Raw genomic sequence first — 42592 nt, 5'->3', positions numbered from 1 at the left:
GCATCCGCTGTTCCAGGTGATGATCGTGCTCCAGAACAACGCCGAGGCGTCCCTGGACCTGCCGGGCCTGACCGCGCGCCCCATCGACGGCGAGACCACGGCGGCCAAGTTCGACCTCGGCTTCAACTTCATCGAGCGCACCGACCTCGACGGCGCCCCCGCGGGCATCGACGTCTCCATCGAGTACAGCGCCGACCTGTTCGACGCCGACACCGTCCGGCTCATCGGCGAACGGCTCGGCCGGCTGCTCACCACGGGCGCCGCCGACCCGGCGGTCCCGCTCACCCGCATCGGCATCCTCGCCGACGACGAGCGCGAGCAGCTGCTGGCCGGCTGGAACGACACCGCCCGCACCCTCGCACTGCCCCCCGCGACGCAGACCGGCTTCGCCCCCGAGACCCTCGCCGGGCTGTTCGCGGCGCAGGCGGCCCGCACCCCGGACCGCCCCGCGATCGTCGCCGACGACGCCGAACTGACCTACGCCGAACTGGACGAGCGCTCCGCCCGGCTGGCCGCGCTGCTCGCCTCCCGGGGCGTGCGCCCCGGCGACGTCGTCGCGGTCGCCGTGCCGCGCTCCGCCAACCTGACCGTGGCCCTGCTCGCCGCGCTCAAGGCGGGCGCCGCCTACCTGCCGGTGGAGACCGACTATCCGGCCGAGCGGATCGCCTACGTCCTCGGCGACGCCCGCCCGGCGGTGCTCGTCACCACCGTCGACGCGCTCGGCGCCCTGCCCGAGGACACCGGGGCCACCGTCCGCAGCCTCGTCGTGCTCGACGACCCCGGCCTGGAGCGGGAGCTGGCGGACGTGCCCGACGACGCCGTACGGGCGCTGCCCGGTCCGCTGCCCGACTCGCCGGCCTACCTGATCTACACGTCCGGTTCGACCGGCCGCCCCAAGGGTGTCGTCGTGCCGCACCGGGGCATCGTCAACCGGCTGCTGTGGATGCAGGACGCCTACCGCCTCGGCGCCGACGACCGCGTGCTCCAGAAGACGCCCTCCGGGTTCGACGTGTCGGTCTGGGAGTTCTTCTGGCCGCTGATCACCGGCGCGGTCCAGGTGGCCGCCCGGCCGGGCGGCCACCGCGACCCCGCCTATCTGGCACGGCTCATCCAGGACGCCGGCATCACCACCGTGCACTTCGTGCCGTCCATGCTGGAGGTCTTCCTCGCCGAGCCGCAGGCCGCCCGCTGCACCGGCCTGCGCCGCGTGCTGTGCAGCGGCGAGGCCCTGCCCGCGGGCCTGCGCGACCGGTTCCGGGCCCTGCTCGGCGCCGAACTGCACAACCTGTACGGGCCCACCGAGGCGTCCGTCGACGTCACCGCCTGGGACTGCGCCACCGCCCCGGACAGCGCGGTCGTCCCGATCGGACGGCCGGTCTGGAACACCCGCACCTACGTCCTGGACGCCGCGCTCACCCCGGTCCCGGCCGGCAGCAGCGGCGAACTGTACCTGGGCGGCGTGCAGTTGGCGCACGGCTACCTCGGCAGGCCCGACCTGACCGCCGAGCGGTTCGTCGCCGACCCCTACGGCCCGCCCGGCGCGCGGCTCTACCGCACCGGTGACATCGCCCGCTTCACCCGCGACGGGGTGATCGAGTTCCTCGGCCGCACCGACGACCAGGTCAAGATCCGCGGCCGGCGCATCGAGCTGGGCGAGATCGAGCACGCGCTCACCCGGCACCCCCGGGTCGGCAGCGCCGTCGTCACCGCCCACCGGGACCCCTCGGGCGACACCCGCCTCGCCGCGTACGTCACCGCACCCGACCCGGCCGCGCCCGTCGGCCCGGAGGAACTGCGCGACCACCTCGCCACGCTGCTGCCCGACCACATGGTGCCCGTGCACTACGCGGTCATCGACGCCGTGCCGGTCACCCCGAACGGCAAGGTCGACAAGAAGGCGCTCCCCGCGCCGCAGAAGCTGGAACGCGGGCCCGGACGCGCCCCGCGCGACACGACCGAGACGGCGCTCTGCGAGATCTTCGCCGAACTCCTCGGCCACGACAGCGTCGGCATCGACGACAACTTCTTCGAGCTGGGCGGCCACTCACTGCTCGCCACCAGGCTCATCAGCCGGGTCCGCGCCCGGCTGGGCACGGAGATGTCGGTGGTGTCGATCTTCGAGGCGCCGACGGTGGCCGCCCTCGCGGTCCGCCTCGGCCAGGACGGCACGGCCGGACCCACCAGCCCGCTGCTGACGCTGCGTCCCGGCGGCGCCGCGGCCCCGCTGTTCTGCGTGCACCCGCTCGGCGGGCTCAGCTGGCCGTACGCCGGCCTCGGCGAGCACCTGCCCGCGGGCGTCGGGCTCTACGGCCTCCAGGCGGTCGGCCTCGACGGCGACGACCCGCTGCCCGGCTCCCTGGAGGAGATGGCCGCCGACTACGTGGCCCGCGTCCGCACCGTCCAGCCCGAGGGCCCCTACCGGCTGCTCGGCTGGTCGCTCGGCGGCCGGATCGCGCACGCCATGGCCGTCCTGCTGGAGGCCGACGGCCAGGAGGTGGAACTGCTCGCGCTGCTGGACGCCTACCCGCGCACCGAGACCGACACCGCGACGGAGTTCTCCGAGCGGGAGTTCCTCACCGGAGTGCTCTCCGCGGCCGGTCTCGACCCGGAGCGGCTCGGCGGGCCCGTCGACATCCCCACGGTCATGGCGGCGGTCCGCTCCACCGGCAACGACCTGGCGGGCCTCACCGAGGACCAGCTGCGGCGGCTGCAGCGCGTGATGGCCAACAGCTTCCGCGTCGACGGGGCGGCGCTCACCGGCCACTGCCGGGCGGGCGCGCTGATGTTCGCCGCGACCGTCGACCCGGCAGGCGACCCCGACCGGTGGCTCGACCACGCCGCCGGCGGCCTGGAGACCCATGCCGTCGCCGTCTCCCACAACGACCTGATGCGGCCCGAACCGCTCGCCGAGATCGGGGCGGTGCTGGCGAAGAAGCTGGCCCACACCGGCCGGGCCTGACCCGGCACCCGCTCACCCGACAGCACAGAAAAGGAAAACACCATGTCAAAGACGGTCGTGCTCTGCGTGCCGTTCGCCGGGGCCGGCGCCTCGGTCTTCCGCCCCTGGGTGCCGCTGTGCCAGGACCGGTTCGACCTCGCCGCGATCCAGCTGCCCGGCCGCGAGCAGCGCTTCGCGGAGGAGCCCTACCAGGACGCGGTCGTGGCCGCCGACGGGCTGCTGCCCGAGGTGCTCGACCGGGTCAGGGGCGCCGGCCCGGTCGTCCTGTTCGGCCACAGCCTGGGCGCCGTGCTGTCCTACGAGATCGCCCACCGGCTGACCCGCACCGAGGGCGTGGACCTCGCCGCGCTCGTGGTCAGCGGCTCGCCCGGGCCGTGGACCCGCCGCGAGAACGGCGCGAGCGGCCTCGACGACGACCAGTTCCTCGACCGCGTCAAAGAGTTCGCCGGCTACCGGCACGACGCGCTGGAGGACCCGGAGATGCGGGAGCTGCTGCTGCCCACCCTGCGCGCCGACGTCGAGATGCACGAGAGCTACGTGCCCGGCTCCCAGGAGCCGCTGGACGCGCCGGTCATCTCCGTGCGCGGCACCACCGACACCCTCGTCACCCCCGAGCAGGCCATGGAGTGGTCCAAGGCCACCAGCAGGGACTTCCGGTTCGTGGAGGTCGAGGGCGGCCACATGTACCTGGTCGACAACCCCGAGGGCCTCATCGGCGTACTCGCGGACGCCTGCCCCGCCTGAGCCGGCCGGCCGGGCCCCGGCGACCGCCCCCAACGTTAAGGAGTCTTGGTGCGCCTGCAAGGAAAGACCGTCGTCGTGACGGGAGCCGCGCGCGGTGTCGGCCGTGCCTGCGCGCTGGCGTTCAGCCGGGAGGGCGCCGATCTCGCCCTGCTCGACGTGTGCGGCGACGTACCCGGCGTGCCCTACCCGCTCGGCACCACCAGCCAGCTGGAGCACACCGCGCAGTTGTGCCGGGAACAGGGCTCCGCCGTGCTCACCGCCGAGGCCGACATCCGCGACCTCGCCGCCCTGCGCAAGGTCGTCGACGAGGTGTGCGACCGGTTCGGCGCCATCGACGTACTCGTCAACAACGCGGGCGTCGTGGCGCCGTCCGGCCGGACCACCCACGAGATCACCGAGGACGAGTGGCAGGTGATGATCGACATCAACCTGTCCGGCGCCTGGCGCATGATGTCGCTGGTCGGCCCGCACATGGTCGCCCGGCGCTCCGGCAGCGTCATCAACGTGGCCTCCACCGCCGGACTCGTGGGCTACCGCCACTTCGCCGGATACACCGCCTCCAAGCACGGCCTGATCGGCCTGACCAGGGCCGCCGCGCTGGACTACGCACCGCTGAAGGTCCGGGTCAACGCCCTGTGCCCGGGCTCCATCCGGGACGACAGCCAGGCCGAGGGCCGGATGCTCACCGAGATCGCCAGGTCGCTGCGGCTGCCGGTCGGCGAGCACGAGCAGACGTTCGTCCAGTCGCAGCCGATGAACGCGCTGATCGAGCCGGAGGACGTGGCGGGCGCCGCACTCTGGCTGGCCTCCGACGAGTCCAGGCAGGTGACCGGCTCCGTGCTGACCGTCGACGGCGGCTTCACCACCCGCTGAGCCACCACCAACCACGTCTAGGGGACCAGTCGTGTCGATCTCACACCAGGACGCCGTCGCGCCACTCACGCCGGAGCGGGACACCGCCGCCCGCGCCGACGAGTGGCTCTCGGACACCTACCGGTCCGCGCCCGGCGCGGCGTGCCACGCCCTGCGGGTGCGGCTGTCCGGCGGGACGCCGGGGCCGCAGGCGCTGTCCGGGCGGTTCGCCGCCCTGGCCGCCGAACTGCCCGCCGCCGGCGGCCCGGACCGCGCCTCCGCACGGCTGTGGACCGAGCGGGTGCCGTGCCCCGCCGACGCACCCGCCGCCGGACGGCGCCGGGCCCGCGAACTCACCCGCCCGGTGAACGCCCTGGTCCGCGCGGTACTGCTGCACTACACCGACGACACCACCGACCTGGTGGTCACGGCCCACCGCGCAGCCCTGGGTATGCAGGCCCTGCGGCACTTCACGGCACGGCTGCTGGGGGCAGGCCCGGAGGGGGGCGCTGCCGCCGCCCCGGCCTCCCGGCCGGGGAACAACCCCGTCCCCGCCCCCGGGCCGGGGAACAACCCCGTCCCCGCACCCGGGCCGGGGAACGACCCCGCCCGCCAAGCCTCCGAACTCGCCGCCTGCGCCCTCGGCGCCGAACTGGACTGGGGCCTCGGCCGGCCGCACGGACCCGGCACCCCCGGGACGCGCACGCTGCCGCTGGCCGCCGGCCATCCGGCCGGGGACGCAGAGAGCTGGGCCGCCGCGCTCGGGGTCGTCCTCGCCCGTTACGAGGGCGTCGGCCGGCCGGTGCTCGCGGTGACGGTCCCCGACGCCCACGGCCCCGCCGACCGCATCGCCCTCACCCCCGTCGCGGCCGACGGCGCGCACCCGCTGGGCACCGTCGACAAGGAACTGCGCACCGGCCTGGCCGCCGGACCGGCCCACTTCACCGAGGACCTCCGGCGCGAGCTGACGGCCGCGGGCGCCGACCCGTCCGGTGCCGCGGCGGTGGGCCTCGTCTTCGCCGACCGGGACCCGGCCGCCGGGCTGCCCGGCGCCGTGCGCGCCGAGTACCTGCCGTTCCAGCTCCCGCCGTTCCCCGTCACGGTCACCGTGACCCGGGACGCCGCCGGGCAGCGGGCGCTGCGCTGCGACTTCTCCCCGCGCACCCTGGCGCCCGGCATGGCCGAGCAGTTCCTGCGGCACGTCGGCCGGGCGCACCGCACGCTCGCGGAGGCACCGGACACCCTGGTCGCGGACGTACGGCTGTGGGACGAGGAGGAGGCGGAGCACCTCGCGGCCCTCGGCCGGCCCGGCCCCGTGCCGCAGGTCCAGCGGCGCCGCATCGACGGCGCGATCACCGAGATCGCCGCCGAACGCCCCGACGCCGTCGCCGTGTGCTTCGGGGACACCCGCCTGACCTACGGCGAACTCGACCGCCGTGCCGACCGGTTCGCGCACGCCCTGCGCGCCCTCGGCGTGGCCGACCGCGACCGGGTCGGGGTGTGCCTGGAGCGCACCGCCGACCTGATCGTCGCCCTGCTCGCGGTGCTGAAGGCGGGCGCCACCTATGTGCCGATGGACCCGGCCTATCCCCAGGACCGGCTGTCCTACACGACGTCCGACGCCGGCCTCACCACCGTGATCACCGAGCTGGCGGACTTCCCCGGCGGCGACACCGCCCGCGTCGTCTCCCTGGCGGGCCTGGCGGAGCTGGCCCCCGCCGAGTGCGACGGGCCGCCGCCGTCGGAGACCGGCGCCGACGACCCGGCGTACGTCATCTACACCTCCGGCTCCACCGGCCGCCCCAAGGGCTGTGTCATCCCACACGTCAACGTGCTCGCCCTGATGGCCGCCACCACCGGCGACTTCGCCCTCGGCGGCGACGACACCTGGACGCTGTTCCACTCCAGCGCGTTCGACTTCTCGGTGTGGGAGATCTGGGGCTGCCTGCTCACCGGCGGACGCCTGGTCGTCGTGCCGTACTGGGTCTCGCGCTCCCCGGAGGACTTCCACGCGCTGCTGCGGCGGGAGCGGGTCTCGGTGCTCAGCCAGACCCCGTCCGCCTTCGCCCACCTGGTCGAGGTCGAACGCGACGGCGCGGACCCCGCCCCGGTCCGCCTGGTCGTCTTCGGCGGCGAGGGACTCGACCCGCGGATGCTGCTGCCCTGGTTCGACCGGCACCCGGAGACCGTGTGCCGGGTGGTCAACATGTACGGCATCACCGAGACCACGGTCCACGTCACCGCGCAGACCGTCACCCGGGCCGAGGCGCTCGCCGGGTCCAGGTCGGTCGGGCACGCGCTGCCCGGCTGGTGGGTGCGGGTCGCCGACCCCGACGGGCGGACCCTGCCGGTGGGCGTGGCCGGCGAGATCTACGTCGGCGGCGCCGGAGTGGCCTCGCACTACCTGAACAAGCCCGAGCTGACCGGGCAGCGGTTCCTGACCGACCCGCGCACCGGCGAGCGGATGTACCGCAGCGGCGACAAGGGACGGCTGCTGCCCGACGGCCGGCTGGAGCACCTGGGCCGGCTGGACAGCCAGGTCAAGCTGCGCGGCTTCCGCATCGAACTGGACGAAATCCGCTCGGTGCTGCTGGACGACCCGCGGGTCACCGCCGCGGCCGTGGTCCTCAACCGCGCCGACCCGGACGACGCGGCGACCGCCCAGCTCGACGCGTACGTGGTGATGGACGGCGACGACACCGCCTCCGTGCGGCAGCGCGCGAGCAGGTTCCTGCCCGAGTACATGGTGCCGTCGACGGTCACCGCGCTGGACCGGATGCCGCTGACCACCAACGGCAAGCTCGACACCCGCAGGCTGCCGAAGCCCGCTCAGCCGGCCAAGGCCACCCCCGAGCCGCAGGCCACCGCCCCGAGCAAAACGCCTGAGGCGCGGACCCCCGCCCGGGGCGGCACGTTCGAGGACGCGCTGCTGGAGGTGTGGCAGGAGGTGCTCGGCGTCCCGGTCGGCCCCGACGACAACTTCTTCGACCTCGGCGGCAACTCGCTGCTGGCGATGCGCGTGGGCGCCGCGCTGCGCCGGCGCGGCGGCCCCACGGTGGCCATGCGCGACCTGTACCTGCGTCCGACGATCCGCCAACTGACCGCGGACCACGCCGGATGACTTCCGACAGCAAGAGGAACACACCATGGCTGAACCGTCCCTGCCCGCCCTCTTCGAGGCGCAGGTGGCACGCACTCCGCACGCCGTCGCCGTCCACAGCGACGGGCGGGACCTGGACTACGCCGGGCTCAACCGCCGGGCCAACCTGCTGGCGCACCACCTGCTGGCGCGCGGCATCGGCCCGGAGCACGTGGTCGGGGTCCGCATCCCCAGGTCGGCCGACCTGGTGGTGGCCCTGCTCGCCGTCCTCAAGGCCGGTGCCGCCTACGTCCCGGTCGACAGCGACTGCCCGGCCGAGCGCCTGGAGTTCATCGTCGAGGACACCGGCCTCCAGCTGATGCTCGTCCAGGACGCCGAGGTCGCTGCCGGCGGCCCGCACACCGTGACGGTCCCCGCCGTGGTCGCCGCCGCCGAGGCGGCGGGCGGTCCCGCGCACGACCCGACCGACGCCGACCGGCCCGCGCCGCTCACCGCGCGGAACCTGGCGTACGTCATCTACACCTCGGGCTCCACCGGCCGCCCCAAGGGCGTGGCGGTGCAGCACGACACGCTCGTGCGCTACCTGGAGTTCGCCTGCGCCGCCTACCCGGGCCTGGCGCGGGAGGCGCTGCTGCACTCCCCGGTCGCCTTCGACCTCACGGTCACCGCGCTGTACGGGCCGCTGCTGCTGGGCGGCCGGGTCCGGGTCGCCGCGCTGGACCGGGAACCGGAACAGGACGGGGGAGCGGTCGGGCGGCCGGGCTTCGTCAAGGCCACCCCGTCGCACCTGCCGCTGCTGACCGCGCTGCCCGGCAGCCTGTCCCCGACCGGGGAACTCGTCGTCGGCGGCGAGATGCTGATCGGCGACGTCGTGGACCGGTGGCGGCGCACCCACTCGGGCGCCACGGTCGTCAACGAGTACGGCCCCACCGAGGCGACCGTCGGCTGCTGCGTGTTCTCCATCGGGCCCGACGACGCCGTCGAGCCCGGCGCCACCCCCATCGGCCGCCCCACGCCCGGCACCGAGCTGTACGTCCTGGACGAGCGCCTCAGGCCCGTCCCGGCGGGCACCGAGGGCGAGTTGTACATCGCGGGCGGCCAGGTCGCGCGCGGCTACCTGGGCCGCCCCGGACTGACCGCGGAACGCTTCGTGGCCGCGCCCGGCGGCACCCGTATGTACCGCACCGGCGACATCGCGCGGATGCGGCCCGACGGCCACCTCGAGTACCTGGGCCGCACCGACGACCAGGTCAAGATCCGCGGCTACCGCATTGAACTCGGCGAGGTCACCTCGGTCGTCGCCGCCCAGGACGGAGTGCGGCAGGCCGCCGTCGTCGCCCGCGAGGACGGCTCGGGCGACCGGTACCTGGCGGGTTACGTCGTCCCCGAGGACGGCGCCGCCCCCGACCCGGCCGCGCTGCGCGAGGCCGTCGCCCGGACCCTGCCCGCCTACATGGTGCCCTCGGCGTTCATGGTGGTCGGCGAACTCCCCCTGACCTCCAACGGCAAGCTCGACAAGGCCGCCCTGCCCGCGCCACCGGCCGAGGACGGACCGGTGGGCGACGCGCCCCGCACCGACGCCGAGGCGCGGCTGTGCGCCCTGTTCGCCGAGATCCTCGGCGTGCCCGCCGTCTATCTCGACGACGACTTCTTCGGCCGGGGCGGCGACAGCCTGCGCGCCGCGCGGCTGGCCGGCAAGGCCCGCAGGTCCGGCTGGACCTTCGGCCTGCGCGACGTCCTGGAGCTGCGCACCCCGCGCGCCCTGGCCGGACAGGCCGGGTCCGCGGGTGCCGCGGACGGGGGAGCGGCGTCGTGACCGGCCGCGGTGTGGTGATCGTCGGCGCCTCGGTCGGCGGCACGCGCGTGGCGGCGGCCCTGCGGGAGGCCGGCTACGCGGGCGCCCTCACCCTGGTCGACCCCGACCCGGACGCGCCCTACGACCGGCCCCCCCTGTCCAAGCAGATCCTCGCCGGCGACTGGGACGCCGCACGCGCCTCGCTCGGCGACCCCGAGGAGTGGGGAGCCACCCGGTACGTCGCCGCCGCGGCCGGCCTGGATCCGGCGGCGCGCCTGCTGCGCCTGGACGACGGCACCCGCCTCGGCTACGACCGGCTGGTCCTGGCCTGCGGCGCGGCGCCCCGCCTGCTGCCCGGCATGCCACTCGGGGGAGTGCACGTGCTGCGCACCCTCGCCGACTGCCACGGGCTGCGGGCCGACCTCGACCGCATCGGCGACGGCCGGCTGGTCGTCGTCGGCGGCGGTTTCATCGGCGCCGAGGTGGCCTCCACGGCGCGTGCCCGCGGCATCGACGTGACCGTGGTGGAGGCCCAGCCCGCACCGCTGTCCGGGCTGCTCGGCGAGGACGTCGCCGCCGAACTCAGCCTGCTGCACCGGGACAACGGCGTGCGGCTGCTGTGCGGCACCTCCGTCGCCGGGCTGGTCGGCGGGGTGTCGGTCACCGGGGTGACGCTCACCGACGGCACCACCCTGCCCGCGGACGCCGTCGTGGTGGGCATCGGCGTGCGGCCCGCCACCGGCTGGCTGGCCGACTCCGGCATCCTGCTGGACACCGACGGCGGCGTGCTGTGCGACGAGTACTGCGCGGCCGACGCCGACCACACCGTGTACGCCGTCGGCGACGTCGCCCGCTGCCACGACCCGCTGCTGGGCCGGCACGTCCGGGTCGAGCACTGGACCAACGCCGTCGAGCAGGCCGCGGTCGTGGCCCGCGCCATCGCCGGGCCGGACCCGGAGCCGTACCGGCACGAGTTCTTCGTCTGGTCCGACCAGTACGGCGGCAAGATCACCCTGCTGGGGCGGCCGGGGCCGGGCGACGAGACCGACGTGGTGCGGGCGGGCGGTCCGCGCCGCCGGTTCGCCGTCGCCTACCGGCGCGGGGCCCGCCTGACCGCCGTACTGACCGTGAACTGGCCGAAGGCGCTGGTGGTGGCCCGGCGGTCGATGGCGACGCGGGGCGACGCCGACGACGTCGTCGGCAGTTGGAAAAATTTGTAGTCGCAGCTTGCTGAAACGCCTCTTTCGGCGGGCCGGAATTCCTGGATGATTTGAGTGTGCGGCCCGTCAAATGACGTGCCGGAGCGGCGGATTGCATATCGCTGCAAAATCCCCGGACGGCTCTCTGCCGACCCGGACAAGGTTGCTAGCGTGGCGGAAAGTGTGCCGGGCTGAATTCTGGCCCGGGCAATACCCCTTGCTGCCCGAATTTCTTCGAAAGGGATATCCGGTGCTCCAGGAAGCCCATGCCGAGCCGCTGGTGCTCCGGCAGCGGTGCGCGTCCGCCGAGGCGGGCACGCGCGCCCTGCTGCTGCACGGCCTCGGCAGCAGCGAGAGCTCCTGGGACGCGTTCGTGGAGCACCGGCCGCCGGGACTGGAACTGTGGAGCGCCGGCCTGCCCTGGCGGGCCGGCGGCGCCTTCGCGGTCGCCGAACGCGACGACGCCGCCTGGATCACCGAGGCGGTCGCGCGGATCCCCGGCGGCGTGGACGTGGTGATCGCGCACTCCTTCGCCACCGTCCTGCTGCTCACCCTGCTCGCCGACACCGCGGCGGCCGGCAAGGACCCGCGCGACACACTCGGCATCCGCGCCGCCGTGCTCGTCTCACCGTTCCACCGGCAGCGCCCGGAGGACTTCAGCTGGGCCGAACTGCCGCACTTCCTCGACCTGTTGCGCCTCGGCGCCGAGGACGGCATCCAGGCCCGGTCCCGCAAGCACCTCGACCCCGACCTGCGGGCCGAGATGGCCGAGCGCTCCCTGGAACAGCTCGGCCCGCACTGGGTGGTCCGCCACCTGCACGCCTACCTGCGCACCCCCTTCCTGCCCGTCGGCCAGGTGGACCTGCCCGTCCACGTCGTCGTCGGAGCCGAGGACCCGATCGCGCCACCGGCCGAGGGCACGGGCCTCGCGGCCCTGCTCGGCAACGCCTCGCTCGACCGGATCGACGGCTGCGGTCACACCCCGATGGCCGAGCGCCCGGAGCGGTTCTCGCTCGCTGTCCAGCAATTCCTCACCACCCTGTCGGCGGGCAACCCCCCGACGGCGGTCAACTGAGTACGGGAGTACATCGATGGCCACCCTGACCGATGTCGAGATCAAGAAGCTGCTGACCGAGCCGAGTTCGGTGACCATGCGTCCCCCCTACGAGGGCGGCAACATCAACACCGCGATCGGCTTCAAGTGCGACAACTACATGCTCGAAGCCGCGGTGCTCGACCACTTCCGGGCCGTCGGCCTCGGCGCCACCGAGCTGTACCTGGTGCACGGCGTCAACTTCGACGTGGTCGGCGTCGACACCCGCCTGCACACCGTGCTCACCCTCGACGACGACGTGCTGATCGAGGTCACCCCGAAGACCAAGGACACCGACCGCGAGATGGTCTTCGCGGTGGCCGCGATCGTGCAGCGCGACGGCGCGCCCAAGAAGGCCGTCACCTCCAAGCTGCGCGTGCTGCTGCGCCGCGACCCGGCCATCCCCGACCCGGCGCCGCTCCCCGCCGAGCTGGAGCGCTTCGTCGTGGACCGGCTCGCCACCGCCGAGCCCACCGAGCTGGCCGCCACCCCGAGCGACGACCTCAACGGCGCCTTCCACCGCGGCGAGGACGCCGACACCGACCCGGTGCTCGCCGAGATCATCGGCGACGACAACGCCGTCGGCTGGAAGTGGCGGGTGCCGTACTACTACTGCCACTTCACCGAGCGCATGCAGATGTCCGGCTACCTGCGCCAGATGGAGGAGGCCAAGCACCTCTTCGTCGCCTCCCGCGGCATCAGCATCAAGCGGCTGCTCGACGAGCGCGGCTGGATCCCCGTCGTGACGTCGAACAAGCTGCGCTTCACCGACGAGACGATCATGGAAGAGGACCTGTACACGGTCTACACCGTGGAGTCCGTCTTCAAGGACATGCTCTACACCTCCCGCATGGACTTCTACGTCGTGCGGGACGGCAAGCTCGTCAAGACCGCCACCGGCGAGATCACCCACGGCTACTGCCACAAGGAGTCCCCGGAGGCCGAGTGGCAGATGGCCGTCTTCGACGACGAGGTTCTGCGCGCGCTGCGCGGCGAGTGACCCCCCACCCCACAGCCCGGAGGACCCCATGGCTTCCCGCCGCCGGCCGCGCTGGTACTTCTCCCTGCGCAGCCCGTATTCCTGGTTCGCCTACCGCGACCTGATGCGCACCCACCCCGAGGTGCTCGACGCCATCGAATGGCTGCCGTTCTGGGAGCCGGACGAGGAGACCGCACGGCTCCTGGCCGACGAGGGCGTCACCCTGCCGATCGTCGCCATGAGCCGGGCGAAGAACTTCTACATCCTGCAGGACACCCGCCGCCTCGGCACCGAGCGCGGGCTGACCGACATCACCTGGCCCATCGACCGCAACCCGTGCTGGGAGGTCTCCCACCTGGCGTGGATCGCCGCCGAGGACGAGGGCCGCGGCAAGGACTTCGTGGCCGCCGCCTACCGCGCCCGCTGGCAGGAGGGCAAGAACATCTCCGAGCCGGAGGTCATCGCCGCCATCGCGGCCGACCTCGGCCTGGACGCCGGCCGGCTGTCCACCGCGGCCCAGGACCCCGACCTGCGCAAGCGCGGCGCCGCGTACCTCGCGGAGTCCGCCCACGACGGGCTGTTCGGCGTGCCGTTCTTCATCAACGGCCGCGACAAGTTCTGGGGCGTCGACCGGGTCGCGCCCTTCGTCCGGTCCCTGAAGGACAGCGGACAGATCGCCGGGCCGGCCGTCGAGGCGCCGGACCCGGCGACCCACGCCGACCTGCTGGCGGCCGGCGGCGACCAGGGTCACGCCGGCGGCTGCGGCTGACACCCGCGTGACGGACACCCGCCCCGGCCCGCACAGCGCGGGCCGGGCACCCCACCCTGCGGCGAACGACGAGGAGACGACTGTGGACAGCGACGCGCGCGGCACCGGGCGCCGCACCGACTGGGATGCCGTCGTGGTCGGCGCCGGCCTCGGCGGACTGACCGCCGCGGCCTACCTCGCGGCAGCCGGCCGGCGCGTCCTGGTACTGGAGCAGTTCACGATCGTGGGCGGCAACAGCCATGTGTTCCGGCGGCGCCGGGCCTACGAGTTCGACGTGGGCGTCCACTACCTCGGCGACTGCGCGCCCGGCGGTGTCATCCCGAGCATCCTGTCCGGGGTGGGCCTCGCCGACCGGGTCGACTTCCTGGAGATGGACCAGGACGGCTTCGACCTCATCAGGGTGCCCGGGGTGTCCGTCGACATGCCCGCCGGCTGGGAGGCGTACCGGCGGCGCCTGACCGCGGCGATGCCCGAGGAGGCGCACGGCCTGAACGCGTTCGTCGACGTCTGCTCGGCGCTCGGCGAGGAGCAGCGCGCCGCGCTGTTCGAGGCCCACCAGTGGTCCCCGCAGGACATCGCCGCCCGCACCACCACCCTGCGCCAGTGGGGCAGGCGCACGCTGGACGACCTGTTCCGGCAGTGCGGACTGTCCCCCCGGGCCCGCACGGTGCTCGCCGCGCAGGCCCCCAACTACGGGCTCACCCCCAAGCAGGCCACCGTGGCCCGGCACACCAGCGTCACCGACCACTACCTGCGCGGCGCGTACTTCCCGGCCGGCGGCGGGCAGGTGCTCTCCGCCGGCCTGGTCGAGGTGATCGAGGCGCACGGCGGGCAGGTCCGCACCCGCAGCCGGGTGCGCCGCATCCTCGTCGACAACGGCAAGGTCACCGGAGTGCACCTGGACAGCGGCGAGATCGTCACCGCGGACCTGGTGGTGTCCAACGCGGACTACCCCCGCACCGTCCTCGAACTGGTCGGCCGGGAGCACTTCCAGAAGTCCCTGGTCACCCGCACCGAGCAGGCCCGCATGGGCATGCCGTGGCTGGTGCTCTACCTCGGCCTCGACACCGACCTGCGGGACCGGCCCAACGCCAACCTGTGGTGGTACGACACCGACGACATCGACGGCTACTTCGACGCCGTGAGCGGCGGCGGCACGAGCGAAGTCCCCTTCCTCTTCTGCTCGTTCGCCTCGCTCAAGGACCCCGGCAACCGCGCCATGTGCCCGCCCGGACACGCCAACCTCCAGGTCATGACGCTGTGCCCGCCCGACTACGCCTGGTGGGGCGTCACCGGGGGACCCGCCGACGGCGGCGACTACCGGCGCAACCCGGTCTACCTGAGCCGCAAGCGGGACCTGACCGAGGCCACGCTCAACGCCGCCGAGAAGGCCCTCGGACCGCTGCGCCCGCACATCACCCACCTGGAGGCGGCGACCCCGCTGACCCACGAGCGGTACACGCTGTCCACCGGAGGCACCCCCTTCGGGATGGCCGAGTGGGGCGGCACCGCCCGCCCCGGCACCGCGACCGCCATCGGCGGACTGCACGTCGTCGGCGCCAGCACCCAGGCCGGCAACGGCATCGCGGGCGTCATGCTCGGCGGCATCAACTGCGCCGCCGACATCCTCGGCGAGCCGCTGCTGGCCGCCGCCCGCGCCGGCACCGTGTACGGCGACCCCGGCCTGCTGCCCGACCGGCCGGACGACTGGGACCCCCGGGAGGTGTGCCGGGGCAGCGTCCGGCGCGGCACCCCGCCCCGGCCCTTCCGGCTCCGGCCCGAAACCCTCGCCGGACCGCGCCGGTGACCCCGCGCGCGACCCGCGAGTGACCCCGCGCGCCCGACTCGCAGGCGCGCGCCCCAAGACGTGCGGCCCGGCCGGCTCCGGCCGCCGGCCGTCACGAACCACCCTTCCCTGCACTGGGGACCACGGAAAGAACAGAGGAAAAGACATGACCACCACCATCGACGCCGGTCAGCAGGCTCGCATCAAGGAGATCGTCTGCGACGTCCTGGAGCTCGAAGAGGACGAGGTGACCGACGGCAGCCTCTTCAAGGAGGACCACGGCGCGGACTCGCTGCGGGCCATCGAGATCCTCGCGGGCCTGGAGAAGGAGTTCAAGGTCACGATCGAGCAGACCGAGCTGGAGCGCATGGTCAACCTCGACGGCGTCTACGCCGTGGTCGGCGAGGCCGTCGCCGCCAGGTAACACCCGGGAAGCCGAGCGACCGGAGGGCTGCGCGACCCGTCGGCCCTCCGCTGCTCGGCCGCCGTTCCGGCACCGCCTGCCGGTCCTTCACGCACGTCCTCATCCAGGCGACCACGCCGTACCGAGGGAGATTGATGTCAGTGAACGTTTCCGACGCGACGTGTGACGACGCGGCCACCCGGGTGGTGCTGACCGGGTTCGGCGTGTTCTCCAGCATCGGTGTGGGCGCCGATGAGTTCGCCGAAGGGCTGCGGGCCGGCCGCAGCGGCGCCAAGCCGATCACGCTGTTCGACACCGAGGGCTTCGCGCACGCCAACGGCTGCGAGATCACCGGCGCCGAACCGGAGCGGTGGATCCACCACCTGCCCACCGAGACCCTGGGCCGCGCCACGCAGTTCTCGGTGGCCGCCGCCCGCATGGCCGTCGAGGCCGCAGGAGCCGACCTGGAGGCGCTGCGCGCCCAGCGCGGCATGATCTCCATCGGCACCACCGACGGGGAGTCCTACGAACTCGACCACCTCGTCGAGACCGAGGTCACCTCCGGCCCCGCCGCCATGGACCCGACGGTCACCCGCCGCGTCCACCCCAACAGACTCTCCATCGCCGCCGCCCAGGAACTCGGCCTGTCCAACGTCGAGGCGGTGACCATCGCCACCGCCTGCTCGGCCGGCAACTACGCCATCGGCCAGGGCTTCGACGCCATCCGCAGCGGCGAGGTCGACTACGCGCTGTGCGGCGGCGCCGACGCGATGTGCCGCAAGACCTTCACCGGCTTCTACCGGCTCGGCACCATCGCCCCCGACGTGTGCCGCCCCTTCGACGTCGACCGCAAGGGCATCCTCACCGGTGAGGGCGCGGGCGTGCTGATGCTGGAGAGCCTCGCCTCCGCCAAGGCCCGCGGCGCCCGCATCTACGCCGAGGTGCTCGGCTACGGCATGAACTGCGACGCGTACCACCAGGTCGCCCCGAACCAGGACAGCGTCGCCCGCTGCATGGAGATCGCCCTGGAGAACGCCGGCGTCAAGGCGTCCGAGGTCGACCTGATCTCCGCGCACGGCACCGGCACCAAGGCCAACGACGTGACCGAGTCGCGGGCCATCCACGACGTGTACGGCGAGACCGTGCCGCGCACCGTGTCGCTGAAGTCGATGCTCGGTCACACCATGGGCGCCGCGAGCGCGCTCGCCGCCATCGCGTGCGCCCTGTCGATCCACCACGGCTTCATCCCGCCGACCATCAACCACCGCGAGACCGACCCCGAGTGCGAGATCGACTGCGTGCCCAACCAGTCCGTCGAGGCGGACCTGCGGATCGTGCAGAACAACGGCCTGGCCTTCGGCGGCAACAACGCCATCGTGATCCTGGGCAAGTACCAGGACGGTGTCCGATGAGGGTCCCCATCACCGGCGTCGGCGCCGTCGCGAGCGTCGGCCGGGACGCCGACGAGATCTTCGCCAACCTGTGCGCCGGTCGCGGCGGGCTCGGCCCGCTGCGCGGCTTCGACAGCGGCCTCTACAACGGCAAGCAGCTGTTCGAGATCGACGACCGGCCCGGGCCGGTCGCCGACCGGCCGGGCCGCGCCACCGAGTTCCTGCTGGAGGCCGTCGGCCAGGCCGCCGCCGACGCCGGGCTCGGCGACGACCTCTCCGGCGTCCCCGTCCTGGTGGGCACCGGACTGCGTGAGCTGAGATCGGCGGAGCTGTGGTGGCGCGACGGCGCGCCGTTCGGCCTCGACCGGCTGCACTTCGGCACCGCGCTGCGCGAACGGTTCGGCACCGCCGACACCCTCACCGTCTCCAACGCGTGCTCCGCGTCCCTCTACACCCTCGCGCTCGGCGCCGACCTGCTGGCACTGGGCGAGGCGGACACCGTCATCGTCGCGGGCGTCGACGCGATCACCGAGAGCATGCACGGGCTGGCCGACCGGGTCCAGCCGAACCCGCCGACCGCGCTGCGCACCCTGGACGTCAACCGCCGGGGCACCATCCTCGGCGACGGCGCCGCCGCCGTCGTCCTGCGCGGTGAACACGTCGGATGGCCGGGCGGCCGGCTGTGGGGCAGGCTGCGCGGCGTCGGCATGACCTGCGACGCCAAGCACCCCACCGCGCCCGACCCGCAGCAGGTCGCCGAGGCGATGCGCCAGGCGCACCGGCTGGCCGGCACCCGCGTCGAGGACATCGACATGGTGATGCTGCACGGCACCGGCACCCCCCTCAACGACCTGGTCGAGATCACCGCGTACGGCGAGGTGTTCGGCGAGGCGGCCGGCGGCCCGGTGGTCACCGGCATCAAGCCGATGACGGGTCACACCAGCGGCTCGGCGGGCCTGATGAGCCTCGTCACCACCCTGCAGACGATGGCCACCGGCAAGGTGCCGCCGCTGGTCAACCTCGAGGAGCCGATCGAGGAGGCCGCGGGGCTGCGCCTGGTCCGCGGCCAGGAGGCCAAGCACGACGTGTCGCTGGCGCAGGTGCACGGGTTCGGGTTCGGCGGGGTCAACGCCGTGGCGATTGTCGAGGGATCATGATCATTACCGTCACGGGAGTCGGCGTCGCCCTGCCGGGAGCCGACTCCGCGACCGCGCTGGCGGCGGCCCGGGCCCCGCAGGGCGCCGTCGAACCGGCGGCCGTCCTGGGCAAGAAGGGCCTGCGCTACAAGGACCGCGCCACCCAGCTCGGGCTGTGCGCCGCGCTGCGCGTGCTCACCGACGCCGGACTGCTCCAGGACGGCGAACTCACCGTCGACGGCACCAGGACGGCCGTCCTGGTCAGCTCCAACCTGGGCAACGTCGACACCGTCTGCCGCGTCGTCAAGACCATCGCGGACGAGGGCACCCACGGCGTCAGCCCGATGGACACCCCGAACGCCTCCAGCAACATCGTCGCCTCCGAGATCGCCATCAGGTGGGGGCTCAAGGGCCCCAACCTCATGCTGTGCAACGGTCCCGCCTCCGGGCTCGACGCGGTGCGCTGGGGCACCGCCCTGCTGCGCTCCGGACGCGCCGACCACGTCGTCGTGGTCGGCGTCGAGCCGGACAACGAGATCGCGCGCGGCCTGGCAGGCCACCCGCTGGCGGACGGCGCCGCCGCCCTGGTGCTGGAGAGCGAGGAGACCGCCGCGGCCCGCGGCGCCACCGTCCGGGCCGTCGTCGGCGCGCACACCAGGGGAGCGGACGTGGCGGCCACCGTCGCGGAACTCGCCGAGGCCGAGCCCGAGCCCGCCGCCTGGTACGCCCCCGCGGACGCCACCGGCGCCCTGCCGAAGGGGCAGCCCGTGCACGACCTCACCGCCGTGTGGGGCGAGCTGTCCGGGGCGCTCGGCGTCGTGCAGTGCGCGGCGGCGATCGGTGCCCTCGACGCGGGGGCCGACGGCCCGATGTGGCTGGTGGCGGGCACCGACTCCGACGACGCCGTCGCCACGCTGGTGCTGCGCCCGCCGGTACCGGCCCGCGCCCAGCCGGCCGCCGTGTGAGCGGCACCGCACCTTCGAGGACACCGAGCACCACCGAGCAGAACGGAATGTGACCATGACCCTTACGGCGAGCGCGCCGGCGACCGCGACCCGGCCGGTGATCACCGCGTGGTCCGCGGTGTCGCCCTTCGGCATCGGCAAGGACAGGTTCGTGGCCGGCATGCTGGCCGGACAGGACGCCTCGTCCCCGCTGGACGCCGGGCAGTGGGCCGCCCCGGACAGCCGGGCCTGCCTCATCCCCGGCTTCGAACTGCGCGAGGTCCTCGGCAAGAAGGGCACCCGGTCCATGGACCGGGTGACCGGACTGGCCGTGACCGCGGTCCGCGACCTGCTGCGCGACTCCGGGGACCGGCGCACCGGCTCCGACGAGGAGACCGCCCTGGTCCTGGGCACCACCACCGGCAGCGCGCAGAGCATGATGGACTTCACGCGCGCCTCCCTGGAGGGCGACAAGCCCTTCTACGTCGACCCGTCGCTGATGCCGAACGCGGTGATGAACTGCGCCGCCGGCCAGTGCGCCATCTGGCACAGCCTCAAGGGCCCCAACACCACCATCGCCGGCGGCCGCATCGCCGGGCTCTCGGCGCTGAGCTACGCCGCCGGGCTGCTCGCCTCCGGCCGCGCCAGGACCGTGCTGTCCGGCGCCGCCGAAGAGTTCTCCACCGCGCGCGCCTGGCTGGACCACCACCGGCGCGGCGAGGACGGCGCGGACGCCCTGCTCGGCGAGGGCTGCGCCATGTTCATGCTGGAGTCCTCCGGCTCCCCGGGCGCCGCGGACCGCGCCCTGGCCGAGGTGCTGGCCGTGGAGTCGCGGGTGTACTTCGACGACGACCCGGCCCAGGCGCTCGACGCGTGCGTCGACGGCGTGCTGCGGCGCGGCGGCATCGAGGCCCAGGACGTGTGGGCGGTCTCCGCCTCCGCGCTCGCGGGCCTTGCCGGTGACCGCGAACGCGAGGTGCTCACCGCCCGCTTCGGCGCCGAGGCCCTGGACCGGGCACCGGCCATGACCACCGTCGGGGACACCGCCGCGGCCTCCGCCGCCTTCCAGATCGGAGCCCTGCTGGGCGCCGCCGAGCAGTCGGCGGTCCCCGCGGGCGCCGTCGCCCTGGTCTCCTCCGTCGACGACAACGGCGTCGTCGCCTGCGCCGCGCTGCGCATGTCGGCGAAGTGACCGACGACCACCCGTTCTCGCGGAAGTAGGGAAGAACAGACATGCCGATCGACGCGCCCGCCGGGCTCGACCGGGAAGAGCTGCGCCGGCTGCTCGCCGACACCATCGACGCGGACGTGGCCGACGTCCAGGACGACACGGACTTCGTGGAGTCCCTCGGGGTCGACTCCCTGATGGCCCTCGAAGTGGTCGTCGTCCTGGAGCGGACGTACGGCATCAAGTTCGCCGAGACGGAGATGAGCGCGGTGCGGACGCTCGCCAGTGCTTACGAGGTGGTCGGCGCGAAACTGGCGGAGCGTTCGTGACCAGCACCGTCCTCGCCACCGCGCGGCCGGTGCGCGAGCCCGCCCGGGACGAGACCTCCGAGGGCTGGACGGCCGGCTTCGCGGTGCCGGTCACCGAGCACGAGCCCGTCTTCGCCGGGCACTACCCGGACTTCCCGATCTTCCCCGGCGTGTGCGTGCTGGAGTGCGTGCGCCGCGCCGCCGAGTCCGCGCCGCCGCCCGAGGCCGGCGAACTGCGGTTCGCGGCCGTGGAGTCCACGCGGTTCTTGTCCGCCGTCCACCCCGGTGACGAGCTGGCGATCGACGTGACCTGGTCGCGGCGCGCCGAGGGCTGGCGGTGCAGCGCCAAGGTGGCGACGGCACGCGGCCGGGCCGCCACCGTCCGGCTGAGCTACCGGCCGGAGGTGGCGGCGTGCTGAGCCCCGCCGAGGTTCGCGCCACGCTGCCGCACCGCTATCCGATGCTGCTGGTCGACCGCGTGCTGGAGATGGACGACGAGCGCATCCGGGCGGTCAAGGCCGTCACCCTCAACGAGCCCTGGTACGCGCGGCTCGCCGAACCGGCCGGCCAGGACGAACTGGCCTACCCCGACTTCCTGCTGGTCGAGTCCTGGACGCAGACCGCGGGCATCCTCGCCACCCGCCTGGCGGGCGGCACGGCCGAGGGGCAGGTCATGCTGTTCGGCTCGATGAGCGGCATCGAGTTCCACCGCAGGGCCCAGCCCGGCGACCTCGTCGAGCACCACGTCCGGCTGGGCGTCGCCGTGAACGACACGATGATCTTCGAGGGGGAGAGCACGGTCGGCGGCGCCCCGCTGCTCACCGTCGGCCGGATCACCATGGCCTTCCGCCCCGGCGAGACCCTCGCGCCGCCCGTCCCGCAGCTCACGCCCTGAACGACCCGGCCCGCCCCGGGCCGGCCGACAACCTACGGAGTGTCATGACCGAGAACACAGCGCCGGTCGCCCTGGTGAGCGGAGGATCACGCGGGATCGGCCGCGCCGTGGTCCTGCGGCTCGCGGCCGAGGGATACGACGTCACCTTCTGCTACCAGTCCAACGAACAGGCCGCGCTCGAACTGGAGAAGGAGGCGGGTGAACTCGGCCGCCGGGCCCTCGCGGTCCGCGCCGACGTCACCGACGCCGCCTCGGTACGGGACTGGGTCGCGCGCGCGGAGGGCGAACTCGGCCCGGTCGACGTGGCGGTCAGCTCGGCCGGCATCACCCGCGACAACCCGCTGGTCCTCATGTCCGACGAGGACTGGCACAGCGTCCTGGACACCAACCTCGACGGCGTCTACCACGTGTGCCGCGCGGTGATTTTCGAAATGATGAAGCGCAAGTCCGGCACCATCATCAACATTTCCTCCATCGCCGGTGTCTACGGACACGCGACCCAGTCGAACTATTCCGCCTCCAAGGCCGGCATCATCGGTTTCTCCAAGGCGCTCGCAAAAGAAGTCGGCCGGTACAACATCAGGGCGAACGTGGTGGCGCCCGGATTCATCGAGACCGATATGACGGCCGAACTGTCGGAGAAGGTCAAGAAGGACGCGGCGAAGAACATTCCGCTGCGCCGTTTCGGCCAGGCCGAAGAAGTCGCGGACCTCGTCGCCTACCTGGCGAGCGAGCGCGCCGCCTACATCACCGGCTCGGTCTTCCAGATCGACGGCGGCCTGACCGTCTGATGACCCGGGAGACGAGATGACCCACGCCGGGCACCTCTCCGGCGCCCTGCTGGACGACGACCTGACGACCTACCGGCGGCTGCGTGCGCTGGCCGACCAGCACGTCGCCGCCTACCGCCTGATCGAGCACGAACCCGAGGGCCGCACCGAGGTCGTCAGCGCGATGCGCGGGCACGAACTCGCCCAGAGCGCCAAGTGCCTGGTGGTGGCCGTACGGCCGACCAAGCACACCTGCCGGTACGTGCTGGCCGTCATCCCCGGCGACCGGCGCCTGGACCTGCAACGGGTCGCGGAGTGCGCCGGCGGGCGCAAGGCCGGATTCGCCGACCGGGAGACCGCCGAGCGGCTCGCCGGCTCGGTCAGCGGCTCCATCATTCCCTTCTCCTTCCACCCCGACCTCGAACTCGTCGTCGAGGAGGACCTGCTCCGCAACGACGTGCTGTTCTTCAACGCGGCCCGGCTGGACCTGTCCATGGCCCTCGCCACCGAGGATTACCTGCGCATGGCCCGGCCGCGCACCGCCCGTATCACCGAATCGAACGGCGCCTGACCGCCGGAAGATCCCCGATCTGCAACTGCCCTATTTCAGCAACCTGCAGACAAGCCACCTCCGTTCTGATACCGCCCTAGCATCACGAAGCAGCGGTTGAGGAAATTCCCCTTCATATCCGAACCATGGCCTGCCACCGGGCCGCCGGAGAGAGCAACGGAGGCCAAGCACGTGGCCAAACCTATGATTGAGGCAATCGACGTAACGAAGTCGTTCGGTGACGTCGTCGCACTGGACGGTGTGAACGTCTCGGTTCCCGAGGGTTCGATCCACGGCTTGCTCGGGCACAACGGCGCCGGCAAGACCACCCTCGTCCACATCCTGTCCACACTGCTGGAGCCGACCTCCGGCACGGCCCGGATCTGCGGCCTCGACGTGTCCGCGGACGCGCAGGAGGTCCGCCGGCGCATCGGCCTGACGGGGCAGTTCGCCTCGGTGGACGAGCAGCTGACCGGGCGGGAGAACCTGACGCTGATCGCGCGGCTGCTCGGCGCGACCGGCCGCCAGGCCGCGGTCCGCGCGGACGAACTGCTGGAGCTGTTCGACCTGTCCGAGGCCGCCAAGCGCCCGGCCTCCCAGTACTCGGGCGGCATGCGCCGACGGCTGGACATCGCGGCCAGCCTCGTCGGCGCCCCGCAGGTCATCTTCCTCGACGAGCCGACCACCGGCCTCGACCCCACCTCCCGCATCGGCGTGTGGGACATCATCAAGCGGCTCGCCAAGGACGGCGTCTCGGTGCTGCTCACCACGCAGTACCTGGAAGAGGCCGACCAGCTCTGCGAGCGGATCACCCTGCTGTCCAAGGGATCCGTGGTGGCCGGCGGCACACCGGCCGAGCTCAAGGCGGCCGTCGGGCAGCGCATGGTCACCGTGACGCTGTCCTCCGAGTCGGCGGTCTCCGCCGCGGTCAAGGCGCTCGACGCCGCCGGGTTCCGGGCCGCCCCGCAGGAGTCCGGCGCCGTCGTCGGCGTCCCGGTCGCCGCCTCCGCCGACCTCGCGGCCGTGGTGCGCACCCTGAACGAGGCGCACGCCGAGATCGCCGAACTCGGCTTCTCCGAACCGACCCTGGACGACGTCTACCTGCGACTGACCCACGAGTCCGCCGAGGCCCCGGTGCCCGCGTGACCGTCCCGGCCATCCCCACCGAAGAAGGAGCACACAGATGACGGTCGTCCAGGCCGAGGCCAACACGCGGCAGACGCCGCCGAAACGGCGGGACACGGACACCCCGGCCGAACAGTGGAGCGCCAGCAACCTGTTCACCCAGACCCTGGCCCTCACCAACCGCTCGGTGCGGCCCTATCTGCAGCCCGGCGTGGTCATCGTGACGTTCGTCGAACCCCTCGTCATGCTGCTGATGTTCGCCGGTGTGCTCAAGACGCTGGGCGACGCGCCCGGCATGCCCACCGACATGGCGTACATCGACAACCTGGCGCCCGCCATCATGATCATCACCGCGGTCGCGGCCGGCGCCCAGGCGGGCAACGGCCTCATCAACGACCTGCGCAACGACGTGATCACGCGCTTCCACACACTGCCCATCAACCGCTTCAGCGTGCTGCTCGCCCGCAGCTTCGCCGACGCGGCCCGCTCGCTCTACCAGCTGATCGCCGTCGCCGTCCTGGCCGCGCTGATCTTCGGCTTCGCGCCCCCCGGCGGCATCCTCGGCGTCATCGGCGCGATCCTGATGAGCGCCCTCGTCGGCTGGTCCATGAGCTGGATCTTCATCATGATGGCCGCGCTGCTGCGCAACGGCGACGTGCTGCGCATGATCACCACGCTGCTCACCTTCCCGCTGCTGTTCGCCTCCAACGCCTTCGTGCCGCCGGAGTCCATGCCGACCGGGCTCCGCGTCATCGCCCAGGGCAACCCCATCTCCTACGCCAACGACGCCGTCCGCAGCATGGTCGCCGGCAACGTCACCGCCGCCGAACTGCTCGTCACCGTCGCGGTGTGCCTGGCCCTGGTGTGCGTGTGCGCGCCCATCTCGAAGCGGTCGTTCCGGGTGATGTGACCCGATGTCGCCCCTGGCCGGCCGGCGGTTGTCGAAAAAACCGCATGACCGGTTGTGCCCTCTCCCCGCCCACTGCCCCAGCGCGGTGGGCGGGTTTTTCCGTTCCGGTGGCACCAAGCTGTCGAACCGGTGACCGAACACTCCAAGCCGTTCTCAAGCGTGTCTAGGTTGAGGTGTGAGCGGGCAGGACCTGCCCCCTGGAAAGACATTTTCCGAGAGGTTGACGTGGCGCAATCCGGAATCGGTCTCGACGAACGTGCGGAGCTTCTCTACCGGAGGCTGCTCCGGCGGACCAACTGGCAAACACAGGAGCTGGCGCAGGTCATGAAGTGGCCGGTGCACGAAGTTGCACAAGCAATGGAGACGCTGCGGGCCGAGGGCCTCGCCAGCGTCGCGGCGGACGACCCCACGGCCTTCCGCGCCGTGGAGCCGTGCATCGGCCTGCCGGCCCTGCTGGCCCGGTCGATGTACGAGGGGCGCTCGCCGCAGCCCCGCCCGGTCGAGGTCGATCGGTTCATCGCCCTGCACGAGCGGGCGGCCGAGCGGATCGAGGAGTCCCCCGGCGGCAGCGGGCACCGCAACGACGCGTCCACCATGATCGAGCGGATGGTCGCCAAGGCCGAGAGCGACGTCGTCTTCCTCGTCCCCGGTTACCTGGAGGGCGGATTCGCCTTCTCCCGGCCCCTCGTGGACATGAGCCTGCGGCGCGGCATGCGCCTGCGGGCCGTGTGGTCGGCCTCCGTCTTCCACGCCCACGGCGCCACGGTCCACGCGCAGTGGCTGGCCCAGCAGGACGTCCCGCCGCGCATGGTCGACACGGTGCCGCTGTGCGCCATGATCATGGACGGTGCGGCGGCCGTGGTGGTCGACGACTCCCAGGCGCCCCGAGTGGTGCGCTCCGCCGCGGAACTGGACTCCCTGTGCTCCCTCGCGGAGCGCCTGTGGGAGCGCGGAACGGCCGTGAGGCAGCTCAGACGCACGCCCGGCACCCCCGCCACCCGCAGACCCCGCACGGAGATCGTCCTGCGGCTGCTGGCCGAGGGCCTCACGGACGACGCCATCGCCCGCCGGCTCGGCTGCAGCGTCCGCACGGTGCGCAACGACGTGGCGGCCGCGATGGTGGCCCTGGACGCCCGCAGCCGCTTCCAGGCGGGCGCCCGGGCCATGCAGGTCGGCCTGATCTGAAGAACACCGGCGCTCTCCCCGCCGGGCCGCCGTCCGCGGTCCGGCCGGACGACGAGGAGGCGCCCGGGCGACGTACCGGCTTCGGACGACTGACCGGACCGGGTTCTGATGTCCGGCAGGACCGACCTCGGACACTGACGGACCCGCCTGGAGCGGCCGGCGGAACCGACCTCGGCCGACTGGCAGGACGGGCTTCCGGCGGTCGGTGGGACCGGCCCCGGGTGTTCGGCGGGACCGGCCTCGGCTGACTGGCAGGACCGGCCTTGGGCGGCCCGGTGGGACCGGCCCTGGGCGACTGGTGAGACCGGTCTTGGTCGGGTCGATGGAACGGGGCTCGGGTGTCCGGCGGGACCGGCCTTGAGTGGTCGGCGGGAACCGGCCTCAGGCGGACAGCGAGGGCCGTCTCGTACGTCAGCGACAGCGCGCCTTGGAAGGCCCTGACGGCCAGCGGCAGCTCACCTTGTGCGGTCGGCGACAGCCCGTCTCGTGCGCTGGGCGCAGCTCCCCTCGGGACCCTCACAGCCAGCGGCAGCTCACCCCGTGCGGTCGGCGCATCCGCCCCGCGCGTCAGCGAGCACTCGCCTCAGGCGTTCGCCGTACGGCCGACGAGGCCACCAGGAGCGCGGCAACGGCCGCCACCTCCTCCGGCTCCGCGCACGGTCGATCACCGTCAGCAGAACCGGACCCGGCGTCCCTTCGAGCACGGCCGCCGACACGGGGTTTCCTCCCAACGGTGACGGACACGGCGGCAACGCGACGGAACCCGCCGCAACGGGCCCGGCCGGCCCAACAGAACCGACCAGCACACCCGGCCCAGCGGCGCAGCCACCCCGCACCTCACCCCGTACGCCGCGCCACGAAGTCGCACAGCGAATCCAGCGCGTCCCGCGCCGGCAGCGGCGGCAGGGACGTGAGCGCCGACCTGGCCAGGGCCAGCCGCTGATACAGGATCGCCTCCGTGCGGATCGTGGCCTGCGACACCGCGAAGAGGTCGAGGGCGCGACGGTGCCAGCCGGCCCCCGCCGCGGGCCCGGCCGCGAGCAGCTCACGCAGTTCGGCATCGCGCGGGTCGGTGCCCGCCCGGGCCAGCATGACGGGCAGGCTGTCCACGCCGGCCAGCAGGTCCTTGCCCTGCTGCTTGCCGCTGGACGCCTCGGGGGAGAGCAGGTCGAGCAGGTCGTCGGCGATCTGGAAGGCGATCCCGAGCTGCTCCCCGTACTCGATGAGGGCGTCCGCGACGGCCGGCGACGCGCCGGACTGGAAGGCGCCGACGCCCAGCGACATGGCCAGCAGCGCGGCGGTCTTGCCCGCGGTGACCCGGAAGTAGTGGCCGACGGGGTCCTCGCCCGGCACCGGCCCGGCCAGCTCGCGCGTCTGGCCCGCGATGACGCGGCCCGCCGTAAGGGCGTTGAGGCGCAGCGCCTCGGGCACCAGGTCGGCGGAGAGCCGCGCGGCGCGGGCCAGCAGCCAGTCGCCGCCCTGGACCGCCTGCCGGTTGCCCCACAGGGCGTTGGCGGTGGGGGCACCGTGCCGGGTAGCCGCGCGGTCCACCACGTCGTCGTGGTAGAGCGAGGCGAGGTGGACGAGTTCGGCGACGACGGCCGCCCGGGCGACGCCCTCCCGGTACGGATCGCCGAACTCCGCGGCCAGCAGCACCAGCAGGGGCCGCATGCGCTTGCCGCCGGTGGCCGCCAGATGCCCGGTGAGCGCCATGACCCGGGGGTCGGCCGTGTCCCGCGTGCACGCGCGCAGCAGGCCCTCCGCCTCGTCCAGGGCCTCGCCCACCCGCGCCTGGAACCCGGGCTCGCCGGGCCCGAGCCGCCTGAGCAGCTCGGCGGCGTACCCGCGGCCGACGTCCGGCGCGGCGAGGGGCGGCGCCTCGTACAGCTGGTCTGCGGTCACGAGGTGACTCATCCTGTCGGGAGCGCGGGAGCGGACTTCTGGTCGGTCGTGGTCGAACGTGGTCGGACGTCTTCCACCGTTTCCGGTTGCAACCCTCGCAGTTCACTCAGAGGGTGACAACGGACCTGACATGAAGGTGCCAGAGCGGCCCCGGAAGCGCGTTACCGATAACCCGGGACGCATACGCCCGGAAATCGGAGAAACGGCGGAACGCCATACGCGTCGGGTATTTTGCGAACCGCCGCGGCAGCTTGATGCCAGCTTTACGCCGGGATCCGGCCGGGGGATACGCGCGCGGTGACAATCGGTGCGCCCTTGCATCCCCTGAGAAGGAGCTTCCCCCCATGTTCGGACGGGTCGGACGGTCCGCCGTCAAACACCCTTGGCTGACCATATTGGCGTGGGTGATCGCGGCGATCGGCGTGGCCTCCCTGGCCCCGCCGCTGAAGCCGGTCAGCGATCAGGCCGAATTCCTGCCTTCCCATTACGAATCGGTGCAGGCCGGGGAACTCCAGAAGAAAGCTTTTCCGCAGCAGGAGCAGCCCGCGTCCGTCATCGTCTTCCGCCGTGACGACAACGGCCGGCTGACCGAGGCCGACCTGGCGGACGTCACGAAGGTCGCCGCCGGGCTGGAGAAGGCGGGCCTCGAGAAGATCAGCAAGGTGGAGACGAGCCCGCAGGCCGTGTCCGCGAACGGCGAGATCGCCCTGGCGAGCATCCTGGCCACCACCGACAACCCCTACGACGAGACCGTGATGGAGTCGGTGGGGGCGCTGCGCGAGGAGGCCGAACCGCTCCTCAAGGGCACCTCGCTGCACATGGGCATCACCGGGTCGGCGGCGACGGCGTTCGACACCAAGGAGTCGTCGGGCGACACCGACGCCATGATCATGATGGCGACGCTGGTCCTGCTCATCGTGCTGCTGGCCGCGATCTTCCGCAGCCCGCTCATCGCGATCCTGCCGGTCCTCGTCATCGCCCTGGTCTTCGTGGTCGCCACCGGCCTGATCTCGATGGCCTCCTCGGCCGGCGGGTTCCAGGCGGACGCCTCCATCGGGTCGATCCTGATCGTGGTGCTGTTCGGCGTCGGCACCGACTACATCCTGTTCCTCCTCTTCCGCTACCGGGAGTTCCTGCGCCGGGGCCAGACGCCCAAGGAGGCCATGACCGACGCGGTCACCCGGGTCGGGGAGACCATCGCGTCGGCCGCCGGCGCGGTGATCGTCGCCTTCCTCGCCCTGCTGCTGTCCAGCCTCGGCATGCTGAAGGCGCTCGGCCCGGCGCTCGCCATCTCGGTGGGCGTCACCCTCGTGGCCGCGCTGACGCTCGTACCGGCGGTCTTCTCGCTGCTGGGCACCAAGGCGTTCTGGCCGTCCAAGGCGTGGAGCAGGGAGCCCAAGCACACCCTCGCGGGCCGCACGGGCTCGCTCACCGCGCGCCGTCCCGGCCTCGTCGCCGCCGTCTCCAGTGGTCTCCTCGCCGTGCTCGCCACGGGTCTGTTCAGCCTCAACACCGTCTTCGACAGCAGCAGTTCCCTGCCGAAGGACCTGGAGTCGGTGCAGGCGGCGAAGGAGCTGGAGCGCGGCTTCGCGGCCGGCCAGACCGACCCGACCTGGGTGTTCCTGGAGGCGAAGGACGGCGGCAGGCTCGAACAGGGCCAGGTCGACGCCTACGCCGAGGACCTGGACGCGGCCGGCTTCGGACGCGTCATGCCCGGGGTCGTCGCGCCCAAGGGCGACATCGCCAAGTTCGGCGTCGTCCTCAAGCACAAGCCGGACAGCGACAAGGCCGTCGAACTGCTCGGCGGGCCCCTGCGGGACGCCGCCCACGACGCGGCTCCGGACGGCACCCGCGCCCTCGTCGGCGGCACCTCGGCCGTGCTCGCCGACATCCAGGACGCCACCAACCGCGACTACTCCGTGGTCTTCCCGGTCGCCGGCCTGGCCATCATGCTGATTCTCGGACTGCTGCTGCGCAGCGTCGTCGCGCCCCTGTACCTCATGCTCGCGGTCGGCCTGGGCTTCGCCGCGACGCTGGGTGCCACCGTGTGGCTGTTCCAGGGCATCGCGGGCGACGCGGGCCTGCCCTTCACCCTGCCGGTGATCGTCTACCTCTTCGTGGTGGCGATCGGCACCGACTACAACATCCTGATGGTGGCCCGGCTGCGCGAGGAGGTCGGGCACGGCAGCACCCCGAGGGACGCCGTCCGCCAGGCCATCACGCACTCCACGTCCACCATCGGCACGGCGGCCGTCATCCTCGCGGGCACCTTCGGTGTCCTGCTGCTGGCGCAGAACTCCATGCTCCGGCAGATGGGCTTCGCCGTCGCCTTCGGCATCCTGCTCACCGCCTTCGTGATGGCGGTGCTGCTGGTGCCCGCGGTGACGACGCTGCTCGGCCACCGGACGTGGTGGCCCGGCCGGGTCCGGGTGGAGGCGGAGCCGGAGCGGGCGCCCGAGCCGTCCGCACCGGAACCCGTCACCGCCGACCGGCCGTGACCGCAGGGGAGTCGGGCTCCTGAAGGATCATGTGACCGGGCAGAGCATGACAGCGCCTACGCTCGGCGAGGTGAATGCAGTCGACGTTCTCCTGATCGCCGGGGCCACGGCCCTGCTCGGCCCCATGATCATGGCCGTACTGGCCCGCAGAGTGCTCGGACTGCGCATCGGCGCGGTCCGGGCACTGCTCACGGGCGTGGCGGGGCTGCTCGCCGCGGGCGTGGCCGGCACGCCGATGGGCCCGGAGGCGAGCCGCACCCCGCTGGTGACCGTGCAGCTGGGCGCGGCCCTGCTCGGCGCGATGCTGTTCCTCGTCCTGTCCGAGGCGGCCGTGTCCAACGGCTCGGTGCGCGGCATGGTCCGCTGGCCCGGCGCCCTGCGCCGCAGGCTGGCCCGCAGCCGCCGCTACACCCAGCTCAGCAGGATCGCCGTACGGCACGGGCTGCGGCGCTTCCTGACCGGCCGGTCCCGGCGCGGCACCGCGAGCCCCCAGGACCAGGCCGCGCTGGCCAGGTCGCTGCGGCTGGCCCTGGAGGAGGCGGGGGCCACCTTCGTCAAGCTGGGCCAGGTGCTGTCCTCCCGCTACGACCTGCTGCCCGACGTGTTCGTCGACGAACTCAGCTCGTTGCAGCACGAGGTCGCCCCCGAACCGTGGCCCGACATCGAACGCGTCCTCGCCGAGGAGCTGAAGGCGCCGCCGGAGAAGGTGTTCGCGGAGTTCATACCCGAGCCGCTCGCGGCCGGCTCCATGGCCCAGGTGCACCGCGCCCGGCTGCGGGACGGCCGCGCCGTGGCCGTCAAGGTCCAGCGGCCCGGTGCCCGGCAGGTGGTGGAACGCGACCTGGACATCCTGTTCCGCATCAGCCAGATCCTGGACCGGAACACCACCTGGGGCCGGACGGTCGGCTCCCGCGACCTCGTGCGGGGGTTCGCGGACTCGCTCCACGAGGAGCTGGACTTCCGCACCGAGGCCCGCAACACCGCGGTCGTCGCCGCCCACACCGGCCGGGCCGCGAGCGGCGGTTCCGGCGAGGAGAGCGGCGGCCCGGGATCGCGGGTCCGCCTGCCGGAGGTCCACCAGGAGCTGTCCACGGAACGCGTCCTGGTGGTCGAGTGGCTCGACGGCGTCACCCTGAACCGGGCCGACACCGTCATCGAAGCCCAGGGCCTGGACCGCGAGCGGCTCGCCCGCGACCTGTTCGGCTGCCTGCTGGAACAGATCATGATCGGGGGCGTCTTCCACGCCGACCCGCACTCGGGGAACGTCCTCGTCCTGGACGACGGCACGCTCGGCCTCGTGGACTTCGGCTCGGTGGGCCGCATCGACCAGATGCTGCGCTCCAGCCTGCGCGACCTGCTCATGGCCATCGACCGCAACGACCCGCAGGCGCTCTCCGACGCCCTGCTGGAACTCGTGGAGCGCCCCGACGAGATCGACGAGGAGCGCTTCACCCGCGCCCTGGGCCGCTTCACCGCCCGGCACCTCGACTCCTCGGGATCCCCCGGCCGTGAGATGTTCACCGACCTGTTCCTGCTCGTCGCCCAGTACGGCCTGACCGTACCGCCCGAAGTGGCCGCCGCCTTCCGGGCCCTGGCCACCGTCGAGGGCGCGCTGAACCGGCTCGTGCCCGGCTTCGACCTCGTGGCGGAGGCGCGGGCCTTCGCCTCCACCGAACTGGCCCGCAGGCTCTCCCCGCGGCAGCTGTCCCGCTCGGTCTTCGACGAGGCCGCCGCCGTCCTGCCGATGCTGCTGCGGCTGCCGCGCCGGGCCGAGCGCATCAGCAGCGCCCTGGAGCAGGGCAGGCTCAGCGTCAACGTGCGGGTGTTCGCCGACGAACGGGACCGGCGCTTCATCCGGGGCATCGTCCGTGACGTACTGCTCGCCTTCCTCGGCGCGCTGACCGGCGTCCTGGGCATCCTGCTGCTGTCCACGCAGGGCGGTCCGCGGGTCGCCGGCTCACTGCGGCTGTTCGACATCTTCGGCTACAACATGCTGCTGATCAGCTCGGTCCTCGTGCTGCGGGTGCTGTTCACCATCACCAAGACACAGCGCTGAACCGCCGGGCCCCGGCCCGCTCAGGGCGTGCCCGCCGCCGCCCTGTCCCACGGGGACGGCACGGCGTGGGCGCGCCGCAGCGCGTCGGCCAGGTCGGCGGCGGCGTCGAACACGGCCGCGGCGAGCCACCGGCCCGGGAGCGCGTCCATCCGCCCGGGCGGCCCCGACACCGACAGCGCGCCCGCCACCCGGTCGCCGCTGTCCTGCACGGGCACGGCGAACGCGATGTCACCGGGCTGCATGACGTCGGGCCCGCGGGCCCAGCCGCGGCGGCGTACCTGCGCGAGGTGGGCGGCGGTGAACCGGGCGCCGTGCAGACCCTCGTGGATCTCCTCGGGTTCCTCCCAGGCCAGCAGCACCAGCGCGACCGCGCCGGCGAGGGCGGGCCGGGACATGCCGACCGGCACCCGCTCGGCGCCGTCGGGCCCCGGACCACCCGCGCAGGCCGCGACGCAGGTCTGCAGCCTGCCGCGGCGCCGCAGGATCCGGGCGTCGAGCCCGGTACGGGCGTGCAGCTCGGCCAGGACCGGCGTCGCCGCCTGCGCCAGCCGGTCGTAGCGGGCCTCGACGGACATGGTGCCGAGCCGGGGCCCGAGGACGAAACGGCCGTGGAAGTCCCGGCTGAGCAGCCCCAGCCGTTCCAGCGCCACCGCGATCCGGTGCACGGTGGGCCGGGTCAAACCACTGCGGGAGACCAGCTCGCTCAGCGGCGTCGGCGCCTGCTCCACGATCGCCAGCAGCGTGGAGGCCTTGTCGAGCACGCCGACACCGCTGACCCACTCCCGGGGCGCGGTCGTCATCGTCGGGTCACCTGCCGTGCCGGGCCGCCGCGCCCGGCGGCGCGCGCGGGACACTGGGGCCACGCCGCCGGAGGCGACGCGGCCGTGCGGCGGCGGGGCCGCCTGCCGTCGGGAACGGATGCCATGGTGTCCGGCTCTCTCGTGCTCGCGCGGTTCGTCGTCAGTCCAGGGCGGCCGGGCTGTCCACGGACATCACCTCGACGTCCGGGACGATCCGGCGGATCAGCCCCGCCAGGGTGCGCCCGGGCCCGAGTTCGACCAGCCGGCCGCAGCCGAGGGAGCCGGTGAGCGTGCGGACGCTCGCCTCCCAGAGCACCGGCGAGGTCAGCTGGCGGGTGCCGAGTTCGGCCCAGCCGCAGTCGCCGTCGTAGGGCCGGGCGTCGACGTTGGCCACCACCGGCAGGTGGCGCGGCGCGGCCGGGGTCTCCTTCAGCGCGGTGGCGAGGGCCTCGGCGGCGGGCGCCATGTACGGGCTGTGGAAGGCGCCGCCGACCTGGAGGCGGATGAACTTGGCGCCGATCGAGGGCGCCTCGTCCGCGACCAGGCCGACCCCGTCGACCGACCCGGAGATCACGGTCTGGCCGGGCGCGTTGACGTTGGCGACCCACACGTCCGCGCCCCTGTCCCGCGCGGCGTCCACCAGCTGCTCCACGTCCTCCAGCGGTGCGGCGACCAGCACGCCCATGGTGCCCTCGCGGGCGCCGGAGGCCTCCCGCATGGCACGGCCGCGCGCGGCGACCAGGGCAGCGGCGGCGCCGACGGTGAAGGCGCCGGCCGCGGTGAGGGCGGCGTACTCGCCCAGGCTGTGACCGGCGCAGGCGACCACGGGCCCGTCGAAGGCCTCCCGCCGTACCGCCTCGGCGTGGGCGATCATCGCGACCGAGAACACGGACAGCTGGGCCAGGTCGGTGCGGCGCAGCTGCTCCGTCGACGCGTTGAGCAGCAGCTCGGCGACGTCCTCCCCGGTGGCCTCGGAGATCTCCGCGGTGATCTCCCAGGACGGCGTGTCCCGCCACGGGGCGCCCATTGCCTGACGCTGCGTTCCCTGGCCGGGAAACACCAGACCGATCGGCCGCTGCTCCATGGATCCACCTTCCGCACGGACGTCGTCGAGGGCACGGGGACCCGCACCGGTCAGGCCGGTGCGGACCGCCGCGGACCGGCGGCCACGGGGAGAGCCGCCGGAGACCGGGAACAACCCTGGAAGATGAATCCCGTTCCCTGCGGATCCATCCAACTGCCCCCTCGCGCACGGGGCAACGCGCGTTTCAGGAACCTGCGCCCGTCCGTCTCAGGGGCGGCCGGTGCCGTCCTGCCAGGTCGTGCCGCGCGGCAGCAGCCCCAGCTCCGCCGCCCTGACCCCGGCCTGGAAACGGGACGTGGCACCGAGCAGGGCCATGATCTCCGCGACGTAACGGCGGTAGGTCCGCACGGAGACGGTCAGTTCGCGGGCGGCCACCTCGTCGGTGACACCGGCCCGCATGGCGCCCAGTATCTGGCGGGCCAGTACCGCCCGGTCGGGGTCGCCGAACACGAGCTCCTCGTCCGGCGGGACCGCGCTGCTCCAGATGCTCTCGAACAGCGTCCCCAGGGCCTCCAGCACCTCGGGCACCCTGATGAGGGACGCCCGGCGGTCGGCGGGCGGACCCACCACCACCAGGGCGGTGGCGCCGTCGGCCATGAGGACCTGCAGGGGCGGCAGCCGCGCCACCCGGATCGCGAGCTGCCCCTGGACCTCGGGAGGCAGCCGCTCCCAGAACGTCTCGCCCACCAGGTCGGGACTGGCCAGCAGCCGTATCGAGACCGTCTCCCGCGGGAACTGCAGCAGCCCGGACTCCAGCCGCCCGATCTTCTCCAGCCGCTTGCCGGGGGCCGGCACCCGCGAACGCAGGACGTCGACGGTGCTGCCCGCCTGCTGGATCAGCTCACGCGTGACGCCGATGAGCTTGCCGTAGCTGCCGGGGAGCGCCGTGATGAGCTGCTCCCGCCGGCTGCGGTCCCGGTGGATGATCACGGTTGACTCGATCAACTCTCTGAGCTGCAGGAGGGCATGCTCCAACTCGTCCCCCGATTGGCTGCACACGGTGTGCCCCCACTCCTCGCTGGATGTTCCGTTCCTCGGGGCGCCGCGGCACCCGGGCGGCGTCCCGCCCGGGTGGTCACGGAGCCTTGGGCAGCAGCCCGATCTCGACGGCGCGCACGCCGGCCTGGAAGCGGGAGGTCGCGTTCAACTCCCGCATGATCTCAGCCACGTGCCGCCGGTAGGTGCGCAGGGACACCTGCAGCTCGCGCGCGGCGGTGGCGTCGGTGCGCCCGGAGCGCAGCTGTTCCAGGATGCGGCGGGTGAGGTCGGAGCGCAGCCGCGGGCTCAGCTCGGGGTGGTCGACGAGCTTGCGGCCGCGCGACCAGACACCGGCGTACAGCAGCTGGAGGGTGCTGACCGCGGCGCAGTCGGTGACCATCGCCGCCCGGCCGTCCCCGGCGCCCCTGGCCCCCAGCCGCAGGAACGCGGACGTTCCGTCGACCACGACGATGCCGCACAGTTCGTGCGGGAACACCCGGACGGCCGGGAGGCTGCGCAGCCGGGCGGGGGCCACGTCGACGGCGGCCGGGCTGCACAGCACGCGGACGGTCACTCCGCTCGGCACCCGCACCAGGCACCGCAGCACGCCTTCCACCAAAGCGGCCGATCCGGTCAGCGCCACGTTCACCGAGCGGCGCGCGCTGAGGACGAGTTCTTCGAGGGTCTCGGCGGTCCCTTCGGCGTCCATGTGCGTCAGGCCGGAGGCCGTCGCCGGCCGGCGACGGTGCAGGGAGACCGTGTACTCGATCAGACCCCGGGCCTGCAGCAGCGTCTGCTCCACGCGAGCGGCATGGCCCTGGGGGGCGGTTCCCTCCAGCTCGCCGACCGTTGGAAGTTCGAACAAAGTGCCAGCCACGCGTGCGCCCCCATGTTGTTCCACCTTGCGTCGCCGCGCGTGTACCGGCTCAGGATGGCCCCAGCTGAGTGGCGCTCAGCGCCACCGCCGGCCCCCGCTCGGCGCATTGTTTAAATCAGAAGTTAATTTCGTGCCAACCGTGACGCATTGCCCCCTGGGCAATAAAAGGCGTGTTGTGGATCGGTCGTGTGCTTTGTGCTCACGGTGCGGCCGAAATCAGGTGTAGGTAATCACGACTCCCCGACGATATCCAGTTCTAGTGGCGCTGTCAGTGACAGCAAGCTGCAGGTTTGACGACCGGCACCCGCGGTACCGCTTCCGCTTTGGGTGCTATGGGGACGGTTACTCGCGCGTATCGCCGCGGTGGTGGCCCCAAGTTGCCAACTTTGCCTGGTGTGCCGCTGTTACGGCCCTGTGCCGCTGTGGTAGCCGTCTCGCCACGCGTGGAGATGCCAACCAAACGGTCAATCGGAATGAATCCACCTATTCAGAAATTACGGGCCGGTAGGTGTTCAGTCTCGCCGACGAGAGTTTGAGCAACGTTCAGAACGATCGGTGGCATTGGCAACGAACCAGGTGATCGCCGTTCCTCCGGTACGGCGTTCCGGCCGGGATCGCCGGCTCGCCCCCCGCGTTCTCCGCGCCGGACAACCCGGGCATCAGCCCCTGTGTCGGCAGGATATAGGGCTCGGACATGCGTGCTCTATACCAATGGCAATTCATGGAACGAAGGTGAGCAACGGTCTGCTTTGCCACCGCCGAAAGCATGCAGGACGCTGTGCACTCCGCCCCGGCGGGCCGCACCACGGGAGCCGGGCCGGGCAGGGCCGGGCGCGCCACGAGGAACCCCGCCCGGCCCGTAACCCGGCGAGCGGTCCGGGGTTGGTAGCGCAAGGGGGTCCGCCGTCGGTGCGCGGCCCCCGTGGACAGCGGGAGGCAGGAAGCCGTGGTGGATGCCGCGCGCCGGGGGCAGGGGGACGGCGGGGAACACGACGGGCGGTACCCCGAGGGCGGGAACCGGGCCGGGCGCCCGGGCGGGCCGGCCCGCGACCGGGGACGCGCCGGGCAGGAGGGCGTCCCACGGCGCCAGTCGGCACGCGAGTCGGCGGCACGCACGTACGCGCGCGCCCTGCCGATCGTGCCGGTACGCGCGCGTGGCCTGACCGTCGAGGACGCCGACGGCCGCCGCTACCTGGACTGCCTCTCCGGCGCCGGAACGCTCGCCCTGGGACACAACCACCCCGTCGTCCTGGAGGCGATCCGCACGGTCCTCGACTCGGGCGCCCCGCTGCACGTCCCCGACCTCGCCACCCCCGTCAAGGACGCCTTCGTCACCGAACTGCTCCACACGCTGCCGCCCGGCCTCGCCGCCCACGCGCGCGTGCGGTTCTGCGGACCGGCGGACAGCGACGCGGTACGGGCCGCCTTCCGGCTCGTGCGCGCCGCGACCGGACGGACCGGCCTGATCGCCTTCACCCGCGCCCACCAGGGCGCGAGCGCCGAGGTCAGCGAAGCCTCCGGCGACCCGCTCGACCCGCGGATCACCCGCCTGCCCCACCCGCAGGACTACCGCTGCCCGTTCGGTGTCGGCGGCCCCCGCGGCGCCGAACTCGCCGCCCACTGGACCGAGTCCGTCCTCGACGGCCCCCGGCCGGGCGTGCCGCAGCCCGCCGGGATGATCCTCGAACCCGTGCAGGACGAGGGCGGGGTGCTGCCCGCGCCCGACGCGTGGCTGCGGAGCATGCGGCGGATCACGGCCGAGCGGGGCATCCCGCTCATCGTGGACGAGACCCACACAGGGGTCGGGCGGACCGGCGCGTTGTGGGCGGTGGAGCACAGCGGCGCGACCCCGGACGTGATGGTCCTGTCCAAGGCCATCGGCGGCAGCCTGCCGCTCGCCGTACTGGTCCACCACGAGGACCTCGGCGCCGGGCAGCCGGACACACCGGCCGGCCCGTTCCGCGGCAACCAGCTCGCCATGGCCGCCGGCACGGCCACGCTCGCGTACGTCCGTGAGAACCGGCTCGCCGAACGCGCGGCACGGCTCGGCGCGCACATGCTGACCCGGCTCCGCGCCCTGGCCGGTGACTTTCCCTGCGTCGGCGACGTACGGGGCCGGGGCCTGATGATCGGCGTCGAACTGGTGAGGCCGGAGGAGGACCAGGGCACCTGTGGACGTCCTGTCGACCCCGGCTCGCCGACGTCCGGTACCGAGCCGCAAACCGGCCGGACGCCTCGCACCGCCGCACCCGAACTCGCCGCGGCCGTCCAGCGCGCGTGTCTGCGGCGGGGCCTGATCGTGGACCTGGGCGGCCCGCACGCGAACGTCGTCCGGCTGCTGCCGCCCCTGACGATCACCGACGAGCAGGCAGCGGCCGTGCTCGACCGCCTGGCCGAGGCATTGGGCGCCGCCGCCGGCCGCGCGGACGCCCGTACGGGGTGACGCGCGCGTGCCGCGGCCACGCCGGACCGCCGGCGACCCCCGGCACGAGAGGACCCCTCGAACGAGGGGCTCCTCCCCGGTGACCACCCGTTTGTCAGTGCCGGGCCGTAGGGTGGTCGGGCTATGACGAAGCCCTCACTCCCCGAACTCCTGCACGCCGCCGTCACAGCCGTCGGCGGCACGGAGCGCCCCGGCCAGGTGGCCATGGCCGAAGCGGTCGCCCAGGCCGTCGACGACGGTTCGCATCTGCTGGTCCAGGCCGGCACCGGCACCGGAAAGTCCCTCGGCTACCTGGTGCCCGCGCTCGCCCAGGGGGAGAGGGTCGTGGTCGCCACCGCCACGCTGGCCCTGCAGCGCCAGCTGGTCGAGCGGGACCTGCCGCGCACGGTGGAGGCGCTGCACCCGCTGCTGCGCCGCCGCCCGGAGTTCGCCATGCTGAAGGGCCGGTCGAACTACCTGTGCCTGCACCGCCTGCACGAGGGCGTCCCGCAGGACGAGGAGGAGGGTCTCTTCGACCAGTTCGAGGCCGCGGCGCCCACCAGCAAGCTCGGCCAGGACCTGCTGCGGCTGCGCGACTGGGCCGACGACACCGAGACCGGCGACCGTGACGACCTGACGCCGGGTGTCTCCGACCGGGCCTGGTCCCAGGTGTCGGTGTCGTCCCGCGAATGCCTGGGCGCCACCAAGTGCGCGTACGGCACCGAATGCTTCGCCGAGACGGCCCGCGAGCGCGCCAAGCTCGCCGACGTCGTCGTCACCAACCACGCGCTGCTCGCGATCGACGCCATCGAGGGCGCCCCGGTCCTCCCGCAGCACGAGGTGCTGATCGTGGACGAGGCGCACGAGCTGGTCTCCCGCGTCACCGGAGTCGCCACCGGCGAACTCACCCCCGGGCAGGTCAACCGCGCGGTCCGCCGCGCCGCCAAGCTCGTCAACGAGAAGGCCGCCGACCAGCTCCAGACCGCCGCCGAGGGCTTCGAGCGGCTCATGGAGCTGGCCCTGCCGGGCCGCCTGGAGGAGATCCCGGAGGACCTCGGCTACGCCCTGACGGCCCTGCGCGACGCGTGCCGCACGGTGATCTCCGCGCTCGGCACCACCCGCGACAAGTCCGTCCAGGACGAGGACGCCGTCCGCAAGCAGGCACTGGCGAGCGTGGAGACCGTGCACAGCGTGGCGGAGCGCATCACGCACGGCTCCGAGTGGGACGTCGTCTGGTACGAGCGGCACGAGCCCCGCGCCGGAGCGGCCTTCCGGTACAGCGGCGCCTCCCTGCGCGTGGCCCCCATGTCCGTGTCGGGCCTGCTGCGGGAGAAGCTGTTCGCGGACCGCTCGGTGGTGCTGACCTCCGCGACCCTGAAGCTCGGCGGCGACTTCAACGGCGTCGCCGCCTCCCTGGGCCTGGCCCCCGAGGGCACGGAGGGCGAGGACCTGCCGCAGTGGAAGGGCGTCGACGTCGGCTCGCCCTTCGACTATCCCAGGCAGGGCATCCTCTACGTAGCCAAGCATCTGGCCCGCCCCGCGCGGGACGGCGACCGGGGCGACATGCTGGACGAGCTGACCGAGCTCATCCAGGCGGCCGGCGGCCGTACCCTCGGGCTGTTCTCGTCGATGCGCGCCGCCCAGCTCGCCGCCGAGGAACTGCGCTCCCGGATCCCGGAGTTCCCGATCCTGCTCCAGGGCGAGGAGACACTCGGCGAGCTGATCAAGAACTTCGCGGCCGACCCGAAGACCTGCCTGTTCGGCACGCTGTCGCTCTGGCAGGGCGTCGACGTGCCGGGGCCGAGCTGCCAGCTCGTCGTCATGGACAAGATCCCGTTCCCGCGCCCGGACGACCCGCTGATGAGCGCCCGCCAGAAGGCGGTGGAGGACGCCGGGGGCAACGGCTTCATGGCGGTCGCCGCGACGCACGCGGCGCTGCTCATGGCCCAGGGCGCGGGCCGTCTGGTCCGGGCCTCGGGCGACCGCGGCGTGGTCGCCGTCCTCGACCCACGGCTGGCGACGGCCCGCTACGGCAGTTACCTCAAGGCGTCACTGCCCGACTTCTGGTACACGACAGACCGCAACCAGGTCCGCAAGTCCCTGTCCGCGATCGACGCGAAGGCAAGGGCGGAGTCCCAGTAGACACGGCGCGCGGGGGATTTACCGGCCCGTCTCGCGGGGGAGCGCCGGTTCAGGCGCAAAAAACGGGACCCCGGAACCGGCGCAGGGGTTCCGGGGCCCGGTCAGGGAGCGGGCGGTGGCGTGGCCCGCCCGCCTCGGACCTCACACGCGGCGCAGCACGGCGACCACCTTGCCCAGGATGGTCGCGTCGTCACCGGGGATCGGCTCGTAGGCGGAGTTGTGGGGGAGGAGCCAGACGTGGCCGTCCTCGCGCTTGAAGCGCTTGACGGTGGCTTCTCCGTCGAGCATCGCGGCCACGATGTCGCCGTTCTCGGCGACGGGCTGGCGGCGGACCGTGACCCAGTCGCCGTCGCAGATGGCGGCCTCGATCATCGAGTCGCCGACGACCTTCAGGACGAACAGCTCACCGTCGCCGACGAGCTGCCGCGGGAGGGGGAAGACGTCCTCGACGGATTCCTCGGCGAGGATCGGGCCACCGGCGGCGATACGGCCGACCAGCGGCACGTATGACGCGGCGGGCTTGCCGGCGGTGTCCGTGGGCTGCACGGAGGAGGCCTGGTCGCTGCCGCGCACCTCGTAGGCCCGCGGGCGGTGCGGGTCGCGGCGCAGGAAGCCCTTGCGCTCGAGCGCCATGAGCTGGTGTGCCACCGACGAGGTGCTGGACAGGCCCACGGCCTGGCCGATCTCCCGCATCGACGGCGGGTACCCGCGGCGCTGCACGGAGTCCCTGATGACCTCGATCACCCGGCGCTGCCGGTCGGTGAGTCCGGAACTGTCCGCCCGGATGCCTGGAGGTCGTCCGGGCAGGGAGCGCTTGTGCCCCTCGGGATTCGTGGCTTCGTTCATCGCGTGCACCGGCTCGAGTCGGCCCTGGGAGCGGTCCTGGGCAGTGATGGTGGCACTGTCTGCGGTCGTGGTCACGTCGGCCCCTCTCGATGGTCTCCCTGCTGCACAACGGTAGTTGCTTTCGAAAGGTTGCGCCAAACACACGTTCGAGTGAAAAAACGCGATTCAAGTGACGTGATCGTGAGTCCAGGTGTATTGGTACCGGGCTTACCGTGCTGCGGGGCGGGCAGAAGGGCCCGTGGCTCGTCCTGCGTCACCGCCGGGACGGCGGCCCCGCGGGGCGCCGCCCAGTCTGCCATCCGGCCTTCCGCCGGCCGGATCCGGACCTCCGTCCTTCGCGGGAGCGGCACGTCCCCTCCGCGTGGTGCCCACGGTATCCCCGCATCCGCCGCGGCGGGGCGGCCGCGACACGCGCGTACGGCGTGTGTATGAGCCAATCCCCACATGTAGTGGTAGGTGTTGCACCGGTAGCCCAGAAGTTGTGGTCCCCCGGGTGATCGGTCCGGCGGAGATCGCCTATGCTGAGGGCTGCTTCGTGGGGCTGATGTGGCTCGGCGAGGTCAATGGGTCTGCTGTGAGGAGGGTTGGGAACCATGCACTGCCCCTTCTGCAGGCACCCCGACAGCCGCGTCGTCGACAGCCGTACGACCGACGACGGCACGTCGATCCGCAGGCGCCGCCAGTGTCCGGACTGCTCCCGTCGTTTCACGACCGTGGAGACGTGTTCGCTCATGGTGGTCAAGCGGTCCGGGGTCACCGAGCCCTTCAGCCGCACCAAGGTCATCAACGGCGTGCGCAAGGCGTGCCAGGGGCGGCCTGTCACCGAGGACGCGCTCGCCCAGCTCGGCCAGCGGGTCGAGGAGGCGGTGCGGGCCACCGGAAGCGCCGAGCTGACCACCCACGACGTGGGACTGGCCATACTCGGC

Annotated in this window: 35 protein-coding genes (1 of these 35 cut by a window edge); 28 read left to right on the top strand and 7 right to left on the bottom strand. The window is 73.0% G+C overall.

Annotated elements, in window-relative coordinates:
• The 23 genes from AB0M97_RS03500 to AB0M97_RS03390 all read left to right on the top strand — a co-directional run.
• The coding region (locus AB0M97_RS03500) for an amino acid adenylation domain-containing protein (RefSeq protein WP_365959021.1) at window positions 1-2959 on the top strand (2959 nt) is incomplete at its 5' end.
• Window positions 2960-3001: 42 nt separating this feature from the next.
• Entirely contained in the window at window positions 3002-3703 is a 702-nt protein-coding gene (locus tag AB0M97_RS03495) for an alpha/beta fold hydrolase (protein WP_365959020.1), read from the top strand.
• Between the two features lie 48 nt (window positions 3704-3751).
• A complete protein-coding gene (locus AB0M97_RS03490) occupies window positions 3752-4576 on the top strand; it encodes a mycofactocin-coupled SDR family oxidoreductase (protein ID WP_365959019.1) in 825 nt (274 codons plus the stop codon).
• Window positions 4577-4607: 31 nt separating this feature from the next.
• Window positions 4608-7676: an amino acid adenylation domain-containing protein gene (locus AB0M97_RS03485; protein WP_365959018.1), complete on the top strand. Its 3069-nt coding sequence runs from the start codon at window positions 4608-4610 to the stop codon at window positions 7674-7676.
• Window positions 7677-7701: 25 nt separating this feature from the next.
• The gene (locus AB0M97_RS03480) at window positions 7702-9471 is read left to right on the top strand and encodes a non-ribosomal peptide synthetase (protein ID WP_365959017.1); all 1770 of its coding nucleotides are present in this window, start codon (window positions 7702-7704) and stop codon (window positions 9469-9471) included.
• Window positions 9468-10670 (top strand): FAD-dependent oxidoreductase, encoded by a 1203-nt coding sequence (locus AB0M97_RS03475; RefSeq protein WP_365959016.1) that lies wholly within the window; start codon window positions 9468-9470, stop codon window positions 10668-10670. The genes AB0M97_RS03480 and AB0M97_RS03475 overlap by 4 nt, the downstream gene beginning before the upstream one ends.
• A gap of 229 nt (window positions 10671-10899) precedes the next feature.
• Window positions 10900-11724 carry an alpha/beta hydrolase gene (locus tag AB0M97_RS03470; RefSeq protein ID WP_365959015.1) on the top strand — a complete coding sequence of 275 codons (825 nt, stop codon included), beginning with the start codon at window positions 10900-10902 and terminating at the stop codon, window positions 11722-11724.
• Window positions 11725-11740: 16 nt separating this feature from the next.
• The gene (locus tag AB0M97_RS03465) at window positions 11741-12742 is read left to right on the top strand and encodes a thioesterase family protein (RefSeq protein WP_365959014.1); all 1002 of its coding nucleotides are present in this window, start codon (window positions 11741-11743) and stop codon (window positions 12740-12742) included.
• Between the two features lie 28 nt (window positions 12743-12770).
• On the top strand, window positions 12771-13490 hold the full coding sequence (locus tag AB0M97_RS03460) for a DsbA family protein (RefSeq protein ID WP_365959013.1): 720 nt from the start codon (window positions 12771-12773) through the stop codon (window positions 13488-13490).
• A gap of 82 nt (window positions 13491-13572) precedes the next feature.
• A complete protein-coding gene (locus AB0M97_RS03455; protein WP_365959012.1) occupies window positions 13573-15297 on the top strand; it encodes an NAD(P)/FAD-dependent oxidoreductase in 1725 nt (574 codons plus the stop codon).
• Window positions 15298-15442: 145 nt separating this feature from the next.
• Window positions 15443-15700, top strand: a complete 258-nt coding sequence (locus AB0M97_RS03450) for an acyl carrier protein (protein WP_365959011.1) — start codon at window positions 15443-15445, stop codon at window positions 15698-15700.
• Window positions 15701-15834: 134 nt separating this feature from the next.
• Window positions 15835-17091 (top strand): beta-ketoacyl-[acyl-carrier-protein] synthase family protein, encoded by a 1257-nt coding sequence (locus AB0M97_RS03445; protein WP_365959010.1) that lies wholly within the window; start codon window positions 15835-15837, stop codon window positions 17089-17091.
• Window positions 17088-18227 (top strand): beta-ketoacyl synthase N-terminal-like domain-containing protein, encoded by a 1140-nt coding sequence (locus AB0M97_RS03440; RefSeq protein WP_365959009.1) that lies wholly within the window; start codon window positions 17088-17090, stop codon window positions 18225-18227. The genes AB0M97_RS03445 and AB0M97_RS03440 overlap by 4 nt, the downstream gene beginning before the upstream one ends.
• Window positions 18224-19171 carry a beta-ketoacyl synthase N-terminal-like domain-containing protein gene (locus AB0M97_RS03435; RefSeq protein WP_365959008.1) on the top strand — a complete coding sequence of 316 codons (948 nt, stop codon included), beginning with the start codon at window positions 18224-18226 and terminating at the stop codon, window positions 19169-19171. The genes AB0M97_RS03440 and AB0M97_RS03435 overlap by 4 nt, the downstream gene beginning before the upstream one ends.
• 55 nt (window positions 19172-19226) lie before the next feature.
• The gene (locus tag AB0M97_RS03430) at window positions 19227-20342 is read left to right on the top strand and encodes a beta-ketoacyl synthase N-terminal-like domain-containing protein (RefSeq protein ID WP_365959037.1); all 1116 of its coding nucleotides are present in this window, start codon (window positions 19227-19229) and stop codon (window positions 20340-20342) included.
• A 41-nt stretch (window positions 20343-20383) separates the two neighbouring features.
• Window positions 20384-20647 carry an acyl carrier protein gene (locus tag AB0M97_RS03425; RefSeq protein WP_365959007.1) on the top strand — a complete coding sequence of 88 codons (264 nt, stop codon included), beginning with the start codon at window positions 20384-20386 and terminating at the stop codon, window positions 20645-20647.
• Window positions 20644-21045, top strand: coding sequence for a hypothetical protein (locus tag AB0M97_RS03420; protein ID WP_365959006.1), 402 nt, complete (start codon window positions 20644-20646; stop codon window positions 21043-21045). Before AB0M97_RS03425 ends, AB0M97_RS03420 begins: the two co-directional genes overlap by 4 nt.
• Complete coding sequence (locus AB0M97_RS03415) at window positions 21039-21521, top strand: beta-hydroxyacyl-ACP dehydratase (protein WP_365959005.1); 483 nt, start codon at window positions 21039-21041, stop codon at window positions 21519-21521. The genes AB0M97_RS03420 and AB0M97_RS03415 overlap by 7 nt, the downstream gene beginning before the upstream one ends.
• Window positions 21522-21565: 44 nt before the next feature.
• Entirely contained in the window at window positions 21566-22312 is a 747-nt protein-coding gene (fabG, locus tag AB0M97_RS03410; RefSeq protein WP_365959004.1) for a 3-oxoacyl-[acyl-carrier-protein] reductase, read from the top strand.
• A 16-nt stretch (window positions 22313-22328) separates the two neighbouring features.
• Window positions 22329-22862 (top strand): YbaK/EbsC family protein, encoded by a 534-nt coding sequence (locus AB0M97_RS03405; protein ID WP_365959003.1) that lies wholly within the window; start codon window positions 22329-22331, stop codon window positions 22860-22862.
• A 183-nt stretch (window positions 22863-23045) separates the two neighbouring features.
• Window positions 23046-23987 (top strand): ATP-binding cassette domain-containing protein, encoded by a 942-nt coding sequence (locus tag AB0M97_RS03400; RefSeq protein WP_365959002.1) that lies wholly within the window; start codon window positions 23046-23048, stop codon window positions 23985-23987.
• A gap of 37 nt (window positions 23988-24024) precedes the next feature.
• A complete protein-coding gene (locus AB0M97_RS03395; RefSeq protein ID WP_365959000.1) occupies window positions 24025-24876 on the top strand; it encodes an ABC transporter permease in 852 nt (283 codons plus the stop codon).
• A gap of 225 nt (window positions 24877-25101) precedes the next feature.
• Window positions 25102-26061, top strand: a complete 960-nt coding sequence (locus tag AB0M97_RS03390; protein ID WP_365958999.1) for a LuxR C-terminal-related transcriptional regulator — start codon at window positions 25102-25104, stop codon at window positions 26059-26061.
• An 837-nt stretch (window positions 26062-26898) separates the two neighbouring features.
• On the opposite strand, the gene AB0M97_RS03385 is transcribed toward AB0M97_RS03390, so the two are convergent.
• Entirely contained in the window at window positions 26899-27963 is a 1065-nt protein-coding gene (locus AB0M97_RS03385; protein WP_365958998.1) for a polyprenyl synthetase family protein, read from the bottom strand.
• A gap of 344 nt (window positions 27964-28307) precedes the next feature.
• Here AB0M97_RS03385 and AB0M97_RS03380 point away from each other — a divergent pair, with 344 nt between their 5' ends.
• Together AB0M97_RS03380 and AB0M97_RS03375 are read left to right on the top strand one after the other, a co-directional pair.
• Window positions 28308-30461 carry an MMPL family transporter gene (locus AB0M97_RS03380; protein ID WP_365958997.1) on the top strand — a complete coding sequence of 718 codons (2154 nt, stop codon included), beginning with the start codon at window positions 28308-28310 and terminating at the stop codon, window positions 30459-30461.
• Between the two features lie 70 nt (window positions 30462-30531).
• Window positions 30532-32517 carry an AarF/UbiB family protein gene (locus AB0M97_RS03375; protein ID WP_365958996.1) on the top strand — a complete coding sequence of 662 codons (1986 nt, stop codon included), beginning with the start codon at window positions 30532-30534 and terminating at the stop codon, window positions 32515-32517.
• A 20-nt stretch (window positions 32518-32537) separates the two neighbouring features.
• Here the strand turns inward: AB0M97_RS03375 and AB0M97_RS03370 are convergent, their stop codons facing one another.
• The 5 genes from AB0M97_RS03370 to AB0M97_RS03350 all read right to left on the bottom strand — a co-directional run bounded on the left by AB0M97_RS03370 (window position 32538) and on the right by AB0M97_RS03350 (window position 36952).
• Window positions 32538-33317 carry a helix-turn-helix domain-containing protein gene (locus AB0M97_RS03370; protein WP_365958995.1) on the bottom strand — a complete coding sequence of 260 codons (780 nt, stop codon included), beginning with the start codon at window positions 33315-33317 and terminating at the stop codon, window positions 32538-32540.
• A 160-nt stretch (window positions 33318-33477) separates the two neighbouring features.
• Window positions 33478-34401, bottom strand: coding sequence for an ACP S-malonyltransferase (locus AB0M97_RS03365; RefSeq protein ID WP_365958994.1), 924 nt, complete (start codon window positions 34399-34401; stop codon window positions 33478-33480).
• A 207-nt stretch (window positions 34402-34608) separates the two neighbouring features.
• The gene (locus AB0M97_RS03360) at window positions 34609-35400 is read right to left on the bottom strand and encodes a LuxR family transcriptional regulator (RefSeq protein WP_365958993.1); all 792 of its coding nucleotides are present in this window, start codon (window positions 35398-35400) and stop codon (window positions 34609-34611) included.
• Window positions 35401-35476: 76 nt separating this feature from the next.
• Window positions 35477-36256 carry a LuxR C-terminal-related transcriptional regulator gene (locus AB0M97_RS03355; RefSeq protein ID WP_365958992.1) on the bottom strand — a complete coding sequence of 260 codons (780 nt, stop codon included), beginning with the start codon at window positions 36254-36256 and terminating at the stop codon, window positions 35477-35479.
• Between the two features lie 543 nt (window positions 36257-36799).
• Window positions 36800-36952, bottom strand: coding sequence for a hypothetical protein (locus AB0M97_RS03350; protein ID WP_365958991.1), 153 nt, complete (start codon window positions 36950-36952; stop codon window positions 36800-36802).
• 253 nt (window positions 36953-37205) lie between these two features.
• Between AB0M97_RS03350 and AB0M97_RS03345 the strand changes: the two genes are divergently transcribed.
• On the top strand, window positions 37206-38699 hold the full coding sequence (locus tag AB0M97_RS03345; RefSeq protein WP_365958990.1) for an aminotransferase class III-fold pyridoxal phosphate-dependent enzyme: 1494 nt from the start codon (window positions 37206-37208) through the stop codon (window positions 38697-38699).
• Between the two features lie 123 nt (window positions 38700-38822).
• Window positions 38823-40820 carry an ATP-dependent DNA helicase gene (locus AB0M97_RS03340; RefSeq protein ID WP_365958989.1) on the top strand — a complete coding sequence of 666 codons (1998 nt, stop codon included), beginning with the start codon at window positions 38823-38825 and terminating at the stop codon, window positions 40818-40820.
• Window positions 40821-40961: 141 nt separating this feature from the next.
• On the opposite strand, the gene lexA is transcribed toward AB0M97_RS03340, so the two are convergent.
• A complete protein-coding gene (gene lexA / locus AB0M97_RS03335) occupies window positions 40962-41741 on the bottom strand; it encodes a transcriptional repressor LexA (protein WP_362445790.1) in 780 nt (259 codons plus the stop codon).
• A 518-nt stretch (window positions 41742-42259) separates the two neighbouring features.
• Between lexA and nrdR the strand changes: the two genes are divergently transcribed.
• On the top strand, window positions 42260-42592 hold the 5' portion of the coding sequence (gene nrdR, locus AB0M97_RS03330; protein WP_365958988.1) for a transcriptional regulator NrdR. The gene runs 228 nt beyond the window's last position; 333 of the gene's 561 nt are visible here — the first part of the coding sequence; it begins with the start codon at window positions 42260-42262; its stop codon lies off the right edge, out of view.

The sequence above is a fragment of the Streptomyces sp. NPDC051207 genome (assembly GCF_040682395.1).
GTDB lineage: Bacteria > Actinomycetota > Actinomycetes > Streptomycetales > Streptomycetaceae > Streptomyces.
This window is presented reverse-complemented; position numbering and strand designations above follow the sequence as displayed.

Coding starts and splice junctions, on each gene's coding strand:
- AB0M97_RS03495 (WP_365959020.1), top strand. CDS start 3,002: ATGTCAAAGACGGTCGTGCTCTGCGTGCCGTTCGCCGGGGCCGGCGCC.
- AB0M97_RS03480 (WP_365959017.1), top strand. CDS start 7,702: ATGGCTGAACCGTCCCTGCCCGCCCTCTTCGAGGCGCAGGTGGCACGC.
- AB0M97_RS03465 (WP_365959014.1), top strand. CDS start 11,741: ATGGCCACCCTGACCGATGTCGAGATCAAGAAGCTGCTGACCGAGCCG.
- AB0M97_RS03460 (WP_365959013.1), top strand. CDS start 12,771: ATGGCTTCCCGCCGCCGGCCGCGCTGGTACTTCTCCCTGCGCAGCCCG.
- AB0M97_RS03450 (WP_365959011.1), top strand. CDS start 15,443: ATGACCACCACCATCGACGCCGGTCAGCAGGCTCGCATCAAGGAGATC.
- AB0M97_RS03445 (WP_365959010.1), top strand. CDS start 15,835: ATGTCAGTGAACGTTTCCGACGCGACGTGTGACGACGCGGCCACCCGG.
- AB0M97_RS03440 (WP_365959009.1), top strand. CDS start 17,088: ATGAGGGTCCCCATCACCGGCGTCGGCGCCGTCGCGAGCGTCGGCCGG.
- AB0M97_RS03435 (WP_365959008.1), top strand. CDS start 18,224: ATGATCATTACCGTCACGGGAGTCGGCGTCGCCCTGCCGGGAGCCGAC.
- AB0M97_RS03430 (WP_365959037.1), top strand. CDS start 19,227: ATGACCCTTACGGCGAGCGCGCCGGCGACCGCGACCCGGCCGGTGATC.
- AB0M97_RS03425 (WP_365959007.1), top strand. CDS start 20,384: ATGCCGATCGACGCGCCCGCCGGGCTCGACCGGGAAGAGCTGCGCCGG.
- fabG (WP_365959004.1), top strand. CDS start 21,566: ATGACCGAGAACACAGCGCCGGTCGCCCTGGTGAGCGGAGGATCACGC.
- AB0M97_RS03405 (WP_365959003.1), top strand. CDS start 22,329: ATGACCCACGCCGGGCACCTCTCCGGCGCCCTGCTGGACGACGACCTG.
- AB0M97_RS03400 (WP_365959002.1), top strand. CDS start 23,046: ATGATTGAGGCAATCGACGTAACGAAGTCGTTCGGTGACGTCGTCGCA.
- AB0M97_RS03395 (WP_365959000.1), top strand. CDS start 24,025: ATGACGGTCGTCCAGGCCGAGGCCAACACGCGGCAGACGCCGCCGAAA.
- AB0M97_RS03380 (WP_365958997.1), top strand. CDS start 28,308: ATGTTCGGACGGGTCGGACGGTCCGCCGTCAAACACCCTTGGCTGACC.
- AB0M97_RS03370 (WP_365958995.1), bottom strand. CDS start 33,317: ATGACGACCGCGCCCCGGGAGTGGGTCAGCGGTGTCGGCGTGCTCGAC.
- AB0M97_RS03365 (WP_365958994.1), bottom strand. CDS start 34,401: ATGGAGCAGCGGCCGATCGGTCTGGTGTTTCCCGGCCAGGGAACGCAG.
- AB0M97_RS03350 (WP_365958991.1), bottom strand. CDS start 36,952: ATGTCCGAGCCCTATATCCTGCCGACACAGGGGCTGATGCCCGGGTTG.
- AB0M97_RS03340 (WP_365958989.1), top strand. CDS start 38,823: ATGACGAAGCCCTCACTCCCCGAACTCCTGCACGCCGCCGTCACAGCC.